At 63.6% G+C, this 54,288-nt stretch carries 53 protein-coding genes, 1 tRNA gene and 1 pseudogene; 24 read left to right on the forward strand and 31 right to left on the reverse strand.

Annotation, left to right across the window (positions count from 1 at the left end):
* The first annotated feature begins 141 nt into the window (after nucleotides 1–141).
* Nucleotides 142–218, forward strand: a tRNA-Met gene (locus AC1D05_RS34185).
* A 136-nt stretch (nucleotides 219–354) separates the two neighbouring features.
* On the opposite strand, the gene AC1D05_RS34190 is transcribed toward AC1D05_RS34185, so the two are convergent.
* Entirely contained in the window at nucleotides 355–1,272 is a 918-nt protein-coding gene (locus tag AC1D05_RS34190; RefSeq protein ID WP_477447218.1) for a LysR family transcriptional regulator, read from the reverse strand.
* Between the two features lie 138 nt (nucleotides 1,273–1,410).
* Between AC1D05_RS34190 and AC1D05_RS34195 the strand changes: the two genes are divergently transcribed.
* Complete coding sequence (locus AC1D05_RS34195) at nucleotides 1,411–2,049, forward strand: DsbA family protein (RefSeq protein ID WP_477447220.1); 639 nt, start codon at nucleotides 1,411–1,413, stop codon at nucleotides 2,047–2,049.
* 37 nt (nucleotides 2,050–2,086) lie between these two features.
* Complete coding sequence (locus AC1D05_RS34200; protein WP_477447222.1) at nucleotides 2,087–2,698, forward strand: NAD(P)-dependent oxidoreductase; 612 nt, start codon at nucleotides 2,087–2,089, stop codon at nucleotides 2,696–2,698.
* Here AC1D05_RS34200 and AC1D05_RS34205 read toward each other — a convergent pair whose 3' ends face one another.
* The gene (locus tag AC1D05_RS34205) at nucleotides 2,699–3,502 is read right to left on the reverse strand and encodes a hypothetical protein (protein ID WP_477447224.1); all 804 of its coding nucleotides are present in this window, start codon (nucleotides 3,500–3,502) and stop codon (nucleotides 2,699–2,701) included.
* A 178-nt stretch (nucleotides 3,503–3,680) separates the two neighbouring features.
* On the opposite strand from AC1D05_RS34205, the gene AC1D05_RS34210 reads away from it, so the two are divergent.
* On the forward strand, nucleotides 3,681–4,463 hold the full coding sequence (locus AC1D05_RS34210; RefSeq protein WP_477447226.1) for a DeoR/GlpR family DNA-binding transcription regulator: 783 nt from the start codon (nucleotides 3,681–3,683) through the stop codon (nucleotides 4,461–4,463).
* A gap of 62 nt (nucleotides 4,464–4,525) precedes the next feature.
* Here the strand turns inward: AC1D05_RS34210 and AC1D05_RS34215 are convergent, their stop codons facing one another.
* The 8 genes from AC1D05_RS34215 to AC1D05_RS34250 are packed head-to-tail and all read right to left on the reverse strand — an operon-like array spanning nucleotide 4,526 to nucleotide 13,279.
* Complete coding sequence (locus tag AC1D05_RS34215) at nucleotides 4,526–5,602, reverse strand: ABC transporter ATP-binding protein (RefSeq protein WP_477447228.1); 1,077 nt, start codon at nucleotides 5,600–5,602, stop codon at nucleotides 4,526–4,528.
* The gene (locus AC1D05_RS34220; protein ID WP_477447230.1) at nucleotides 5,599–6,399 is read right to left on the reverse strand and encodes an ABC transporter permease; all 801 of its coding nucleotides are present in this window, start codon (nucleotides 6,397–6,399) and stop codon (nucleotides 5,599–5,601) included. Before AC1D05_RS34220 ends, AC1D05_RS34215 begins: the two co-directional genes overlap by 4 nt.
* Nucleotides 6,400–6,401: 2 nt before the next feature.
* Nucleotides 6,402–7,262, reverse strand: a complete 861-nt coding sequence (locus AC1D05_RS34225; protein WP_477447232.1) for an ABC transporter permease — start codon at nucleotides 7,260–7,262, stop codon at nucleotides 6,402–6,404.
* 59 nt (nucleotides 7,263–7,321) lie between these two features.
* Nucleotides 7,322–8,326 (reverse strand): ABC transporter substrate-binding protein, encoded by a 1,005-nt coding sequence (locus tag AC1D05_RS34230; RefSeq protein WP_477447234.1) that lies wholly within the window; start codon nucleotides 8,324–8,326, stop codon nucleotides 7,322–7,324.
* A gap of 59 nt (nucleotides 8,327–8,385) precedes the next feature.
* Nucleotides 8,386–9,855: an aldehyde dehydrogenase gene (locus AC1D05_RS34235; RefSeq protein ID WP_477447236.1), complete on the reverse strand. Its 1,470-nt coding sequence runs from the start codon at nucleotides 9,853–9,855 to the stop codon at nucleotides 8,386–8,388.
* A 10-nt stretch (nucleotides 9,856–9,865) separates the two neighbouring features.
* Entirely contained in the window at nucleotides 9,866–10,903 is a 1,038-nt protein-coding gene (locus AC1D05_RS34240; RefSeq protein WP_477447238.1) for an LLM class flavin-dependent oxidoreductase, read from the reverse strand.
* Complete coding sequence (locus AC1D05_RS34245) at nucleotides 10,900–12,699, reverse strand: alpha/beta fold hydrolase (protein ID WP_477447240.1); 1,800 nt, start codon at nucleotides 12,697–12,699, stop codon at nucleotides 10,900–10,902. The genes AC1D05_RS34240 and AC1D05_RS34245 overlap by 4 nt, the downstream gene beginning before the upstream one ends.
* Nucleotides 12,692–13,279, reverse strand: a complete 588-nt coding sequence (locus AC1D05_RS34250) for an amino acid synthesis family protein (protein ID WP_477447242.1) — start codon at nucleotides 13,277–13,279, stop codon at nucleotides 12,692–12,694. Before AC1D05_RS34250 ends, AC1D05_RS34245 begins: the two co-directional genes overlap by 8 nt.
* 138 nt (nucleotides 13,280–13,417) lie before the next feature.
* Between AC1D05_RS34250 and AC1D05_RS34255 the strand changes: the two genes are divergently transcribed.
* Nucleotides 13,418–14,092, forward strand: coding sequence for a GntR family transcriptional regulator (locus AC1D05_RS34255; RefSeq protein WP_477447244.1), 675 nt, complete (start codon nucleotides 13,418–13,420; stop codon nucleotides 14,090–14,092).
* A gap of 6 nt (nucleotides 14,093–14,098) precedes the next feature.
* Here the strand turns inward: AC1D05_RS34255 and AC1D05_RS34260 are convergent, their stop codons facing one another.
* Together AC1D05_RS34260 and AC1D05_RS34265 are read right to left on the reverse strand one after the other, a co-directional pair.
* Entirely contained in the window at nucleotides 14,099–15,544 is a 1,446-nt protein-coding gene (locus tag AC1D05_RS34260; protein WP_477447246.1) for an ROK family protein, read from the reverse strand.
* An 85-nt stretch (nucleotides 15,545–15,629) separates the two neighbouring features.
* Nucleotides 15,630–16,538 carry a tagatose-bisphosphate aldolase gene (locus tag AC1D05_RS34265; protein WP_477447248.1) on the reverse strand — a complete coding sequence of 303 codons (909 nt, stop codon included), beginning with the start codon at nucleotides 16,536–16,538 and terminating at the stop codon, nucleotides 15,630–15,632.
* Between the two features lie 275 nt (nucleotides 16,539–16,813).
* Between AC1D05_RS34265 and AC1D05_RS34270 the strand changes: the two genes are divergently transcribed.
* The 4 genes from AC1D05_RS34270 (at nucleotide 16,814) to AC1D05_RS34285 (ending at nucleotide 21,040) form a co-directional block, all read left to right on the forward strand.
* Nucleotides 16,814–17,713, forward strand: a complete 900-nt coding sequence (locus AC1D05_RS34270; protein WP_477447250.1) for a sugar-binding transcriptional regulator — start codon at nucleotides 16,814–16,816, stop codon at nucleotides 17,711–17,713.
* Nucleotides 17,714–18,160: 447 nt separating this feature from the next.
* Entirely contained in the window at nucleotides 18,161–19,138 is a 978-nt protein-coding gene (locus tag AC1D05_RS34275) for an ABC transporter substrate-binding protein (protein ID WP_096457947.1), read from the forward strand.
* Nucleotides 19,139–19,230: 92 nt separating this feature from the next.
* Nucleotides 19,231–20,292: an ABC transporter permease subunit gene (locus AC1D05_RS34280; RefSeq protein WP_477447252.1), complete on the forward strand. Its 1,062-nt coding sequence runs from the start codon at nucleotides 19,231–19,233 to the stop codon at nucleotides 20,290–20,292.
* Nucleotides 20,285–21,040: an ATP-binding cassette domain-containing protein gene (locus tag AC1D05_RS34285; protein ID WP_027043364.1), complete on the forward strand. Its 756-nt coding sequence runs from the start codon at nucleotides 20,285–20,287 to the stop codon at nucleotides 21,038–21,040. Before AC1D05_RS34280 ends, AC1D05_RS34285 begins: the two co-directional genes overlap by 8 nt.
* A gap of 3 nt (nucleotides 21,041–21,043) precedes the next feature.
* On the opposite strand, the gene AC1D05_RS34290 is transcribed toward AC1D05_RS34285, so the two are convergent.
* The 6 genes from AC1D05_RS34290 to AC1D05_RS34315 all read right to left on the reverse strand — a co-directional run bounded on the left by AC1D05_RS34290 (nucleotide 21,044) and on the right by AC1D05_RS34315 (nucleotide 26,676).
* On the reverse strand, nucleotides 21,044–21,550 hold the full coding sequence (locus AC1D05_RS34290) for an L-2-amino-thiazoline-4-carboxylic acid hydrolase (protein WP_477447254.1): 507 nt from the start codon (nucleotides 21,548–21,550) through the stop codon (nucleotides 21,044–21,046).
* Nucleotides 21,547–22,332 carry an ABC transporter ATP-binding protein gene (locus AC1D05_RS34295; protein WP_477447256.1) on the reverse strand — a complete coding sequence of 262 codons (786 nt, stop codon included), beginning with the start codon at nucleotides 22,330–22,332 and terminating at the stop codon, nucleotides 21,547–21,549. The genes AC1D05_RS34290 and AC1D05_RS34295 overlap by 4 nt, the downstream gene beginning before the upstream one ends.
* Nucleotides 22,329–23,126 (reverse strand): ABC transporter ATP-binding protein, encoded by a 798-nt coding sequence (locus AC1D05_RS34300; RefSeq protein ID WP_477447258.1) that lies wholly within the window; start codon nucleotides 23,124–23,126, stop codon nucleotides 22,329–22,331. The genes AC1D05_RS34295 and AC1D05_RS34300 overlap by 4 nt, the downstream gene beginning before the upstream one ends.
* Nucleotides 23,123–23,953: an ABC transporter permease gene (locus AC1D05_RS34305; protein ID WP_477447260.1), complete on the reverse strand. Its 831-nt coding sequence runs from the start codon at nucleotides 23,951–23,953 to the stop codon at nucleotides 23,123–23,125. The genes AC1D05_RS34300 and AC1D05_RS34305 overlap by 4 nt, the downstream gene beginning before the upstream one ends.
* Nucleotides 23,950–24,936 carry an ABC transporter permease gene (locus tag AC1D05_RS34310; RefSeq protein ID WP_477447262.1) on the reverse strand — a complete coding sequence of 329 codons (987 nt, stop codon included), beginning with the start codon at nucleotides 24,934–24,936 and terminating at the stop codon, nucleotides 23,950–23,952. The genes AC1D05_RS34305 and AC1D05_RS34310 overlap by 4 nt, the downstream gene beginning before the upstream one ends.
* Before the next feature lie 129 nt (nucleotides 24,937–25,065).
* On the reverse strand, nucleotides 25,066–26,676 hold the full coding sequence (locus tag AC1D05_RS34315; protein WP_477447264.1) for an ABC transporter substrate-binding protein: 1,611 nt from the start codon (nucleotides 26,674–26,676) through the stop codon (nucleotides 25,066–25,068).
* A gap of 369 nt (nucleotides 26,677–27,045) precedes the next feature.
* Here AC1D05_RS34315 and AC1D05_RS34320 point away from each other — a divergent pair, with 369 nt between their 5' ends.
* Entirely contained in the window at nucleotides 27,046–28,242 is a 1,197-nt protein-coding gene (locus AC1D05_RS34320; RefSeq protein ID WP_477447266.1) for a M24 family metallopeptidase, read from the forward strand.
* On the opposite strand, the gene AC1D05_RS34325 is transcribed toward AC1D05_RS34320, so the two are convergent.
* The 4 genes from AC1D05_RS34325 to AC1D05_RS34340 are packed head-to-tail and all read right to left on the reverse strand — an operon-like array spanning nucleotide 28,233 to nucleotide 31,330.
* The gene (locus tag AC1D05_RS34325; protein ID WP_477447268.1) at nucleotides 28,233–28,787 is read right to left on the reverse strand and encodes a hypothetical protein; all 555 of its coding nucleotides are present in this window, start codon (nucleotides 28,785–28,787) and stop codon (nucleotides 28,233–28,235) included. The two genes, AC1D05_RS34320 and AC1D05_RS34325, sit on opposite strands and share 10 nt — an antisense overlap.
* Before the next feature lie 56 nt (nucleotides 28,788–28,843).
* On the reverse strand, nucleotides 28,844–29,263 hold the full coding sequence (locus tag AC1D05_RS34330; protein WP_477447270.1) for a cupin domain-containing protein: 420 nt from the start codon (nucleotides 29,261–29,263) through the stop codon (nucleotides 28,844–28,846).
* A 4-nt stretch (nucleotides 29,264–29,267) separates the two neighbouring features.
* Entirely contained in the window at nucleotides 29,268–30,122 is an 855-nt protein-coding gene (locus AC1D05_RS34335; protein ID WP_477447272.1) for a phosphoenolpyruvate hydrolase family protein, read from the reverse strand.
* Between the two features lie 11 nt (nucleotides 30,123–30,133).
* Nucleotides 30,134–31,330 (reverse strand): Tm-1-like ATP-binding domain-containing protein, encoded by a 1,197-nt coding sequence (locus AC1D05_RS34340; protein ID WP_477447274.1) that lies wholly within the window; start codon nucleotides 31,328–31,330, stop codon nucleotides 30,134–30,136.
* Nucleotides 31,331–31,443: 113 nt separating this feature from the next.
* Here AC1D05_RS34340 and AC1D05_RS34345 point away from each other — a divergent pair, with 113 nt between their 5' ends.
* The 8 genes and pseudogenes from AC1D05_RS34345 to AC1D05_RS34380 all read left to right on the forward strand — a co-directional run.
* Nucleotides 31,444–32,091, forward strand: coding sequence for a TetR/AcrR family transcriptional regulator (locus AC1D05_RS34345; protein WP_477447276.1), 648 nt, complete (start codon nucleotides 31,444–31,446; stop codon nucleotides 32,089–32,091).
* A 438-nt stretch (nucleotides 32,092–32,529) separates the two neighbouring features.
* Nucleotides 32,530–33,642 (forward strand): ABC transporter ATP-binding protein, encoded by a 1,113-nt coding sequence (locus AC1D05_RS34350; RefSeq protein ID WP_477447278.1) that lies wholly within the window; start codon nucleotides 32,530–32,532, stop codon nucleotides 33,640–33,642.
* Nucleotides 33,643–33,688: 46 nt separating this feature from the next.
* Nucleotides 33,689–35,122 carry an ABC transporter substrate-binding protein gene (locus tag AC1D05_RS34355; RefSeq protein ID WP_477248650.1) on the forward strand — a complete coding sequence of 478 codons (1,434 nt, stop codon included), beginning with the start codon at nucleotides 33,689–33,691 and terminating at the stop codon, nucleotides 35,120–35,122.
* A 185-nt stretch (nucleotides 35,123–35,307) separates the two neighbouring features.
* Nucleotides 35,308–36,264 (forward strand): carbohydrate ABC transporter permease, encoded by a 957-nt coding sequence (locus AC1D05_RS34360; RefSeq protein WP_477447280.1) that lies wholly within the window; start codon nucleotides 35,308–35,310, stop codon nucleotides 36,262–36,264.
* Between the two features lie 3 nt (nucleotides 36,265–36,267).
* Complete coding sequence (locus tag AC1D05_RS34365; RefSeq protein ID WP_020629045.1) at nucleotides 36,268–37,206, forward strand: carbohydrate ABC transporter permease; 939 nt, start codon at nucleotides 36,268–36,270, stop codon at nucleotides 37,204–37,206.
* A gap of 1 nt (nucleotide 37,207) precedes the next feature.
* Nucleotides 37,208–38,296 (forward strand): ABC transporter ATP-binding protein, encoded by a 1,089-nt coding sequence (locus AC1D05_RS34370; protein WP_477447282.1) that lies wholly within the window; start codon nucleotides 37,208–37,210, stop codon nucleotides 38,294–38,296.
* Nucleotides 38,293–38,733: a hypothetical protein gene (locus AC1D05_RS34375; protein ID WP_477271193.1), complete on the forward strand. Its 441-nt coding sequence runs from the start codon at nucleotides 38,293–38,295 to the stop codon at nucleotides 38,731–38,733. The genes AC1D05_RS34370 and AC1D05_RS34375 overlap by 4 nt, the downstream gene beginning before the upstream one ends.
* A gap of 80 nt (nucleotides 38,734–38,813) precedes the next feature.
* A pseudogene (locus AC1D05_RS34380) lies at nucleotides 38,814–39,605 on the forward strand (ABC transporter ATP-binding protein); the annotation flags it as partial.
* A gap of 9 nt (nucleotides 39,606–39,614) precedes the next feature.
* Here AC1D05_RS34380 and AC1D05_RS34385 read toward each other — a convergent pair.
* Nucleotides 39,615–40,046 (reverse strand): DUF4437 domain-containing protein, encoded by a 432-nt coding sequence (locus tag AC1D05_RS34385; RefSeq protein WP_477447284.1) that lies wholly within the window; start codon nucleotides 40,044–40,046, stop codon nucleotides 39,615–39,617.
* Nucleotides 40,047–40,167: 121 nt separating this feature from the next.
* Complete coding sequence (locus AC1D05_RS34390; RefSeq protein ID WP_477447286.1) at nucleotides 40,168–41,139, reverse strand: AraC family transcriptional regulator; 972 nt, start codon at nucleotides 41,137–41,139, stop codon at nucleotides 40,168–40,170.
* Nucleotides 41,140–41,323: 184 nt separating this feature from the next.
* On the opposite strand from AC1D05_RS34390, the gene AC1D05_RS34395 reads away from it, so the two are divergent.
* On the forward strand, nucleotides 41,324–42,538 hold the full coding sequence (locus tag AC1D05_RS34395) for an MFS transporter (protein ID WP_477447288.1): 1,215 nt from the start codon (nucleotides 41,324–41,326) through the stop codon (nucleotides 42,536–42,538).
* 37 nt (nucleotides 42,539–42,575) lie between these two features.
* On the opposite strand, the gene AC1D05_RS34400 is transcribed toward AC1D05_RS34395, so the two are convergent.
* On the reverse strand, nucleotides 42,576–43,154 hold the full coding sequence (locus AC1D05_RS34400; RefSeq protein ID WP_477447290.1) for a TetR/AcrR family transcriptional regulator: 579 nt from the start codon (nucleotides 43,152–43,154) through the stop codon (nucleotides 42,576–42,578).
* Nucleotides 43,155–43,248: 94 nt separating this feature from the next.
* On the opposite strand from AC1D05_RS34400, the gene AC1D05_RS34405 reads away from it, so the two are divergent.
* On the forward strand, nucleotides 43,249–44,157 hold the full coding sequence (locus AC1D05_RS34405; protein WP_477447292.1) for an SDR family oxidoreductase: 909 nt from the start codon (nucleotides 43,249–43,251) through the stop codon (nucleotides 44,155–44,157).
* Nucleotides 44,158–44,173: 16 nt separating this feature from the next.
* Here AC1D05_RS34405 and AC1D05_RS34410 read toward each other — a convergent pair whose 3' ends face one another.
* Nucleotides 44,174–44,521 (reverse strand): GFA family protein, encoded by a 348-nt coding sequence (locus tag AC1D05_RS34410; protein ID WP_477447294.1) that lies wholly within the window; start codon nucleotides 44,519–44,521, stop codon nucleotides 44,174–44,176.
* Between the two features lie 174 nt (nucleotides 44,522–44,695).
* Here AC1D05_RS34410 and AC1D05_RS34415 point away from each other — a divergent pair, with 174 nt between their 5' ends.
* On the forward strand, nucleotides 44,696–45,988 hold the full coding sequence (locus tag AC1D05_RS34415) for an amidase (RefSeq protein ID WP_477447296.1): 1,293 nt from the start codon (nucleotides 44,696–44,698) through the stop codon (nucleotides 45,986–45,988).
* Between the two features lie 22 nt (nucleotides 45,989–46,010).
* On the opposite strand, the gene AC1D05_RS34420 is transcribed toward AC1D05_RS34415, so the two are convergent.
* The 5 genes from AC1D05_RS34420 to AC1D05_RS34440 are packed head-to-tail and all read right to left on the reverse strand — an operon-like array spanning nucleotide 46,011 to nucleotide 50,259.
* Nucleotides 46,011–46,385 (reverse strand): hypothetical protein, encoded by a 375-nt coding sequence (locus AC1D05_RS34420; RefSeq protein ID WP_477447297.1) that lies wholly within the window; start codon nucleotides 46,383–46,385, stop codon nucleotides 46,011–46,013.
* 39 nt (nucleotides 46,386–46,424) lie between these two features.
* Nucleotides 46,425–47,417, reverse strand: coding sequence for a hydroxyacid dehydrogenase (locus AC1D05_RS34425; protein WP_477447299.1), 993 nt, complete (start codon nucleotides 47,415–47,417; stop codon nucleotides 46,425–46,427).
* A gap of 2 nt (nucleotides 47,418–47,419) precedes the next feature.
* The gene (locus tag AC1D05_RS34430; protein ID WP_027043339.1) at nucleotides 47,420–48,139 is read right to left on the reverse strand and encodes a FadR/GntR family transcriptional regulator; all 720 of its coding nucleotides are present in this window, start codon (nucleotides 48,137–48,139) and stop codon (nucleotides 47,420–47,422) included.
* A gap of 2 nt (nucleotides 48,140–48,141) precedes the next feature.
* Nucleotides 48,142–49,311, reverse strand: a complete 1,170-nt coding sequence (locus AC1D05_RS34435) for a mandelate racemase/muconate lactonizing enzyme family protein (RefSeq protein ID WP_477447301.1) — start codon at nucleotides 49,309–49,311, stop codon at nucleotides 48,142–48,144.
* Nucleotides 49,312–49,371: 60 nt separating this feature from the next.
* The gene (locus AC1D05_RS34440; RefSeq protein ID WP_172223926.1) at nucleotides 49,372–50,259 is read right to left on the reverse strand and encodes a sugar phosphate isomerase/epimerase family protein; all 888 of its coding nucleotides are present in this window, start codon (nucleotides 50,257–50,259) and stop codon (nucleotides 49,372–49,374) included.
* Nucleotides 50,260–50,660: 401 nt separating this feature from the next.
* On the opposite strand from AC1D05_RS34440, the gene AC1D05_RS34445 reads away from it, so the two are divergent.
* The 3 genes from AC1D05_RS34445 to AC1D05_RS34455 all read left to right on the forward strand — a co-directional run bounded on the left by AC1D05_RS34445 (nucleotide 50,661) and on the right by AC1D05_RS34455 (nucleotide 53,982).
* The gene (locus AC1D05_RS34445; RefSeq protein ID WP_477447303.1) at nucleotides 50,661–51,716 is read left to right on the forward strand and encodes a sugar phosphate isomerase/epimerase family protein; all 1,056 of its coding nucleotides are present in this window, start codon (nucleotides 50,661–50,663) and stop codon (nucleotides 51,714–51,716) included.
* A gap of 11 nt (nucleotides 51,717–51,727) precedes the next feature.
* Entirely contained in the window at nucleotides 51,728–52,915 is a 1,188-nt protein-coding gene (locus AC1D05_RS34450) for a Gfo/Idh/MocA family protein (protein WP_477239358.1), read from the forward strand.
* A 215-nt stretch (nucleotides 52,916–53,130) separates the two neighbouring features.
* Nucleotides 53,131–53,982: a sugar phosphate isomerase/epimerase family protein gene (locus AC1D05_RS34455; RefSeq protein ID WP_477447305.1), complete on the forward strand. Its 852-nt coding sequence runs from the start codon at nucleotides 53,131–53,133 to the stop codon at nucleotides 53,980–53,982.
* The last annotated feature ends 306 nt before the right edge of the window (nucleotides 53,983–54,288 follow it).

The following is a 54,288-nucleotide window of genomic DNA, read 5'->3' on the forward strand; positions in this document are numbered from 1 at the left end:
CAAGGCCCGCCAAGGGACCACGGGCCGCGTAAGCGGCCCTTTCATTTGGTGGTTACCAATACCGCAATCGCCTCAGGCGATCGCAGACTACGCAAGCAAACGCTTGCTCAGATCGGCAAGCAGATGCTTGCCTAGGGTTGGCGCGGGGTGGAGCAGCCCGGTAGCTCGTCAGGCTCATAACCTGAAGGTCACAGGTTCAAATCCTGTCCCCGCAACCAAACATAAAACGGCCCGCCTGGCGCAAACCAGCGGGCCGTTTTTTGTTTTTCTAGGCTCGGTTGGAGCGCATCAGCGCAGGCAGAGCCAGTTTGCATCAATGTAAGTTTGCGCTGACGTTACATATCGCGGGGCGCTTCACCCTTTGGTCACGCCGCGCGCCCGCTTTCTCTCGGCAGCCGCGAGCAATTCAACGAAGGCGCGTACCTTGGCGGGCCGGAAGCGGGCCGGCGGAAAGACGGCATGGATACCCCCGGTCGGCAGGGTCCATTCGGCGAATATCCGCACAAGCCGCCCTGTGGCGATATCCTCATCAACTGCATAGTCGGGAAATATGCCCAGACCGATGCCGGCGAGCACGCAAGCATAGGCCGCCGGGCTCTTGTCGCATACGACGACGGGATTGAGTTCGGTCAGAACCGTCTCGCCGTTCCTCGAGAAGAGCCATTGGCCGACGCCGCGCAGCTGGGCGTTGCCGACCCAGGCCAGTGATCGCGCCTGGTTCGGGTTCGCATCCGCCGGCAGGCTTGCCTCGCAGGCCGGGCTGGCAACGACGATCTGCCGTATCGTGCCCAGGCGCCGCGCCTGGTTGGAGGAATCGGTGAGCCAGCCGACGCGGATGCCGAGATCGATCTGCTCGTCGACCAGACTGCTCACTGCGTCGTCGAAGATCGCCTCGACACGCATATGCGGATAGGTCTTCAGATACGCCGCCATGACAGGGGCCACCATCCTGGTGCCATAGTCGAGCGGCGCGGTCAGTCTCAGCGTTCCGCTCGGCTCGACCGCGCTGTGCGAAATCTCACCATAAGCCGACTCCGCCTCGCGCAGGATGATCACCGCCCTGTCATAGAAGAGCCGGCCCTCTTCCGTGGGCGTGACACGCCGCGTCGTGCGCTGCAGCAGCGTCGCGCCCAGCTCCTCTTCGAGCCTGCCGATCTGATGGCTGACCACGGCCTTGGCGACACCAAGCCGATCCGCAGCTGATGTGAACGAACCAGTCTCCATCACCGTGGTGAAGTAGACGAGCCGGTTGAGGTTCAGAAGGTCGGCCAAGATGGATGCTTTTGTCTGATCTGATCAGACAGTTTGTATTATTGGCCGCGATTTATCGCAAGACCTGCGTCTGCCACATATAGCCAAGATATGTGGCGGGCTCGTCGGCGATATCCCGCACCGAGGATGGCAGCAATCGTGAGCAATTCAGACGTGACGTACCTTTTCGACCCGCTCTGCGGTTGGTGCTATGGCGCCACGCCGATGCTGGACAGGTTGTCGGCCAGTGGCGTGCGCGTCGAGCTGCTGCCGACCGGCCTGTTCTCCGGTTCAGGTGCACGGCCGATGGATGAAGGTTTTGCCGCTCATGCCTGGGCGAACGACCAGCGTATCGAGCGTTTGACTGGACAGAAATTCACACAGGCCTATCAGCATAATGTCCTCAATATCCGCGGCACCTTGCTGGACTCGCACGCCGCGACCCTCGGCATCAGTGCCGCCGGGCAGGAAGACCCCAGCCGCCGGCTCACCGCGCTGAAGGCGATCCAGCGTGCGCGCTATGTCGACGGCCGCGATATCGTGACTGTCGAAGGCGTGGCTGGCGTGCTCGCCGATTCCGGCATGGCGGATGCCGCGGCAATGCTGAAGAAGCCGACCGAAATCTTGCTGACGGCGCACAGCGAGCTGGTCAGCCGTGGTCGCGCGCTGTTCCAGCGCCTGCATGCCAATGGCGTGCCTTCCCTTGCAATCATCCGCAACGATGCGCCCAAGCTCATCGGTTCGAACGCGCTGTTCGGCAGCTTCGACAATCTCCTCGCTCATATCGCGGCGGCGTGATCCCCAACTGACCTCCAACAAGGACTGGAAAAAAGACATGGCAAAAGTCGCTCTCATCGGCGCATCGGGTGCTGTCGGTTCGCGCCTGCTCAAGGAACTTTCTGACCGTGGCCACACGGTCACCGGTATCGCCCGCAGCCCGGAGAAGATTGCCGTGCTGCCCGGTGTGACGGCCAGGAAGGGCGATGTCTTCGACAAGGAAGGTCTCGCTAATCTGATCCGAGGTCATGATGTGGTGATCAGTGCCGTGCACTTTCTGGACAGCGATCCCGAAACGCTGATCGCCGCCGTGCGCGCTTCCGGTGTGAAGCGCTATCTCATTGTCGGCGGCGCCGGCAGCCTCGAAGTCGCGCCCGGCAAAAGGCTGGTCGATACCCCCGAATTCCCGACAATCTACAAGGCCGAAGCGCAGAAGGGCGCCGACTTTCTCGACACGCTGAAGACGGTGGGCGATCTCGATTGGACCTTCCTGTCGCCCTCCGCCATGTTCGTCCCGGGCGAGCGCACCGGCAAATACCGCCTCGGCAAGGACACGCTTCTCGCCTCGGACAAGGGCAGCAGCATCTCCTTCGAGGACTATGCCATCGTCATGGTCGACGAGATCGAGAAGCCGGCCCATGTCAGGCAGCGTTTTACCGTCGGCTATTGATCAAACGGCGGCGGCCGTGTCTCGATCGAGGCCGGCCGACGCCAAACGCATCAGGGCTTCGCGGACGCCGACACGCCGATAGGTTTCGGTGACGAGGCCGTCCTGTCTCAGATCCTGGCGGCGACGTTCGACGAAGGCGCGCTCCTCGCTGGTCAGGTCGTGCTCACGCTTGCGCAGCCAGTCCTGGTAGGACGAATCGAGTTCCTTGACCGGCTTGGCCGCGGTCGAAACCGAAGCCGGCCGGCTGTCGCTGTAGCGCGGCCGTAAGGCACTGTTGGGATTGTATTCGGTTCGCTTGTCGTTGCCTGAAATGACGAGGTCGGGATCCGAAACACGGCCCGACGGGTCGTAGACGAAGGCCGATGCGATGCGGTCGAGCGCCGCATCGATCTCCTTCGGCCGATGCACGACCTCGCGCGGCGCGCGATCGGGAACGGCCAGCCTTGTGATGCCGCGATCATTGATGGCGTCGAGCACCTCACGATGATCGAGCGAGGTGATGATCTCGCGCCGGGCCGGCCAGAAATCATAGGGCGCATGCGCGCCATAGCCCTTGCCGATGTGGAAGGCATAGATTTCGGGATAGACCGTCAGCTCCGTGCGGCGGCTCGGCTTGACGTCGTAGAAGGAGGTGATGGCGATCTGCAGCAGATGGGTGGCGCCGATGCCGCCAAGCGCATCGTCGACTACCAGGCCGAAGCGGTCATGCGGGTTCCAGTCCGGCAAGGCCTGTGCGATCGAGGCGGGCTTGCCGTCGATCTCGACGTCGAACATATCTGCCTTCAGCAATGTCACGACATGCATTGCGGTCTCCGTCGTCTTCCGCCGATTCGTCAGAGCGTCATCAAATAGTAGCACCTGCGCTTGTCAGCCGGCATACGGCTTAACCGTTCGGATCGGGGCAGGTCAGCTGGGCCTTGCGAGACTCCTTCCCCATCAGCGTCGGCATGGTTAATACTGTCGACTTCGCGGAGAATCGATCATGGAGCATAGCCGGCTATCGAAGAAGGAGCGGCATGCGCTTATCCTGACGGAAGTGCGCCGATCGGCCTCGATCCGTATCTCCAGGCTCGCCCTGCGACTGGGTGTTGCCGGCGAGACGATCCGCCGCGATCTGATCGAGCTTGGCGATGCGGGACTGCTAAACCGAACCTATGGTGGCGCGACGATCTCGCTGGTGACATCCGAACCGGTGATTGCCGAGCGCAGCCAGACCATGATCGAGGAGCGTGCCCGGATCGGGCGTGGTGCGGCCGGACTGGTCGAGAAAGGCCAGATCGTGATGATCGATGGCGGCTCGACCACCTACGAGGTGGCGCGCAGTCTCTCGCAGCTCAAGCGCGAGCTGACCATCATCACCAATTCCATAGGCGTGGCCTCGGTGACTGGGGCCAATCCGACCTTCCGGGTTATCCTGTGCCCCGGAACCTATGACAGCCGGGAAGCCAGCGTCGTCGGTGAGGATACGGTGGAATTCGTCAAGCGCTACAACGCCGACATTGCCATCATCGGCGCCTCGGGCCTGTCGGTGGACGGACCCAGCGACATGATCTCGGGGGCGGCGGCGGTCAAGCGGGCGATGATTGCGCGCGCGCTGTCGACAGCGCTTGTGGTGACCAACGACAAGTTCGGCCGCAACAGCCTGGAACGCGTCTGCGGGCTCGGTGAGCTTTCCGACATCGTCACCGATCGTGAACCGCAACCGGCGCTACGCGCGGTCATTAAAGCGGCTGGAACGGAACTTCATGTCTTCAGCGGCAACTGAGCGACCGCCGCGAGAGGCGATCGATCAGTTGAAATCCGACCCCTTCAGGAAGATTGCCGCCATCAGGCCGGGAACAGGAACGCCGAAGCGGGATCGAAAAAGATACGCTGACCTGATGCGATGATGCTACTTGCCCCCTCAGCGTCAGAGGTTGGCCTGACATCGATTTCGTCGCCGCTGGCCGTGCGCGCCACGACGCGCCGGCGGTCACCGAAGAAGGCGGTATCGACGATCTCGACGGCAAGTGCCGCGCTCGCCGGTCCGGGTGTGAGGCGGAAGGCTTCCGGGCGCACCATCAACCGGACCTTCTGGCCTTGGCCGAAGGACGTTGTCGTCTTGACGCCGGTCACGATCGAGCCGTCGGCCAGGCGGATCGTTGACGCCCCACCCGCGGTTTGCAGATGCTCGGCCGGCAGGAAATTCGAGTTGCCGATGAAGCCGGCAACGAACTCGCTCGCCGGCCGGAGATAAAGATCCTCGCCGGTGCCGATCTGTTCGATACGGCCTTCCCTGAACAGAGCGATGCGATCCGAAAGATGCAGCGCCTCCTCCTGGTCATGCGTGACATAGAGGATGGTGACGCCGGTCTCGCGGTGGATGCGGCGGATCTCGGCCTGGATTTCCTGGCGCAGCTTCTTGTCGAGTGCCGACAGCGGCTCGTCCATCAAGAGGATCGGCGGGTCGTAGGCCAGCGCGCGGGCAAGCGCCACGCGCTGCTGCTGGCCGCCAGACAGCGCGCCTGGATGGCGGCCGGCGAAGTTTTCGAGGCGCACCAGCGCCAGCATGTCGGAGACCTTGCGCTTGACCTCGCCATCCGGCCGGCGGCGCACGCGCAGTGGAAAGGCGACATTCTCGGCGACGCTCAGATGCGGAAACAGCGTGTAGCGCTGGAAGACCATGCCGATGTTGCGCTTGTGCGACGGCACCGAAAGCAGCGACCTGTCCTCCAGAAGCACGTCGCCCGAGCTCGGATCCTGGAAACCGGCGATGGCGTAGAGCGTCGTCGACTTGCCGGAGCCCGACGGGCCGAGGAACGTCAGGAACTCGCCCTTGGGCACATCGATGGTGACGTCATGGACGGCGACGAAGGCGCCGAACGTCTTTCTTACCGCGCGTATAGACAGGAAGGACCGGGTCATCTGGACAATTTTCTGCGAAGGAGTGCGGTCACGATCATCAGGCACAAGGTCAGGCCGACAAGCAGGCTGGAGGCGGCGGCGACGACGGGGCTGAGGTCGGCGCGCAGGCTGCCCCAGATCTTGACCGGCAAGGTCTGCAAGGTCGGGCTTGCCATGAAGATCGCCACCACGACCTCGTCCCATGAGGCCAGGAAAGAGAAGATCGCCGCCGAGAAGATGCCGATCCTGATCGACGGCAAGGTGATCCTCAACCGCGCCTGCAACGGGCTGGCGCCGCAGACAATGGCCGCGTCCTCGATGGATTTATCAAAACCCTCGAGCGCGGCGGTGATCGGGATGATGGCGAAAGGCAGTGCCAGGATAGTGTGGGCGATGACGAAGCCGACCGTGGTGCCGGCAAGGCCGATGCGCAGGAAGAAGGCGTAGATGGCGATGGCGAAAACGACGACCGGCAACACCATAGGCGTCAACAGCAATCCGCGCAGGAATTGCCCCCCGCGAAACTCGCCCCTAACCAGGCTGAAGGAGGCAAACAGGCCGATGATGACGGCGAGGATGGCGGCCATGGCAGCAATCCGGGCACTGGTCAGCGCGGCATCGATCCAGGTCGGGTCGGCCAGCAACTGCTGGTACCATTTCAGCGTCCAGCCGGGCGGCGGGAAGGCGAGCCAGCGCGACGAGCCGAATGACAGGAGCACGATGAAGACCACCGGCAGCAGCAGGAAAGCCGCAACCGCCGCGGTGAAGCCGACAAGCGCCACACGCAGCCACCCGAGCCGGTCGTAGTCGAGCAGCATTCTCAGATCCCTCCGCCGGAGCGCCTGGTGCCGACCAGGCGAAGCTGGATCGCGTAGAGCGCCATGGTGACGACGAGCAGGACGAAGGCGGCCGCACTGCCGAGCCCCCAGTTGAGCAGTGACTGCACCGTCTGTGCGATCATCTCAGCCAGCATCATGTTCGATGTGCCGCCGAGCAGGGCCGGGGTGACGAAGTAGCCAAGCGACATGACGAAGACCATCAGCCCACCGGCGGCGATGCCGGGGAGCGACAGCGGCAAAAGGATGCGGCGGAAGGCCTCGAACGGGCTCGCGCCGCAAAGGGCGGCGGCGCGCAGCGTCATCGGGTCTATCGCCCTCAGTGTGCCGACCAGCGGCAGGATCATGAAGGGCAGCATGATGTAGACCATGCCGATGGTGACGCCGGCCAGATTGTTGATGAGCGGCAGCGGCTCGTGGATGATGCCCAGGCCCATCAGCGCCCGGTTGATCACCCCGGTGCGCTGGAGCAGCACCATCCACGCATAGGTGCGGGTGAGAAGGTTCGTCCACATCGACAGGATGATGATGCCGAAGACGATCGAGCCCAAAGCGGGCGGCATGATCGCCAGCATCCAAGCCACGGGGAACGCCACCAGGATGGTGACGACGGTGACGACCGATGCGACCAGGAAGGTGTTGAGGAACACCCGCACATAGGTGCCGCTGCCGAACAGCGCCGCATAGTTCTGCAAGCCCGGTTCGGGATCGGTGACGCTGCGCAGCAACAGGGCGACCACCGGCACGATGAAGAACAGGCCGACCAGCAGGAGGGCCGGCAAGGCGCTGCCGCTGCCGGCCGGCAGGCCGGCGACCGAGCTGCGTCTGAAAGAACTTCCCTGCATCGAGCGGTCCTGTCTCGAAACGGGGCGCGCAAGCCGCGCCCCGTCGGTCTGCAACGGTGTTACTTGGTCTGCCAGGCATACCAGCGCGTGGCGATCTCGTCGCGATGCTCGGCCCAGTAGTTCATGTCGAGGTTGATCTGGCCCTCGACATGGGCATCTGGCAGGGCCTTGACGGCATCGGCCGGCATCTCCGCCTTTGCCTTGGTGTTGATCGGCGCATAGCCGCTTGCCTCCGCGAATTTCGCCTGGCCGGTCGGGCTGGTTGCGGCAGCGAGGAACTTCATCGCACTGTCCTTGTTCTTGGCGCCCTTGGGCACGACGAGCACGTCGGCGGCGGTGAGGTTCTGGTTCCAGGCGACACCGACATCGGTGCCATCCTGCTGCAGGGCGAAGACACGTCCGTTCCACAGCTGGCCGAAGGCGGCTTCGCCGGAGGCGATCAGCTGCTGCGACTCGGCACCGCCGCCCCACCAGACGATATCGGACTTGATGGTGTCGAGTTTCTTGAAGGCACGGTCGAGATCGAGCGGATAGAGCTTGTCCGCCGGCACGCCGTCGGCCAGCAAAGCGATCTCGATGACGCCCGGCGCCGACCATTTGTAGAAGGTCCGCTTGCCGGGAAACTTCTTGGTGTCGAACATGTCGGCCCAGCCGGTTGGTTCGCCCGTAACGGCACCCTTGTTCCAGGCGAGCACGAAGGAATAGTAGAAGCTGCCGACGGCATGCTCATTGCTGAAGCGCGGGTCGAGATCGGCCTTGGGCACGACCGCATAGTCGATCGGCTCCAGCAGACCGTCCTTGGCAGCCTTTATGGCGAAATCCATTTCCACGTCAACGACATCCCAGGTGACGTTGCCGGCGTCGACCATGGCCTTGAGCTTGCCGTAGTCGGTCGGCCCATCCTGCAGCACCTTGATGCCGGAGCTGGCCTCGAAGGGGGCCGCCCAGGATTTGGTCTGCGCTTCCTGCGTGGTGCCGCCCCAGCTGGTGAACGCCATCTCGTCGGCCTTGGCGGCGGTCGCCGCGAGCAGTCCGGCCAGCAGGCCGGTCAAAATCAGTTTCATGTCATTCTCCTCTGTTGGTCTGTTCTTGTTTTTCTCAGTGCACCTGCGTCCCGCGGTTCTCAGCGCATGACGAAAGGATCGGGGATCGGCTCGTCCGAAGTGTTGATCCATACGGATTTCGAGCGCGTGTAATCTCTGATGGCATCGAGCCCGCCTTCGCGGCCGAGGCCCGACAGGCCGTAGCCGCCGAAGGGAACGAGCGGCGATACGGCGCGATAGGTGTTGACCCAGACGACGCCGGCATGGATGTCGCGCGCCATGCGGTGCGCCCTAGCGAGATTGCTGGTGAACACGCCGGAAGCCAGGCCGAAGGGCGTGTCGTTGGCCAATGCCAGCGCTTGCGCCTCGCTGTCGAAGGCAAGCACGCTGAGCACCGGTCCGAACAATTCCTCGCGCACGCAGGCCAGGTCGCTGCCGCCGGCATCGATGATGGTCGGTGCATAGTAGAAACCGCTGCCGGCTGGCCGTGTTCCGCCGGTGACCAGCATACCGCCCGCGTCAAGGCTCTCCGCGACAACCTTCTCGATCCAGTCGCGTTGGCGCAGCGTGGCGAGCGGACCCATTTCGGTCGCCGGATCCTGCGGATCGCCGATGCGGATCGCTTCGGCCTTGCGTTTCAGCCGGGCGAGGAATTCATCCTTCACCGAACGCTCCACCAGCAGCCGCGAGCCCGCGACGCAGCTCTGGCCCGTTGCGGCGAAAATGCCGGCGACCACCGCGTTGGCAGCACTGTCGAGGTCGGCGTCGGCGAAGACGACGACCGGGCTTTTGCCGCCGAGCTCCAGCGTGGTGTAAGCGAGGTTCTCTGCCGTGTTCCTGACGATGGCGCGCGCCGTCGACGGGCCGCCGGTGAAGGCGACGCGCGAAACCAGCGGATGGCTGGTCAGCCGCCGGCCGCAGTCCTGGCCGAAGCCGGTGAGGATGTTGACGACGCCTGGGGGAAGGCCGGCCTCAAGAACCAGTTCGGCAAAGGCGAGCAACGGCGCCGGTCCGTCCTCGGAGGCCTTGAGCACGATGGTGCAGCCGGCGGCGAGCGCCGGGCCGAGCTTGACTGCCGAGAGGAAGAGCTGCGAATTCCATGGCACCACGGCGGCAACAACGCCGATTGGCTCGCGGCGAATGGTGACGTCGAGATCGGGCTTGTCAACAGGCACATGCGCGCCCTCATGCTTGTCGGCGAGCCCGCCATAATAGCGGTAGTAGTCGCCGACATAGGCGATCTGGGCGCGGGTCTCGCGGATGATCTTGCCGGTGTCGCGTGTCTCGAGTTCGGCAAGTCGCCCGGCATTGGCGGCGACAAGGTCGCCGAGCTTGACCAGCAACTTTCCACGTGCAGTCGCTGTCATCCTTCGCCATGGGTCTGAGCGCAGTGCGCGATGCGCCGCCTCGACGGCACGGTCGACATCGGCTTCGCTCGCCGCCGGCATCCTGGCCCAGGCCGCGCCGGTCGACGGGTCGACACTGTCGAACGTGGCGGACGGCTCGTCGAAGCGGCCGTCGATGAAGTTTCTGAAAACAGCGTCGGTCATGGGCTCGCGATCAGAGGAAGGCCGGCATCACCCGGTCGATGAACAGTTGCAGCGATTTCGTCTTGCGCTCGTGCGAAAGCCCGCTGTCGATCCAGATCGAGTACTGGTCGTAGCCGAGCGCCTCATAGGCCTTCAGCCGGGCGATGACCTCATCGGCCTCGCCGATCACCAGGTTCTGTCGGATCTTGTCCGGCGCGTATTGCGGCATGGCCGCGATCTCGTCCGGCGTCAGCGGCTCTAAAACGCCTTGATGCACCGGCTTCTTGTTCTGGAACCAGGCGCCGAACTGGCAGTAGAAGGTCGACAGATCCTGCGTGAGGCGATCGGCGTCGGCCGCGTCCTCGGCGACGAATGTGTGCATCAAAAGCATGATTTCCGGCCGTTCGATCTCGGAATGCGCGGCGCAGGCGGCGTTGAAGCGCTGCATCAGGCTCGTCACCTCGTCATCGCCGGAAGCCAGCGGAGTCACCTGGACCTTGCATCCGTTGGCGACGGCGAAATCGTGCGAATTCGGGTCGCGGGCCGCCACCCAGATAGGCGGGTAGGGTTTCTGCAGCGGCTTGGGCGAGGAGGTGGTGGCGGGGAATTGCCAGAACTCGCCGGAGAGTTCGAAGTCGCCGTCCCAGAGACCGCGGATCGCCGGTATGATCTCGCGCATGCGCTGGCCAGCGCCCCAGGCGTCGAGGCCTGGAAAGATGCGCTGATATTCATAGCTGTAGGCGCCGCGCGCGATGCCGATGTCGAGCCGGCCGCCGCTGATGACGTCGGCCATCGCCGCTTCGCCGGCAAGCTTGATCGGATGCCAGAAGGGCGCGATCACGGTTCCAGTGCCGAGGCGGATGCGGCTGGTTTTGGCGGCGAGATAGGCGATGTTGATGAAGGGATTGGGCGAGATGGTGAATTCCATGCCGTGATGCTCGCCGATCCAGGCGGTCTCGAACCCTGCCTGTTCGGCCATCAGGACCAGTTCCTCGAGCTCGGTCACAAGCTCGGAATGCGGCTTGGCCAGGTCCGACCGTTCCATATGCACGAAGAGCGAGAATTTCATCCGTGGTCACCTGTATTGACGGTGGAAGCGCTGGGTCTGGCGAGCGGCCGGACCTCGCCTTCGACATCGTTGCCGACATAGACGCCGAATGCATCCACCGAGCATTCCCTGACATAGCGCGCGAGCATGGAGCGGATCGCCGGATCGGCGATCTTCAATCCTTCGATCGCGTCGATCTCGATGAGCCTGATGCCGCGATCGCTGGAAGCGGGCACGTCGAACGTGCCGCGATAGTAGACATGTGTGCGCGAAACAGTTCCGGCGTCGTCCCAGACGGCGAACAGGAATCCGAGCTGTGCCTCGATGGCCTTCGCCGCAAGCAGCCCTCGCAGACTTTTGCCATCCCCGGCCGAGCCCAATCCCCGGCCGCGCGGCAGTTCAAAGCCGTCCGCCGTTTCCAGGAACAGGATTCGGCCGCCATTTTCGAGGATGGCGCCGACATCGGTGCCGGGCTGGGTGGCCGCCAGCGCGTCCTGGCTGAGGCCGGGCGCGACATAGGCGCCGCGGCAATAGCCGAGCGGCGGCGCGGAATTGTGCTCGAAATCGCGGACGCGGCCGATAAGGATCGAATGATCGCCGGCCTCGACCAGCCGCTCCATGTCGCAGTCGAAGGACGCGACAGAGCCGTCCAGCACGGGGCTGCCGGTGCGTCCCGGACGCCAGGCCACGGAAGCGAACTTGTCGACCGCTTTCGAAGCGAAGATGCCGGACGCTGCCTTCTGACCCTCGTTGAGAACGTTGATGGCGAAGCTCTTCGATGTCGCGAAGACGGGATGGCCAAGGGCTTTGTGGGCGATGCAGACCAGTACCAGCGGCGGATCGAGCGACACCGAGGTGAAGGAGTTGGCGGTGAAGCCGCGCGGCTCGCCTTCGGGACCGATCGTGGTGACGATGGTGACGCCGGTGAGGAAGGAGCCAAGCGCACGGCGGAACTCGCCGCTGTCGAACCCGGTATTCGCCTCCGCAGTGCTGTTCTGCTCGGCTGCTTCGTCCTCTGCGAGGAAATCAACGATATGGCGCGTGGTGAGATCCGGTGCCGCCACCGCCATCATGTGCTTCTCGCCCGGCAGCACCGTGCAGCGGCCCTGCGGCGCCAGACGTGCCATCGCGGACGACATTGCCGGCGACGAGTTCCTGTCCTCGGAGCCGGTCATGAACAGGGCCGGCACGGCCAGCGTCGGCAGGCGGTCAGCATGATCGCCGTCGGCTCGAGCGAACAGGCGGTAGGTGCGGGCATAGCCTTCCGGGTCGACCGCGCTCAGTTCGGATGCCGTCTTCTGCGCTGCCGCTTCCAGCTCGGCCGGCACCGGATCTCCGAACCAGCGGGCAATGGTCTGTGCCGTACCGGCCGTATCGCTGCGGCCATTGAGCGCCACAGCTCGCTGGCGAACGGCTTCGGCCAGTTGAGGTGGACGCCGGAACACCGCATTCAGCGAGACGATGCGGCGGACCCTCTCCGGTGCGCGCAGCGCGAGCTCCTGGGCAACGAGCGCACCCATCGAATGGCCGACGACGGACACTTGGTCGAGGCCGAGATGGTCGAGCAAGCGAATGGCCTGGTCGGCGTAGTCGGCCAGTTCCGGTTGCTGCGGCGGCAGCGGCGAAAGGCCGTGGCCGAGCATGTCGATGGCGATCACGTCAAAGCGGTCGGCCATGCGCTCGATCTGCGGCTGCCAGATCGCGGCGTTCATGCCAACGCCATGGATGAACAGCACCGGCGTGCCCGATCCGGCGCGGATGAAGCCGGTGCTGTCGGGCGCGGTGCCCTGTCGGGCCCATGCGGAAGCGTCAGCCATGCACGTCCCCAAGCTCCTTGAGGTCCTGATAGCGATCACCGATGCGATGGTGCGGGCGACCGCCGATCGACGCGCCAAGCGCGACCACCAGCTCATCCGGCGCCGGCGCATCGCCGATCTGGAAATGCACGGTCAGGTAATGCGAGCGCCGTCCCTCGTCATTCTTGTCCATCAGCGGGATCATGATCGGCGTGTTCGGCCCGCCGCGAAGATTGGTGAAAGCAAGATAGGTCTTGGCGCCGACGGCGCGGCGATAATGGTTGCCGAAATGCAGCGTGTGGATCAGCGCCGAGGCATGCTCGATCTCGCCCGACGTGCCGCAAATGGCTGCCTTGCCATAGCCCTCGATCGCCTCGCCGGAACCGGCGGCGGCAATGATCTCGCGGGTCAGGATTTCTCCCAGCACCGGCGCGCAGGCGCGGATTTCGGGCGACAGATCGTCGGTGAAGCCGCGACCGGCCCAGGGATTGGTCAGCACCGCGGCGACGCCGATAAGGCGCAGTGGGCTGGAGACAACCTTGCCGCCTTCGATCAGCGTGTTCTCGGAATAGGTCACGATCTTGCGAATGGCAGGCAGCATGAAATCCTCGGGTCTGCGACGTCGCGGGACCATCTGATCCCTGTATCATCTTATGGTATACCATGCTATGGAGCGCCAAGTTCCTTGTCAACCGGGCATGGAATCTGTTTTGTGGCGGCGCAGGAGGCAACACAACACATGCCAGACGACACGCTTCGCATCGACCGCAGCGCTAAGACCTTGAGGACGCTGGCGCTGGAGCGCATGCGCGACGCGATTATGGATTTCCACTTCCAGCCTGGCGAAAGGCTGGTCGAGCGGCCGCTTTGCGACCAGCTTGGCGTCAGCCGTTCCGTCGTGCGCGAGGTTCTGCGGCAGCTGGAGGCCGAGGGGCTCGTGCAGATGATCCCTGGGCACGGGCCGGCCGTAGCCAGGCCGGACCTCGGCCGCACCGACGAGATCTATGAGCTCAGGGCGCTGCTTGAAGGCATTGCGGCCCGAGCCTGCGCCCTGTCGGCCACCGGCGAGCAGCTGGCAAGGCTCGAACGCGCGCTGGCGGACCTGTTCGAGGCATGGGCATCGGGGACGCCGCCGGCGGTGATGCGGGCGACGACGAAATTCTACGAGGCACTGTTCGAGGCCGCCGATAAGCGTGTCGCCTGGGAAATCGTCAGCGGGCTGAATGTCCGCATCAATCAGCTTCGTTCGATGACCATCGTTTCGACCAACCGGCGCGAAGCGGCGATCGCCGAGATGAACGAGATCATGGATGCGATCCGCGCACGCAAGCCGGAAGAGGCGGAAGCCGCGGCGCGGCGCCATGTCGAATCCGCCTGGCAGATCGCCCGCACGGCGCTGCGGCCGCCGGCATGAAGCCGGCTATGCACCGCCAGCCATGGCCGCTCGCAGCCAGGCCGTGATGGCATCGAAGTCGATCGGCTTTGTCGTGTCGACGTCGAAGAGCGGTCCGCGCCGCAGCGGCTCGGCGCGTTTGGCGAGTTCGATCAGTTCGGGGATATAGGCCGCACCGGGATGCCCGGCGGGGCGCTGGTCGAGCCTGGCGCCATAGCGCTCGGCAAGCACTTCGCCCGGCGCGTGGCACCAGATTTCGAAAGTCTGCTCGACGCCAGCCTTTCGCAGATGATCTTCGAGAACCTCGCGCGGCTGGAAGCCGAACCAGGCGTCGACGATGAAGGTGGTGCCGGCGGGGGCTTCGCCGACAACCGACCAGATCGCCTGGTAGCTAGCGCGGCCGAGCGTGCGGTTGAACAGGCGGTCACCGCCGCCGAGCACTTCGAGGAACGGATTCTTGATCGTGTCGAGCGCCAGCAACGGCCAGCCCATGCGGTCGGCGATGCCGCGCGAGACGGTGCTCTTGCCGCTGGCGGGGATACCATTGACGAGCACGGCCCGTCGGGCGCGGCTGGACGGGGCCATGGGTGCAACCGGAACCGCATGCGGCTCCGCCGCCAGCGCCTGCAGGCCAGCGCCGATGACGCCGGCGTCGTCGCCGAGTTGTGCGGGTTCGACCTTGCACTGGTACCAGGGCGCCAGCGCCGGCGCGCGGTCGAGGGCTGCATGTGCCGCCCGGCCAAGGCCGCCGCCAAGCAGCACCAGATCGGGATCAAGCACGGCAACGGCGGTGTCGATGGCGGCACGCAAGGGTCTCGCCCAAGCGTCGAGAATGGCACGCGCGTGGACGTCGCCGGCCGCATCACGGGCAAAGAGCTGATCGACAGAGATGTCGGCGCCGAGACCGGCGCGCGCAATGTGACGGCCGAGCGCCGTACCTGAACTGGTGGTTTCGACGCAGCCGCGGCGGCCGCAGGCGCAAACCTCGCCATTGACGTCGACGGTGATGTGGCCGAGCTGACCTGCTGTTGCCGAGCCACGCATGATCCGCCGATCTTGAGCGACAGCGCCGCCAATGCCGGTGCCGATGGTGAACATGACGATGTTGCCATGGCCGCGCCCGGCGCCGAGCGCCATCTCGGCGGCCAACGCCATGTTGCAGTCATTGTCGATGACGACAGGCTTGCCGGTCATGTCTTCCAGGCGCTGCGCCAGCGCAACCGAGGCGAGGTCGACATAACCGCCCGACAGGACCGCGCCGCGCCGCGCATCGACGCGGCCGGGAACACCGACGCCGATGGCCTTCACATCCGGCGTGTCGAGAAGGCGCACCATGTCGGCGATGCGGCCGAGCACCAGCTCCGGGTCGGGCGCGCTTTTTTCGGAAACGCGCTTGAGGATTTCACCGGTGCCGGAGATGCGGGCGGCACGCAGATTTGTGCCGCCAATATCGATTCCTATGCTGAGAGGCATGGCGTCCTGCATTTGGTTTCACGCAATTCCGGACGCAAAACCGCTTCACACTTTTGCTGGAATAGCTCTAGTCCAAATTCGACTATCAGGCAGCGGCTTTCTGCCGGTAGTGCCCGATGACGGCCTGGATCTCACGCAATCGCGGCACTGCGATGGTCTTAAGCCTTTCGCGCTGGATGTCACGGTCGAGCGAGATGCAGTCCTTCCACAGCGAACGGCCGGCGATGACACCCGAGGCGCCATTCTGCATGGCGATCTCGACCTGGCCAAGGAAGGTGGCGTGGTTGACGCCGGCCGAAAGCACCGCCCACGGCACATCGCCAGCCATTTTGGTGATGTTGGCGCAGGCTTGCGGCGTTCCGGGGTAGGGAAGCTTCAGCACCTTGGCGCCGCAGTCGAGCGAAATCCCGGTGCCTTCTTCGACAAGCCATGGCGTTTTGGCGGCATAGTCCTCGGGGCTTTCCCCGTCGAGTTGATAGGTCAGGAATTCGACGACCAGCAGCAGGTCCTCCTGCCCGAAATCGGCGATGCACTGGCGCAGGATGGCGATGTTGTGCTCATTGGCTTCAGGCTTGTCGGCCCGCAGATACACCATGATCTTGCCGCCTGTGCCGCCCAGCGCGCGGACGCGGCGCGCGTCGATACCGGGGACGAGGCGTGACAAGCGGTAGCCCTCGGGCGAGACGTCGAAGCCGGAAGCGTCGAGACCGATAAGCAGCGCCGTATCGCGGTTCAAGACGCCCTCGTCGACAATGCGCGGCACCGCGCAGAGCGGGTCGAGCAACACGCAGGACGCAGCGCTGGCAAGGTAGCGCGTGATGTCGGCCTTGGTGTCGCCGAGCATGTCGTTGGTGATTTTGGCCTGTTCGTCAGGGTCCGACGCCAGCAAGGTCCGCATGCCGCCGCGCTGGTCGCAGGCAATGGCCACCATGGCTCCATCCTTGCCGCATATCTGCTGATAGCCGCGCAGTTCCGCGGTGGTCATTTTGGTCATGGTCTCAATCCGATGTTGGCGCGCTTTCACGAAAAGCGCGGATCCCGTGGAAACAACAATGTTCAGTTCTGCCTGCCTTAAAGGCAGGCGCGGTGACGCGCCGTCGCCCTCGAAGAAAGCGCCTCGCCGGCCTTGCGGTCGGGGAGCCGCCGCACGTTGCGAGTTGGCTGGATTTGCGCGATAACTCCCGTCGGCGTATACGTGTGTAACACGTTGCTGAAAGGAATTGCAAGCTGTCAGTTTCCCCTATCCAGGATGCGACCGCATCGCGGACGATGCTGCACACGGTGGCCAAGCTGCATTACGTGGAAGAGATGTCGCAGGTCGATATCGCCCGCCGGCTCGGTGTCTCCACCGCGACGATCTCGCGCCTGCTGCAGCGGGCGCGGGCTGAGGGCATTGTGCGCATCGAGGTTCTCGACCTGGCAACGCCGGAGGATATTACCAGGCAGCTGATCGATGGCTTGAAATTGCGGGATGCCGCGGTGGTGGAGACGCCGGCGGCTGGCACGCTGGCGGCGCTCGCGGCACCGCTTGGCGGTCTGCTCAGGCAGGCGCAATTGATGGCGGGCTCCGTCGTCGCCATCGGCTGGGGACGCGCCGTGCGCGAGGTGATCCGGGCCGGCCTGCCGCGCATGCCGGGCGTGCTTACAGTGGCCGCCACCGGCGGCATGCAGCAGCAGGCGGCGCATTTTCAGGTCAACGAATTCGTCCGGCTTGCCGCCGAGGAGTTCGGCGGTACACCGCATTTCATCCATGCGCCCTATCTGCCCTCCACCGAATTGCGCGAGGTCTTCCTGCGCGACACCGCGATCCGCGATGCCGTCGCCTTGTGGGAGAGGACCGATGTCGCGATCGTCGGCATCGGCCTGCCGCATGCCATCAATGCGCCCGAGGCAAGTGCCGCCACGCCGAGCGAGCAGGCGCTGGTTCATGCGGCCGGTGACGTGCTTCGCCATTACTTCGATGCCGATGGCACGCTGATCGCCTGGGAAGGGGAGAGCCGGATGATAGCCATGTCGCCGGCGCAGCTGCGCGCCGTGCCGCTGGTCATCGGCCTTGCCGCATCACCGGAGAAGGCGACGGCAATCATCGCCGCCGTTCGCGCCGGGCTGATCAACACGCTGGTGACGGATACCAAGACGGCGCAGGCCATCCTCGCGGCGCTCGCGTAGCGATAGAACGGGCAGGACGCTACCGTGATTGGTGGCTCTGGGGGGATCCAAGGCGCTGCCACGAAAACCAGTTGTGCCGTCGCAAGCCCCGGGCGATAGTTGGCCGGGGCTCTGCGGAGCAGTCGGATGTTGTGCGGTGTGAAAGACCCGGCGCTGTCAGCTCGGAAAAACCGAGTTGCAATTTATTTCTGCAAAGTGTTACAAGTTGGAACGCCCGCCGGCAAGGCGTGGCGCGGGGCACAGTTTGCCGGACCTCGCGGAGGCTGAGGAACGGGGCTGTGGCCAGGTACGCCGGTCGGCTGACCGGCTGACACATCGACTGGAGGGCGCTTGGGAGGAGCTGCCCGCGAAAGGCAAACAGGCGTTCCCGGCCGTCGCATCCGAACGGGTGACGGCCATTCCAAGGTCACTTGCAACGGCAGATCTGCCAATAATGAGGAGGATGTCATGAAGAAGATTGTTGCCGCGCTCGCGGCGCTTGCCGTCAGTGCGACGGTGCTGATGGCGCCCGCACAGGCGCAGGACAAGAAATACACCATTGCGCTCATTCCGGGCCTGACCACCGACGGCTTCTACATCACCATGCGCAAGGGCGCCCAGGCGGCGGCCGACGCGCTTGGCGTGAACCTGGTTTTCCAGGGCGCGCCGGACTTCAACCCGGTCACCCAGGTGCCGGTGCTCGACGCCGTCATCGCCAAGAAGCCGGATGCGATCCTGATCGCGCCGACCGACAAGGTCCAACTGGTCGAGCCGCTGCGCAAGGCCAATGATGCCGGCATTCCGGTCATCACCGTCGACACGTTCATCGGCAGCGGCGTCTACCAGACCGGCGCCGGCGATGCCGATTTCCCGCTGGCTTATATTGCTTCCGACAATGTGCTCGGCGGCGAGATCGCCGCGCGCGCCCTGGCCACCGCCATTGGCGACAAGGGCAAGGTCTATGTGTCGAACGTCAAGCCCGGCATCTCGACCACCGATCAGCGTGAAGAAGGCTTCAAGAAGGAGATGGCCAAGCATACGGGCATCACCGTTCTGGAGACCCAGTTCAATGACGATGACGCCAACAAGGCGGCCTCGCAGTTGCAGGCGGTGTTCGCGCGCAATCCCGACCTGGTCGGCGTCTTCGGCGCCAATCTGTTCTCGGCACTGGGTGCGGCCAACGGCGTCAAGCAGGCCGGACAGACCGGCACCGTCAAGGTTGTCGCCTTCGATGCACCGACCAGCATCGTCGACAACATCAACACCGGTCTGGTCGATGTGGCGATCGCCCAGCATCCGGCCGAGATCGGCTATTACGGCGTCGTCTCCGCCTATGCCCACCTGACCGGCCATTCGATCCCGGTCACGATCGGCACCGGTTTCACGATCATGGACAAGTCCAACATCGCGGATCCAAACATCTCGAAGTATCTCTACTCCGAGTAAGTCCAGACCAGCTCGGCTCCTCCCGGTCCGCCGGGAGGAGCCTGCCGGGTCTTCGCCAATCGAGGCCTGTTTGAAGGCGCCGCGGAGAATCCATGACCTCGACATCACCAGCCCAGCCGGCCGAGAAGCATGTCGCCCCTCAGGCCGATCACGGCGATCCGGCCAGGAGCCTGATCGCACGCATCGCCGAAGGGCGCGCCTGGCTGTTCCTCGCCGGCCTGCTCATCTGTTTCGAGGCCTGGTCGAGGCTCGCCTTCGGCGCGACTTTCGTGCTCAATCCGTTCAACCTGCAGTCGATCGCCATCTTTGCCGTGGCGCCGCTGCTGCTGGCGACCGGACAAACCTTCGTCATCATTTCCGGCGGCATCGACCTGTCGCTCGGCTTCATCATGGGCCTTGCCGCCGTCATCGCCGCGCATGCCACCAATTTGGCGGGTGCTGCCATTCCCCTGCCGCTGGCCATGCTGGCGGGCATCCTTGCCTCGGTGATCGTTGCCGGCGTGCCGGGCGTCATCAACGGCCTGCTGATCTCGCGGCTCAAGGTGCCGCCCTTCATCGGCACGCTTGGCATGTTCGGTGTCGCGCGCGGAGCCGCCTTCCTGCTTGCCGGCGGCACGACGGTGCCGGTGCAGAATTCCTGGTTCGCGCTGCTTGGCAACGGCAAGTTCTACGGCGTGCCCTATCTGGTGATCATCACCGCGGTCTTCGTCATCGTCATGCACTATCTGCTCAGCCAGACCCGGTTCGGTCAGCACAATTATGCCATCGGCGCCAATGTGCAGGCGGCGCGGCGCGCCGGTATCGACATCAGGGGCCACATACTGCGGCTCTATGTGCTGTCGGCGATGTGCGCCGGCCTCGGCGGTGCGCTCTACGCCGCGCGCTTCACCGCGGGCGCGGCACAAGCTGGCGAGCCCCTGCTGCTCGACAGCGTCGCGGCCGTCGTCATCGGCGGCGCCAGCCTGTTCGGCGGCTCCGGCACCATTTTCGGCACGGTCGCCGGTGCGCTGGTGATCGCGGTCATCCAGTACGGGCTGGTCTTCGTCAATGTCGAGCCGTTCTGGCAGTTCATCGCCGTCGGCGTCGTCATCATCATTTCCGTTCTTATCGACCAGGCGCAGCGCCGGTTCAGTGGAGCCCGTCAGGATGAATAGCAGTAACCAGACCACGCCCCTGCTGGAAGTCCGCAACCTCTCCAAGCATTTCGGCGCCGTGCGTGCGCTCAACGACTTCTCCATGGCCGTGCGGCCGGGCGAAGTGGTGGCGCTGGCCGGCGACAATGGCGCCGGCAAGACGACGCTGATCAAGGCGATATCGGGCGTGTTCCAGCCGACGGGCGGCGAAATCCTGCTCAGGGGCCAGCCGGTGACGTTCGCGACGCCGCAGGAGGCGCGCGAGAAGGGCATCGAGACCATCTACCAGGATCTCGCGCTTGCCGACAATCTGTCGATCGGCGCCAATATCTTCCTTGGCCGCGAACCGATGCGCAAGGCGTTCGGCTTCCTGCCGGTGCTCGACCGCAAGGCCATGGCAGAGGCGGCCAAGGCGACGATGGGGCGGCTGGACTTCCATGTCAGCCGGCTCGAGGCTCCGGTCAGCAATTTCTCCGGCGGCCAGCGCCAGGCGGTCGCCATCGGCCGCGCTGTCTACTGGGATGCGCAGATCCTGATCATGGACGAACCGACCGCCGCCCTTGGCGTGCCGGAGCAGCGCAAGGTGATCTCGCTGATCCACCAGCTCAAGGCACAAGGGCGCGGCGTGATCTTCATCTCGCACAATCTGCAGGACATTTTTGCGGTATCCGACCGTATCGTCGTGCTGCGGCGCGGCGTCCAGGCCGGCGAGCGCAAGATCTCCGAGACCAACCATGATGAAGTCGTCAAGCTGATGGTCGGCGGCTGAGCTCTAAACTGCGTCCCGATTCGTCAGGGCGATGTGGCAGCAGCCGGAACCGTGGCCCGGCGTCCAGGTGACATTGTCGAAGCGCACGCCGGTCGCCTCGAACAGGCCGCGGTCGAAGGCGCCGGCGATGCGGCAGAGCGTGGCGAGTTTTTCGTCGCCGACACCTGCCTCGACCCAGGCGTCCTTCAGCGGGCAACGCTTCACCTTGAAGGCGATGCGGTCATCGCCGCGCTCGACGTCGGTCGGATACATCAGGCCGCTATCCGGACTGACGGCCAGGAAGGCTTCGCCGATGGCGCGCGCGTCGTTGGCGCCGAAGCTGGCGAAGGCGGTTGCGGCCACTTCCTTGCCGCGCTGCTCGATGGTGCGGATCATAATCGCCTCGGCCCTTTCAGCACCCAGCTCCCCGGTCAGTTCGTCGAGAAAAAGACGGTAGAGATCGGCACGGTTGCGAAAGGCGGAGTCGAGTTCGCGCGACAGTTTTTCGGCTCGGGCTTCGGGGTCGATCATGATGCGTCCTGCGTGGTTCTTCTGAGCTTTGGCGCTGCCGCCACCAGTGCCTTGCCGATGGCCGATTGCGGCGCATCGATGACGGCACGGGCATCGCCGCTCTCGGCAACCCGCCCGGCATCGAGAAGGACGACACTGTGGGCGATGGCACGGACGACGCCGAGATCATGTGAAATGAAGAGATAGGCGATCCGTTCCTGCCTCTGCAGGTCGAGCAAAAGGTCGAGGATCTGTCCGCGCACCGAGACGTCGAGTGCCGACACCGCCTCGTCAAGCACGATCAGCGACGGTTTCGTGGCGATGGCGCGGGCGATGGCGACGCGCTGTCGCTGGCCGCCGGAGATTTCATGGATGGCGCGCGGCGCGAGATCGGCCGGCAAGCCGACGCGCTCGAGCAAGGCGACGATGCGGCTTGGGCGCTCGGAACGGGAGGCGATGCCGTGGATGCGCAAGGGATCGTCGAGCACACGCGCCACCGTGGCGCGCGGATTGAAGGCGGCAAGCGGATCCTGGAACACCATTTGCAGACGCGCGCGGCGTGCACGCAAGGCGGCGCCACTCAAGGCCAGGAAGTCATCGCCCTCGAATTCGATGCGGCCAGCGTCCGGCTCGATCAGCCGCAACACCAGCCGCGCGATCGTCGATTTGCCGCTGCCGGAGGGGCCGGCCAGCGCCAGTGTTTCACCGGGCTCGATGTGAAAGGAGACATCGTCGACGGCGATGACGGTTTTGCCGCCGCGTCGGTAGCGCTTGGTGAGGTTGGACACTGTGAGCAAGCTCATGCGCGCAGCCCGGCCCGGTTCAGCAAGGGCGCGGCGTCGAGGCCGATATGGGCATCCAGCAGGGTGCGTGTGTAGGGCTGGCTTGGAGCGTCAACAATCTGCGCCGTGGTGCCAAGCTCGACTAATTGACCATGGCGGAAGACGGCGATGCGCTCGGCAAGCTCGGCCGCCAGCGCGATGTCGTGGCTGATGAACAGCAGCGTCATGCCGTCCTCGGCCACCAACTGCCGGATCAAGCCGACGATCTCTGCCTGCACGATGGTGTCGAGCGCGCTGGTCGCCTCGTCGGCGATCAGCAATTTCGGCCCGGCCGCGATTGCCGCGGCAATCGCCACGCGCTGCTTCTGGCCGCCGGACAGCTGATGCGGGAAGGCATGCAGGGCCGAGTCCGGATCGGGCAGGCGGACGCGCTCTATGAGGGTTTTGGCTTTTGCGTATGCCTGCGGCCAGCTGAGGCCGAGATGGGTGCGGGCGACTTCGGCGATCTGTTTGCCGATGGTCATGACCGGATCGAGACTGGCGGATGGGTCCTGGAAGACGAAGCCGATGTCGCGGCCGAGGAGGGGTGTGCGACCAAGGCCGGACCATTCAATTCTTCCGCCAACCGCCGAAGAGGCTGGCAGTAACTCCGCGAGCGCCAGCGCCAGCGTGCTCTTGCCCGAGCCGCTTTCGCCGATGATGGCCAGACGCTCGCCAGCCTCTATATCGAGGCTTACGTTCCTCAGCGCCGCCACCACGTTGCCGTCGCGGCGGTAGGTCACGGTCAGGTCGCGGATCGACGCTAGCGCCGTCACGACAAGCCTCTCCTGACGGCCGCCGTCTCGACGATGCCTTCGCCGGTGAGATAGACGCCTAGCACCGTCAGCACCAGTGCTATGCCTGGAACGATCGACAGGAAGGGCGCGGTGCGCAAAACAGTGCGGCCTTCCGCGATCATCCCGCCCCAGGTGACGCGGTTCGGGTCGCCGAGGCCGAGGAAGGACAGCGCCGCCTCGGTGAGGATCGCGGCGGCGACGATCACCGATGACATCGCCAGCACCGGCGGCAAGGCGTTGGGCAGCACCTCGCGAAAGGCGATTTCAAGCGGATGCATGCCGATGGCACGCGCACTGGCGACATAGTCGCGTTCGCGGATGGACAGGACTTCGGCGCGGGCAATGCGCGCCGGTCCGGTCCAGGTGCCGAGCGCTATTGCCGCAACGACGATGCCGAGCGACGGCCCGACGACGCTGACGAAGGCCAGCGCCAGCAGGAAGCTCGGCACGGTCTGGAAGGCATCGGTGATGCGCATCAGCACCTCATCGGCGAGGCCGCCGGCAAAGCCGGCCAGCGTGCCGACCACAGAGCCAATGGCGAGCGCTGCCGCTGCTGCCGCAAGGCCGACAGCCAGGGAGGTGCGAGCGCCATGAAAGAGCTCGGCCAGTACGTCGCGGCCGAGCCTGTCAGTGCCGAGCGGCAGCGACCAGTCCTGGAACGGCGGCAGCAGCGCCGGTCCAGCGATGGCTTGTGGATCGCCAGGGAAAAGCAGTGACGCGATGAGTGCCGTTGCAACCAGTGCAGTCAGAAGGACGGCGCCGGCTATTGCCTCGGGCGTGCGCAGAAAACGGCGAAGCGGGTTCATGCGCCGGCCTCGCTGGCGCCAACGCGTGGGTCGAGGAAGGCATAGGCGATGTCGACGAGCAGGTTGATGACGATGACCAGGACGGCGCTGGTGAGGATAATACCAAGCAGCAGCGGCGTGTCGCGCGAAGCCACCGCTTCCTGCGCCAGCCGGCCGAGGCCCGGCACGGAGAAGACACTCTCGATGACAACGCTGCCGCCCAGCATCTGCGCCGATTGCAGGCCCAGCATGGTGACCAGCGGCAGCAATGCGTTGCGGGCGACATGGGCCAGCACGATGCGGCGGCGCGAAAGCCCCCTGGCGCGGGTGGCGAGCACAAAATCTTGCCGCCAGACCTCGGCCATGCCGGCGCGCATCATGCGCAGATAGAGCGCCAGATAGATGAAGCCGAGGGCGGACACCGGCAGGACGAGATGGATGGCGATGTCGGCGGCGCGGTCGAGGCCGGTCTTGTCCGAGGCCAGTGTCTCGATACCTCCGATCGGCAGCCAGCGCAGGTCGACGGCAAAGACCACGATCAGCACCAGGCCGAGCCAGAAACCCGGCACGGCATAAAGCGCCAGCGAGCCGAGCGACAGGAAGCGATCGCGGAAACTACCGGGCCTGGCGCCGGCATAGATGCCGAGTGCCGAGCCGAGCCCGAAGGATAGCGCGGTGGCGCTGACCATCAGCAGCAGCGTGTTGGGCAGGCGTTCAAGGATTACGTCGCGGATTGGCCTGGAGAAGGTCACCGACTGGCCGAGATCGAGATGCAGCAGCGCCCAGAGATAGTTGGCCAGCCGCGTCAGTTCCGACTGATCGAGACCCCAGCGATGGCGCAGCAATTCGATCATGCCGGCGTCGCCGCCGGTCGAAACGATATAGGCGTCGACCGCATCGCCGGGGGCTGCTTCAAGCAAAAGGAAAGTACCGATGATGACGATGAGCAGCACGAAGATGCTGCCGACGAGGCGACGGCGGATGAGGGTGAGAGCGCGGGTCATGCGGGCCTTAACCTCCCCACAACGGGGAGGGTGAACCCTGCGGAAATGTCTGGCAGGACAGAGGGGCGCGCGAAGGAACTCTCATTGTCGAACCTGAGCACCCGGACGGACGATCTGCAAGTCTGGAGGTCAACCCGCCAGATACGTGTCCGCCCAGTTCGACACCGCCCAGCGCGGGTTGTTGGCGATGTTCCCCACCGTGTCGCGGGCGACGCTGATAAAACTCCATTCGGCGACGTTGATCAGCGGTAGGTCTGTGGCCACCTCCTTCTGGAACTCCTTGTAGAGGTCGGTGCGGGCTGCCGTGTCGAGCGTTTCCGAGGCCTTGGCGATCAGCACGTCGAGCGCCTCGTTCTTGTAGCCGCCCTGGTTGGAGAACGGCACGCCGTCGGCAATACCGCTCTGCACCAGAATGGTGGTCGAGATCGCCGGGTCGCCGCGGAACACCGGCGGGCCGACGGCGAGGTCGAAGGCGTGGTCGGTGTAGACGGCCCTGATGTGCGCGGCCGAGTCGTTGTTGACAAGCTCCGCGTCGATGCCGATGGCGGCGAGCGCCTGGCGCAGATAGTCGCCGAACTGCTTGGTCTCGTTGAAATAGGGCGCCGGCAGAAGTTTCAGCGTAAAACGCTTGCCGTCCGGGCCTTTCTTGTAGCCGGCCTCGTCGAGCAGCGCGTTGGCCTTGGCGACGTCGAAGGCATAGGTCGGGACGTCGGCGGTGTAGAACTGCGGATCGTTCTTCGGCACCGGGCCGGTGGCTGTCGCGGCATAGCCGAGGAACACCGTCTTGACGACAAAGTCCTTGTCGATGGCGTGCGCGATCGCCTGACGCACTTTCAGATCGGCCAGTTCCTTGCGGCGATGGTTGATTTCGACGACGAGCTGGTAGGTCAGCCCCTCATAGCCCTTGGTGATCACCTTCAGGCCCGGCACCTTGGAGATGCGGTCGAGGTCGGCCAGAGGCACGGCGGAGAAGGCGGCGAGCTGGATTTCTTCCGCTTCCAGCGCGCTTGCCGCGGACGTGCGGTCGGGCAGCACCTGGTAGATGATCTCGTCCAGATAGGGCTCGTCCTTGCCCCAGTAGTCGGTGTTCTTGGTCAGCTTGTAATACTGGCCGGCCTTGTACTCGCCGAACTTGAACGGCCCGGTGCCGATCGGCGCGTTGTTGGCCGGGTTGTCCTCGATCTTGCCGACCTCATAGACGTGCTTCGGCACGACGCTGCTCAGCGCCGGCAACGCGTTGCGGATCAGCTGGAACGGCGTCGGCTTGGCGAATTTGAACACGGCGGTGAGATCATCAGGGGTGTCGACGCTGGCCAGATCCTTGAACACGGTGCGGCCGAGATTCTGCAGCGGCTTCCAGATCTGCAGCGCCGAGAAGGCGACGTCAGCCGAGGTGAACGGCTTGCCGTCATGCCATTTGACGCCGTCGCGCAGCTTGAACGTCACCGACAGTCCGTCGGCGGCACCTTCCCAGCTTAGAGCCAATCGAGGCGCAAGGCCGTCCTTGCCGTCAAAGGAGGCTTCGGCGAGCGTCTCGACGATCTTGCTGGAGATGAAGAAGACGCCGTTGGAGGCGACGATCGCCGGGTTGAGGTTGCGCGGTTCGGAATCGGCGGCAAGCACCAGCCGGCCGCCCTTCTTCGGTGTCTGCGCCCAGCCCAATGTCGGCATGGCGGTGGAGGCCAGCAGCAGCGCCGAGCCGGCAAGCATTTTGCGTCTGGAAATCGTGAAACCTGACATGATCGAACTCCGTCCTCTCCGCGACCCCGATCGGCGCGACAACAGCCCTCGAATGCCGGTATCGGCATTCTTGCGGTGGCGATTATGAGCCTTGCCGAGGGTTTCGCCAGAGACGGAATTGGCGCATCCTCGCTTGGCTTTGAAATTTTCGTCCGCTGGACCAGTTCAAGAGAACGGGTTCAATTCAACCAATCTGGTAGGGCCAGATTTGGCGGACTGGCGACGGATGACGACTTGGTGACCGCCCTACCGCACTGATCGCGGGATTTCTGGCTAGACCAGAGTGGGCAAAATGGTGCAGATTTAGTCCACAGCCCAGGGATCCGAGCGGAACGACCAGTGATCCCAGGCAAATTCAGGGAGAGAGAGATGAACATTGCGCCGGGCAAGAGTGCCGTCAGCACTATTCCGTTCGACGAGGCGAGGGTCGACCGGCTGATGGAGGAGGCCGGCATAGATGTGCTGCTCGCCACCTCCAAGCACAACACGCAATATCTGCTGGGCGGCTACAAATTCATCTTCTTCGCCGCCATGGACGCGATCGGCCACAGCCGTTACCTGCCGATCGTCGTCTACGAAAAGGGCGGGCCGGATCACGCGGCCTATATCGGCAACCGCATGGAAGGCGGCGAGCACCAGAACCATCCGTTCTGGACGCCGACGCTGCATGCCGCCTGCTGGGGCACGCTGGATGCCGCGAACCTCGCCGTCGAGCATCTGCAGAAGATCGGCAAGGCAGGCGCGCGCATCGGCATCGAGCCCGGCTTTCTGCCGTCGGACGCCTACACGCTGATCCGCAAGGCATTGCCGGACGCCAAGCTGATCGATGCGACCGCGATGCTGGAAAGCATGCGCGCCATCAAGACCGACGCGGAATTGGAGAAGCTGCGCACAGCCTCCGAACTGATCACCGATTCCATGCTGGCAACCATCGCCTGGGCGCGCGAAGGCACGACCAAGGCCGAGATGATCGAGCAGATCAGGCGCGAGGAGACCAATCGCGGCGCACATTTCGAATATTGCCTGCTGACCCTAGGCTCCAGTCACAACCGCGCCGCTTCGCCGCAGGCGTGGAAGAAGGGCGAGGTGCTGTCGATCGATTCCGGCGGCAATTATCACGGCTACATCGGCGACCTCTGCCGGATGGGCATTCTGGGCGAACCGGATGCCGAACTCGAGGATCTGCTGGCCGAGGTTGAGACAGTGCAGCAGGCGGCGTTCTCGAAGGTCAGAGCCGGCACGCTCGGCGGCGACATGATTTCGCATGCCGAGGGCGTGCTGAAGCAATCCAAGGTCGCGGCCTATACGGATTTCTTCGCCCACGGCATGGGGCTGATCACGCACGAAGCGCCATTCCTGATGACCAACCATCCGGTGACCTATGAAGGCACCTATGCGGCGAAACCGCTGGAAAAGAACATGGTGCTGTCGGTCGAGACGACGATGCTTCACCCGACGCGAGGCTTCATCAAGCTGGAGGATACGCTGGCAGTGACTGAGGGGGGCTACGTGATGTTCGGTGATCGGGGCAGGGCGTGGAACAGGGGTGGAACGGCTCAGTTGTAGTAGGCCAGGACTGCGATTTTGAGGCTCGGTATCACGACGAGTTCTGCTGCACGCTTTGTCGTGAAATATGAGCCGGGCAATTTCAGCGCTTCGGAGATCGCTTTGTCTAAGGCGCGGCGATTTTCCATACATTGCACTGAAAGTGAGAAGATGCCTTCGCTGCCAACCCATCCTTCCGGGACGGGCGTTTCCTGCCATTCGGCGTAGCTGTAATAATATGCTTTCCGATCGCCGATCGGGTAGCCTCGTCCCTGACGAGCATTCAGGAAGAATGACAGCCTCCGTTGCTCTATTGCGGAAATTGTCTCGTCCGTCAGGTCGAAAATGACTCCGCCACATGCCTTGCGGAAAAATACTATCGCATCACTTCCCCGCGTATCTGCACGAGTCGTCCGTATCTCTTCCGGCAATGCATTGGTATAGAAAACGCTCTTGTGGTGCTCCATGCAAGCCAGGCTGTCAGTGCTGACGTGATTAGCAATACCGTGATGTATCGACGCAAGAATCGTCACCTTTTGCACCGGCATTCGGCCGGCGACCAGCAATCAAGTCGCGTCGAAATTCGGTTCTTATAAGGCGCGAGGGTCGCGTTTCCTTCGTGCTATTTTCCGCTCACAGGGATCAGCCTGAAATCCGGCAGCTCCCGCAACACCAGTTCCGGTCCAGCGGGCGAGTAGACAACAAATAGCTGCATCGGCCCGTCGCCCGTATTCAGCGTCGAATGGAACCGGCTTTCCGGCACATAGATGGTGCAACCGGGACCGACCTTCGCCACCACCGGATTGCCTTGCTCGTCCTCCACCATCTGCTCGCCATGGCCCGAGATGACAAAGATGATTTCTTCGGCGCCGGGATGGTTGTGGCGTGTGTGGCCCTTGCCTGACGGCAGGTCGACGACACCGCCGGAAAAGCGGCTCGCGCCGTTCACTTCCGGCGCCACCGTCAGCGCCAGTTTTCCCCAGTCGAAGCCGAAGGCGCTGACGTCCTTCGGATAGACAAACACCTTGCTCTTGTCGGTCATTTCCTCATCCCTTCTTTTTCTTCTGATCGTGCAGCGTGACGGCCTTGAAATCGGCGGTCTGCCGGGCAATCGCAGCTTCCGCCGGCAGCCGCTCCATCGAGCTTGCGCCATAGAAGCCATGCAGGCCTTTGCAACGGTCGAGGATGTAGCGGGCGTCGTCCGGCATCGAGATCGGGCCGCCATGGCAGAGCAGGATCACATCCTTGCGCACCGAGCGCGCGGCGTTGGCGATGGCGTCGATCTCGACGACGCAGTCGTCGAGCGACTTGGCCGAGGTGGCGCCGATCGAGCCGCCTGTCGTCACGCCCATATGGGCGACGACGATGTCGGCGCCGGCCTTGGTCATGGCGCGGGCTTCGTCGGGATTGAAGACATAGGGCGTGGTCAACAGATCGAGCTTATGCGCCTCGGCGATCATGTCGACCTCGAGCCCAAAACCCATGCCGGTCTCCTCGAAGCTTTGCCGCATCTGGCCGTCGAACAGGCCGATGGTGGGAAAGTTCTGCACGCCGGAAAAGCCCATCGTCTTCAACTCGGCCAGAAACAGCGGCATGATGACGAAGGGGTCTGTGCCGTTGACGCCGGCCAGCACGGGCGTGTGTCTGACCACCGGCAGCACCTCATAGGCCATTTCCTTGACGATCTCGTTGGCATTGCCATAGGCAAGCAGGCCGGCGGCCGAGCCGCGGCCGGCCATGCGGTAGCGGCCGGAATTGTAGATGATGATCAGGTCGATGCCGCCGGCCTCCTCGGCCTTGGCCGACAGGCCGGTGCCGGCGCCGCCGCCGACGATCGGCACGCCCTTGTCGATCATTCCCCGGAATTTCTTCAGTATGTCCTTGCGCGGTATGGCGGGCATGTTTTGGGACCTCAGTGTCTGGCGATGTCGAGGAAGGCGGCGGTTGCCGTCTTGGCGAATTCGGGGTCGTTGATGTGCAGCGGCAGGCGAGTAACGCGGCGGGTGGCATTCGGCTTGATGGTGCGTTCGATGGCTTCGAACAGGACGGCGTCGGCTTCCGGATCGAAGAAGGCGCCGCCTTCGATGTCGAGTGCGGAGACGCCCTTTTCGGGGATGAGGAAATGCACCGGCCCCTCGCAGAGGGCGAGCCTGGTGCCGATCCATTCGCCGATCGCGCGGCATTCCTGCGCCGTCGTGCGCATTAGCGTGACGTTGGGATTGTGCTCGTAGAACAGCCTTCCTCGATACCCTTCCGGTATGGTCGACGGCGCCCAGAAATTCACCATGTCGAGTGCGCCGACCGAGCCGACATAGGGCAGCTTGCTGCGGGCAATCGCGCCGAAGCGATCCTCCGTTGCCGGCAGCACGCCGCCGAACAGGAGGTCGCAGACCTCGGTCGTGGTGATATCGATGACGCCGGACAGCAGGCCGCTATCGGCCAGTTTTTCCATGCTGCGGCCGCCAGTGCCGGTGGCGTGGAAGACCATGCAGTCATAACTCGAACGCAACTGGTCGGCGATGGCCGTCACGCAAGGCGTGGTGACGCCGAACATGGTCAACCCGATCGACAGCTTGCCATCGGGCGGCGGCGCCGGTCTTGCCGCCATGCCCGCTATTGCCTGGGCGGCATTGTGCAGGACAATGCGGGAAAGACGGTTCAGACCGGCCATGTCGGTCACCGACGGCATCATGATGATGTCGGAGACGTCGACATAAGGCGCGGTGTCGCCGGAAGCGAGCGTCGAGACCATGATTTTCGGCAGCCCAAGCGGCAGCGCGCGCATGCCCGATGTGATGATCGATGTGCCGCCGCCGCCGCCAATACCGATCACGCCGGATATGTCGTCGCGCGACTGGATGAAGCTGGTGAAGGCCGCGCCCATGCCAGCCACCGCCGTGCCGCGGTCATCTATGTCGAGCACGCCGCCGGCTCCACCTGGATGATGTGCCGCGACCTCGCGGGCCGGAATATCGACCGGCACGGTGGTGCCGCGCGTTCCGATGTCGACGCGGGCAATCGAATTGCCGGTGGCGGCAATCGCATCGGCCAGGAAGGCAAGTTCCTCGCCCTTGGTGTCGGCCGTGCCCACCACGTAGATGCGCTTCATCGCGTTTCTCCCGTCATCGGCTGACCGGCGCTGGACCGCCTGCCGCTCTTTTGCTTGGTCCTTCGGCAAGCGAAGGCCATTGCATTTTTTTGAGACGCGCGTATCGTATTGACATGGTTGTCTCACGTCAACAAGCCGCAGTGAACGACGACGCCAAAGAGGCTGCCGAACGCGGTCCCCGTGCCCGCACGAGGCGGCTGATGCTGAAGACGGCAACAAGGCTGATGCAGGCGGGCGTCACGCCCTCGGTCAGCGAAGTTGCGGAGGCGGCGGAAGTGTCGCGCGCCACCGCCTATCGCTATTTCCCAAGCCAAGCAGCTCTGGTGCAGGCGGTGGTCGATGAGGGGCTAGGCCCGATACTCGAGTGGCGATCCGATTCGTCCGATGCGGAACGCCGCGTGGCGGAGTTGATAGACAGCGCGATGCCGCGCATCGAGGCCTTCGAGGCAACGTTCAAGGCGGCGCTGAAGCTGTCGCTCGACCAGTGGGCACGCCAGCAGGCAGGCACGCTGGGTGGCGAGCCGGCCTTTACCCGCGGCCATCGCATGGACTTGCTGGAGGATGCGCTTGCGCCACTGAGGGGCGAGCTGCCGCCGCGCGAATTCGAGCGCCTGGCGCAGGCGCTGTCGCTGATTTTCGGCGTCGAACTGCTGATTGTGCTGAAGGACATCTGGGGCCTGGACAGCGGCAAGACCCTGGCCGTCGCCCAGTGGGCGGCCTCAGCGCTGGTGCGGCAGGCGCGACTCCGGACGCCATCCTGACCAGGGGTGGTGGCGGCGTGAATTGGGCATGGAGGAGGGCTGGACGAAGGCGGATGCAGGATATGAGACTTCTCCCGATGCTGACCGATTGGGGGGTCGTCGAGGGCAATCCGGGGCGGTCGCTGCGGTAGCTCGGAGCGAATCTGGTTCGACCAGATTTGAAGGTCGGCGATTTCAGTAATTTTGGGGATTGGCGTTTTGCGAACGGGATGAAGGTGGAGAACTGCCAAAAATGAAGGAAATACGAACATATAGCGGACGTTTTCAGCTTATTTTGGTGACGGCGAATTTCAAGAAAGCGCTTGACGGGCATCTTAAATTGGTAATACCAGATTAGGAAAGAAAAGGCGGATCGGGAATGACAGCCGCAGTCCATTTCGGCAGGGCGAGGAGGATCATACGGATCGCGCGTGTTCCGTCCGCACGAGGTGGCGCATCGTGACGCAGACGTCGCCTCGCGCCAGTGCCGGCAAGGGGATTGCGCTGCGCCTCGATGGGCTCAGCAAGGCCTATGGATCCGTGCGCGCCATCAACGACCTGAGCTTCGCCGTCGACGAAGGCCGCTTCTTCGTACTCTTCGGGCCGAGCTCGGTTGGCAAGACGACGACGCTGCGCACTATCGCCGGCCTCGTCCAGGCCGACTCCGGCACGCTTGAGATCGGCGGCCGCGACATGACCCATGCGCCCATCGCCGGCCGCGGCATCTCGATGGTCTTCCAGTCTTTCGCGCTTTACCCCCACCTCACGGTCTATGACAATCTCGCCTATCCGCTGCGCGAGGAGAAAGCCGCGAGCGCCGAGATCGACAAGCGGGTGAAAGAGACCGCCGAGATCCTGAAGCTGACACACCGCCTGAAGGCCAAGCCGGCAACCCTGTCCGGCGGGGAGCAGCAGCGCGTCGCGCTCGGCCGCTCCCTGATCCGCCGGCCAAAGATTCTTCTCCTCGATGAGCCGCTCACCAATCTCGACGCCAAGCTTCGGCACGAGACGCGCGCCGAGCTGAAGCGGCTGCACCGCCAGTTCGGCATGACCGTGATCTATGCCACGCCCGACGAGCTCGAGGCTCTCTCGATGGGCGAGACGATCGCCGTCATGCGCGATGGCGGCATCGTCCAGATCGGCACGCCGGACGAGCTTTACGAGCAGCCGATCCATACCTATGTCGCCAGCAAGATCGGCTCGCCGCACATGAATCTGTTCACGGCCTCGGTGCGCGCCGACACCAGGTCTTTCGACACGCCGCTCGGGACTCTGGTTCCGGCGACGGCGCCAGAGACTGCCGATGCCGGCGAGGCCGCGCTGATCGGCATTCGCCCGAGCGACATTCGGCTCGCCGCCAAGGGCGAAGCCGGGGTTGCCTCGAAGGTGCGTCTGGTCGAACCGCTCGGCGACATCACGATCGTCTCGGTCGAGGCCGGCGGCCAGATGTTGCGCATGGTGCTGCCGGAAGCGATCGCCGCCAGCATCAGGACCGGCGATTCGGCATCGATCGCCATCGATAACAGGAAAATCCACGTCTTCCGCGCCGCGAGCGGCCAGGCAATGACCTGACGCGACCGGCGAGAAGCAATACGGTTAACCAAGGGAGGAAACGCGAATGACGGCGATGACCAAAGTGAAAGGCCTAGCGACAGCCGCAAGCTTCGCTGCCACGCTACTGGTGGGAGGCGTGACCTATGCCTCTGCCGAAGAAGTGACGTTGACGATGGCGGTGCCGGATTGGCCCCCGACCCGCATTATGAAGAAGTTCTTCGACGAGCAGTACAAGCCCAAGTCTGGCAATACCGTGAAGCTCGATGTCGACTTCATTCCGTGGCCGGATTTCTACACCCGCGTCAACGCCTCGTTGACCTCGGGCGAAAAGAAGTACAACTTCATCGTGTCGGACTCGCAGTGGCTGGGCGCCTTCGTCGAAGGCGGCTACTTCCGCAAGATCAACGATCTCATCGATGCCGACCCGGAACTCAAGGCGACGATGGAGTCGATGCATCCCGCCGTGCTCAACGCCTATTCGACCTATCCCAACAGCACGCCGAACTACTACGGCTTCCCGCAGTTCCCGGACGTGCTGGTCACCTACGGCCGCAAGGACGTGCTCTGCAACGCCGACGAGCAGGCCGCTTACAAGGCGAAGTACAATGAGAAGCTGCCCTGCACCGGCGAAGAAATCGACGCCATGGACTGGAACACGTTCGAGCATGTTGGCGAATTCTTCCAGCGCAAGAAGGGCGACAAGCTCGCCGGCCAGGTGCTGGATGACGATTTCTACGGCATCGCCTATCAGGCAGGCAAAGGCTACGACTTCTCGACGAGCTCGGTCCACACGTTCGTCTGGGAGCATGGCGGCGGCATCTGGGATGAAACCAAGGCCCCGACCGGACATGCCGAAGGCGTCGTAAACTCCCCGAAGTCCATCGAGGGCATGGAGCATTTCCTCAAATTGCTGAAGTACATGCCGCCGGTGGTCAAGACCGGCACCATGGACATCTTCGTCTCGGACCAGTTGTTCCGTGAAGGCAAGGTGGCCATGAACATCGACTGGATCGGTCTCGCCGAAGCCTCGCTCGATCCCAAGACGTCGAAGGTTTCCGACAAGCTGGTGTTCGGATTGGCGCCAGGCCTCCGCGGCGCCGACGGCAAGGTGAATCGTACGTCACAGATCGGCGGACAGCCTTTCGTTCTCACCACCTGGACGACGCCTGAGCAAATCAAGGAAGCGGTGGGCTTCGTGAAGTGGTGGCTCTCGCCTGATATCCAGCACCAGTTCGCCGCCGCCGGCGGCCAGTCCGCGATCAAGTCGGTCTACAGCGATCCGAAGTATGCGACCTATCGTCCGTGGGACCGCGCCTGGGCGAATTCGCTCGACTGGCAGAAGGACATGTGGCACGTGCCGCAGTTCTTCGAACTGCTCACCCAGCAGCAGGACCAGTACGACCTAGCCATCACTGGCAAGCAGGACGCCAAGACCACCCTGGATAACATCGCCAAGTTCCAGGAGGACCTCCTGAAGAACGATGGCCTTATCCAGTAACCTTCCGACATAGCTGCGGGGAGCGGGCAAAAGCCGCTCCCCGTCATTGCCACGTCAGGCGCTCCATATTTCGGACTCCCATGACCGCTGTTTCAAGCACGCTGCAGACACCACGCCTTACCGCGGTTGCTGCCCACAACTGGAAACTCGCCATCGCTGTCGCTGTCGTCGTGTCGGCCATATCGATGGCGGGCTTGCCGGCGGCTGTCTCCTTCTGGGTGGTGGGTGCCATGGCGGCGTTGGTCGCGGCCGCATTTACCGTCAACGCGTATCGCCGCCACTACTTCGGCGCCTTGCTGGTCGCTCCGGCAATCGCCGTTCTGTTTGTGATGAATATCTTCCCCCTGCTGTGGTCGCTGGGCCTTTCGTTCTTCGCCTACCAGGCAAACCAGCAGACGATCCGCTTCGTCGGACTCGGGAACTACGTCCGGATCCTTACCAACGATCTCGCTGCTCACGCGACTTGGGGCGCGCTGATCAATACCGCCATGTTCGTCGTGTTCACCGTCTCCGCGCAGATGATCGTCGGCTTTCTGCTGGCCATCCTGTTCGCCAAGCAATTTCCGCTGCGCAAGTATTTGTTGATCCTGGTGCTGACACCGATGATGCTTTCGGTTGTTGCCTCTGGCGTGTTCTTCACCTACTACTATGATCCGACATTCGGGATTCTCAGCTACGTCATCAATTCCATCTCCGGCAACCAGTTCATCCTGATGAGCAACAAAGTCGGTGCCGTAGCAGGAATCGTTTTCGCCGACGCATGGATGTGGTCGCCCTTCGTCATGCTCCTTGTGCTGGCGGGCCTCGTCTCGGTGCCGAAATACCTTTACGAGGCCGCTGCCATCGACCGTATTTCGCGCTGGCGGCAATTCTGGATGATCACCTTCCCCTACATCCGCGGCCTTCTGATGTTGGCCCTTCTCTTCCGCACCATCGAGGCATTCAAGCTGGCGGATCTCGTCATCCTCCTCACCAAGGGCGGCAACGACACACTGACGATCTCCTATCACTTGATCCGCATCGCCAACGAGCAGAACAAAACGAGTGAGGGCGCGGCGATCTCCTATCTGATGCTGTTCATGGTGATCGTTCTCACCAACCTCTACCTGTACCTCGCAAACCGCCGTACGAAGGGAGCCTAACCCGTGGCCGAATCGATATTGGGAAAGCTCGGCTTCCGTAGGGCCAGCGGAGTAGACGAGGCCGGCTGGGGGCGGACGCTCGCCGTGGCCGTGGTCGCCTTTATCTATTTTCTACCGGTGCTGTTCATCATATTCACCGCCTTCAAACCGCAGGGCGACGCGCTCTTGGTGCCTCCGACGCTGTCGCCCACGTCGCTGTTCGGCTTGATTCCGGACCATTTTGTGTTCAAGCCCACGCTCGAAAATTTTGGGTCCGTCTTTTCCCGCTCGATGACGCCGGACGGTGCCCCGGAAGCGACAGGATTCGACCGTTATTTCTTCAACTCGATCTTCATCGCCTCGGCGTCGGTGCTGCTGGCGCTGGTCATCGGCACCCTGGCGGCCTTCGGCTTCTCGCGCTATCCGCTGAAAGGCAATGACACCTACCTGTTCATCATCCTGACCACGCGTATGCTGCCGGCGATTGTGGTGATCATTCCGGTGATCCTGATGTTCCGCGTAGTGGGCCTATCGGGCTCGTATCTCGGCATCATCATGCTCTACACTGCTTTCAACCTGGCCTTCACCATCTGGATGATGAAGAGCTTCTTCGATGAATTGTCGCCAGACGTCGAGGATGCCGCCCGCATCGACGGATCGTCCGGAATGCGGGTGTTCTTCAAGATTTGCCTGCCCCAGGTCATTGCCGGGCTCGCCGCCACGTTCGTGTTCGGCCTGATCCTCACCTGGAACGAGTTCCTCTTCGCCCTGTTGCTCTCGGGGCCCGACACCAGGACGGTCCCGGTCGCCATGAACCAAGCCGTGTCGTCGGGTGGACGCGGCACCGACTGGACTTTGCTTGCCGCCATCGAAACCCTGTTCCTCGTCCCAGTCTTCCTGGTCACCTTCTTCTTGCAAAACCATCTATTGCGCGGCGTTACCTTCGGCACAGTGAAGCGCTGAGATGTCAACCATCGAACTCCGCAAAGTCACCAAGCGCTTCGGCTCCTTCACCGCGGTCAAGGACGTTGACCTGTCGGTGGCCGCCGGTGAGGTCGTCTGCCTTCTCGGCCCGTCCGGCTGTGGCAAGACGACGACCTTGCGCGTCATCGCCGGGCTGGAACGCGTCACTGACGGCGAGGTCGTCATCGCCGGCAAGGTGATGAACAACCTGCCGCCCGAAAAGCGCGACATCGCCATGGTGTTCCAGTTCTACGCGCTCTACCCGTCGGCATCGGTCGGCGAGAACATCGCCTTCCCGCTCTATCATGACGGCATTTCCGGGGCTGAGCGGACTGCCCGCGTCAACCGCGTCGCTGCGATCCTCCACTTGGAGCATGTTCTCGACCGGCTGCCGAACCAGATATCCGAGGGCGAAAAGCAGCGCGCCGCCATGGCCCGCGCCATCGTCCGCGACCCCAATTGCTTCCTCTTCGACGAGCCCTTGTCGCGTCTCGATGTCGAACTGCGCCAGACCATGCGTGGCCAGATCAAGGAAGTGCTGCAGGGCCTCTCCAAAGCGACCGTGATCGTGACCCATGACCAGCTCGAAGCGCTCACCATGGCCAACCGCATCGCCATCATGAAGGACGGCCTGATCGAGCAAGTCGGCTCACCGCACGAGGTATTTGCCAAGCCCGCCAATGCTTTCGTGGCGAGCTTCATCGGCACGCCGCAGATGAATCTTCTCGAGGCCGACCTCAAGACCTTCGCCGATGGCACGGCGGACATGACCGTGGCCGGCACTAGTCTGGCGATCCGCACGGACGCGGCGGTCGCGCGCCTGCAGCCCGGCAAGGTGACGATCGGTGTCCGCCCCCGCGCCTTCACCGCGACCGATACGGGGGACCGTGGCACCATCGCCGCCCGGGCCGAGCTCATCGAGCCCATGGGCGCCGAAACCCTTATTCATGCCCGCACGGCGGCAGGCGCCGACATCCGCGTCGTGGTGACGAGAAGCCAGCGAGTCAAGGTCGGCGAGGCGCTGAATCTACGCCCCGATCCCAGGCAAACCCATGTCTTCGATGGCGCCGGAAAGGCGGTGCGGTCATGAGCGACAGTTCTTCCGGCATGAGCCGCGCCGGCGCGTTCTGCCTCGAGGTCTTCATCATTGGCCTCGGCGTCATGGCGCTGGTGCTGATCTTCCAACCCTTTTCCATCGGCCTGTACGCGGTCGGCAGCGGTCTCGTGGTGCTTGCCGGACTCATCAACAACCTGCTGCCGTTGGCCCAGCCGGGCGTCAAGGTGCGCAGTGTGGTGACCGTAGCGCTGGTCGTGGCGCTGGTCTTCTGCATTGTGCTGCTGGTTTCGATCACGGCGGCGCATCTCTACGGCGTCTTCTTCCTCAATCCACCGGACCCCAACACTCTCGCCGGCAAGGCGCAGCTCGCCACGCCGCCTTTCTACAAGCAGGCTTTCGTATGGGAAATCGCCGCCGCGGCGGTGGTTCTCGCGCTGGTCGTCACCGCTCTCAACAAGACAGCGCGATGATCAGCAGCTGACGCTATCCGGCAGGTCGCGCTCGCGCCGGTCCGCGACGGTCGGTGTGCGTCGCCCTCTCAACTCTCACGCCGTCATCCTCCGGCTTGACCGGAGGACCCGACGCCGAGATCAAGGATCGTGTCGACCGCGCCGCCAAAACGCTGCGGATCGAACATCTGCTCGATCGCAAGACCGATCGTCTGTCCGGCGGCGAGATGCAGCGCGTTTCGATCGGCCGCGCTATCGTGCGCAAGCCGCGCGTGTTCCTGATGGACGAGCCGCTGTCGGCGCTCGACGCCAAACTGCGGGAGGCGCTGCGCACGGAACTCAAGAACCTGCAGATACAGCTCGGCGCCACCTTCCTGTTCGTCACCCACGATCAGATCGAGGCGATGTCGATGGGTGACAAGGTCGGTGTCTTGAACCATGGCCGCATTGTCCAGACCGGCACGCCGCACGAAATCTACAACAACCCGCGCGACACCTATGTGGCGAGCTTCGTCGGCTCGCCGCCGATGAACCTCATCGACGGCAAACTGGTGAATGGCCGCGCGGTGATGGCACCGCTGAATTTCGAACTGCCGCTTTCTGGGGGAGCCAAGGCGAGTGCGGCGACCGACGGTCGCCCGCTCGTCTTCGGCATCCGTCCGGAGGATGTCTATCTGGAAAGCGGCGCGCCGGTCGAAGCGCGTGTCCATGATGTCGAGAACCATGGCGTCGAAAAGATTCTGACGCTGCGGGTCGGCGATACGACACTGCGTGCCACGGTGCCGGCCAGGACCGATGTCGCCATCGAGCAGCCGGTGCGCTTTGCCTGGAACCCGGACAAGGTGGTGCTGTTCGACAAGGGCAGTGGCGTCAGCCTGCGCCACGCCGGATAGAGCACTCGATCACTTTGCCATGTAGGTCTCGTAAGGCGCGTCGTTGATCAGCAGGATCACGCACTCCGTGTCGGACAGGCAGGCGTCGTCATGCATTTCGTTGGCCTTCTGGGTCCAGTAGGATCCCGGAGGCAGTTCGACCTTGGTTGCTTCGCCGCCATTCATCTGCCAGTGCGCCCATAGACCCTGGATCACCACGGCGCGATAGTCAGCGGTGTGCGCGTGAACAGGTGCGCGCCAGTTGCCTGGAACTTTCAGCAATGTTCCCGCCGGACCCTTGGCCCTTTCTCCCCATAGTGGTCCTAGGCGCTGCGGCTGGTCCGGTGCTTCGGAAACATAGGGAATCTTGTTGGCCGGCAGGTAGCTGTCCTCAAGGGCGAAGGCGCGAGAGGGAAAGACGCACAGAGTGGCGAGCACTAGAAATGCAGAACGATTGGGCATGGCGGTTCCTCCGCCTGCCAGACTATGGCGGTACGGCCGGCGTGCAATGACATGCCGTCCAAAAGATTTGGCAATTTCTCCAGTCCAGAGAGGGACTGACGGGACGTGCCGAATCCGAATCTCAGGGGTGGGTGCCGCCGTCACCGGTGTTGCGCAGGTGGCTGGGCGCCACGCCCATCACCCGCTTGAAGGCGCGGCTGAAGGAGGCTTCCGAATCGTAACCCAGTTTCGCCGCCGCCACTGACACCCTCAAACCGTCGCGGGTAAGCCATTGCCGCGCCTGGTGCATCCGCACGCGCAGCACGTATTTGGCCGGCGTTTCGCCGACGACGGTGGCAAAGCGCTGGGCGAAGGCGGAGCGCGAAGCGCCCATCATCCTGGCCAGCGCCACGACCGTCCAGTCGCGGTCGGGCTGCAGATGAATGGCGGCGAGCACCTTGCCGACATCGGGATTGCGGACGGCGGCAATCCAGCCGGAGGCATCGCCACAGCCATTCTCCACCCAGGAGCGGATGATGGTGGCGGCGAGCACGTCGGCAAGGCGCGCCAGAATGCCGCCGGAGCCGACCCGGTCCATAGTCACTTCGCCAGCCATGGCATCGAGCAAATGCTGGATGCCCGGCGCGTTGGTCATCAACTTATGCGCCTGCATCAGACTGGGCATCATGTCGAGCAGGGGATGCGAGCCGTCGAGGTTGAAATGCATGCTGCCGCAGAACAACAACGTCTTGCAGCCATCGCAGCCGTTCGAGACGTCGTAGATGTTCTCGCATACCGGTTCGATTGAGTAGCGGCCGATCGGAACGGGCGGCACGTCCGGCGCGCTGGCCAGAATATGCTCGTCGCCGCGCGGGATCAGCAGCGCGTCGCCAACCGACAGCTCGATCCACTCCTTCGACGGCGAGAACAGCCAGCAGCTTTGCTGGCCAATGAAATGGAACCGTGCCGCTTTCTGCGCGGGAAAGGAAACGGCCCAGGGCTCGCCAAGCACGCAGCGGCCATAGTCGACGCCGTCGAGGCGCAAACCGCGCAGCATGTCGGTCAGCGGGTCACCGGATGCGGGCAAAGCAGCTTTGGACGAATTGTAGGTCATTTCGGTGTTTTTAGCATGGAAACGCCAGGGCGTCACTCCCTATGTTGCAGTGCAGCCAAATGCTGCGTCGCAACCAAGACAAGACCGGCCTCATAGCCAAGCCGTGACGGCAAGGCATGGAAACGGGTGGAAGCCCCCGCCGGCCATTGCCTATTTAGCGCCGCAAACAGATCGGAGACTGACCATGGCCGAACCCGCGACTGATGTCATCGACGCCACACTTCTGAACCCCGCAGACACCGGCGAACGAACCGAGCCGGCATGGGGTGCCGTTGTATCACTGGCGCTTGGGGTGTTCGGGCTGGTCACCACCGAATTCCTGCCCGCGAGCCTGTTGACGCCAATGGCGCGCGATCTTGGGGTGAGTGAAGGCGTGGCGGGACAAGCGGTGACGGCAACCGCGATCGTCGCCGCCATCGCCGCACCGACCATGGCGATCATCACCAGGCGCATGGACCGCAGGCTGGTGATGTGGATGCTGACGTCGTTCCTCATCCTGTCCAATCTTGTGGCCACCTTTGCCTCGTCGCTACCCATGCTTCTGCTGGCCCGCGTCGTGCTCGGCGTGGCGCTGGGCGGCTTCTGGGCGATGTCGGCGGCCATGGCGCTGCGGCTGGTGCCGATGCGGCTGATGCCGCGCGCCATGTCGATCATCCTGACGGGCGTTTCGCTTGCCACCGTCACTGCTGCCCCTGTCGGTGCCTATGTCGGCGACATCTGGGGCTGGCGTACGGCGTTCATGATTGCGACCATCGTCGGTGCCCTGGCGCTGCTGGTGCAATTGGCCACCATTCCGAAGCTGCCGCCGGTCGGTGTCGCGAGCTTCCGCACCTTGCTCGAGGTGCTGGAACGGCCGTCGATCCGGGTGGCGCTGCTGGTCGTGTTGCTGGTCGCGTCGGGACACTTTGCCGGCTTCACCTATGTCCGCCCCTTCCTCGAGAAGGTGCCGGTGCTCGACATCGAGACGATCTCGCTGGTTCTGCTCGCCTATGGCATTGGCGGCTTCTTCGGCAACATCGTCGGCGGCATCCTGGCCGAACGCAACCTCAAGGCTGCCGTGGCGCTGGCGCCGCTGCTGATTGCCCTGGCGGCCGCCTCGATGCTGATCTTCGGCGCCTCGCCGACGATCGCCGCGGCTGCCGTTGCCGCCTGGGGCTTTGCCTTCGGCGCGGTGCCGGTCGGGCTGCAGAGCTGGCTGGTACGGGCAGCTCCCGACCAGGCCGAAAGCGCCGGCGGCTTGATGGTGGCGACCTTCCAGGTGGCGATTGCGCTGGGCGCCGTCTTCGGCGACCTGCTGGTCGACCATGCAGGCGTCGCCAGCGCCTTCGCCTATTGCGGCGCGGCAACGTTGCTGGCAGCGATCGTGGTGTTCCTGCGCGGCCCGAAGCAAGCCGAATAGTCTCTTATCTCTGAGCTATCCAGCGGCCCGAGAACCATCACGGTTTTCGGGCCGCTGCCGTTGTGATGGCGGCGACGAAGCGGTTGAGACTGTCCTCGACATAGGCGGCTACATCGACCGTCGGATCGAAGCTCCACCACAAGAGCGAGCCCTGCCAATGCGAGGCCATCAGCAGGCCGACGTCCTGGGGCGGGCTGGATATCTCCGTAAAGCAATCCGCAAGGATTTTGGACAGAGATGCCTTCCAGGCCGCACCCCGCGTCCGCAGCAGGGGATCACGCAGGTCCTCGCGCAGGACAAGCAGGCCGTCGGCATAGGATTCGATGCCGCCATAACCTTGCGACAGCGCCACCAGCAATTCGACCGCGCCGGCCGGGGTCCGGGCAACGGCGCCGCCTAGTGTTCTTGTCTTGTCGTCGAGACCGTCCCAGGCATGCAAAAGGGTACGTTGTTTCAACTGCGCCTTGTTCTTGAAGCGTTGCACCAATGTCGCGCCGGAAAGGCCGCAAGCCTTTGCCAGCCGTTCGAAGGTGAGCGCCTCCGGACCATGTTCATGGATCAGCCGAAGGGCTGCCTCCAACACCTGCTCGTCGGACCGGGTTTTGGGTCGGGTCATCTTGACATTCCAATATAACCGAATGATCATTTATATATAATGCGGGCGGCGCTGACCAGCCCGCTTGTCGATGGTTTTGTTTTGGGAGAGGTCAATGACGTTGCAAGGGAAAGTTGCCCTGGTCGCCGGTGCGACGCGCGGTGCGGGGCGCGGCATAGCGGTCGAACTCGGTGCTGCTGGCGCTACGGTCTATGTCACCGGCCGGAGCACGCGTGCCCAACAATCAGAGTATGCGCGGCCCGAAACAATCGAGGAAACGGCGGAAATGGTCACGGCGAACGGCGGCAGGGGCATCGCCGTGCAGGTCGATCATCTCGTGGCAGACGATGTGCGCCGTCTGGTCGAGCGCATCCGCACCGAACAGGGGCACCTCGATATATTGGTCAACGACATCTGGGGCGGTGAAAAGCTGTTCGAATGGGACAAGCCGGTCTGGGAGCACAATCTGGAGAATGGCTTGCGCATGCTGCGGCTGGCCATCGACACGCATCTGATCACTGCCCATCATGCGCTACCCCTCATGATCAAGCAGCCGGGCGGACTGCTGATTGAAGTCACGGACGGCACGGCCGAATACAATGCCGACCACTACCGCCTGTCGCCCTTCTACGATCTTGCCAAGGTCGGGGTGAACCGCATGGCCTGGGCTCACGCCAAGGACCTTGCGAAACACGGTGCCACCTCGGTCTCGTTGACGCCCGGCTGGCTACGGTCGGAGATGATGCTGGAGGCCTTTGGAGTGCGCGAGGAGAACTGGCGCGATGCCGTCGCCACGGTGCCTCATTTCGTCATTTCGGAGACGCCGCGCTTTGTCGGGCGGGCCGTTGCCGCATTGGCCGCAGACCCTGACCGCTCACGCTGGAACGGGCAGTCGTTGTCCAGCGGTGGGTTGGCGCAGGTCTATGGCTTTACCGATCTCGACGGTTCGAGGCCCGATGCCTGGCGCTATCTGCCGGAGGTCCAGGAAGCCGGCAAACCCGCCGATGCTACGGGTTACCGGTAAGGCAATCTGGAATCGCTCAGACCGCGCGCCCGTCGAAGTCGAAGACCGACAAGGTTGACGGGTCGAGATCGGCGACGCAGTTGATGTTGATGTAGGCGCTGCGTTCACCGCCTTTGCGGACGTCCTCAGCGAATGGGTGGATGCCGCAGGTACGGCAGAAGCGGTGCGCCATGGCGTGGTTGCCGAACGTGTAGCAGCCCAGATCATCGCCCCAGGCCAGGACCGTCAGGCTCTCATGCGGGATGGCACACAAGAGCGCGCCCTTACGCGAGCAGATCGAACAATTACACCGCACGGCGCCGGTCAGCTCCGCCTTGAATTCGAACGCGATCTTGCCGCAATGGCAGCTGCCTTTGTACAGCATCAGTATCTTCCTATCGCTGGCAGGTGCAAAGGCACGCTGGCCGGGCTATCCCTTCCGCAGGCCGAACGGCTGCTTAAACTCTTTATGTTTGCGCAATTCCGGACGGAAAACCGCGACGCACTTTTCCTGGAATTGCTTTAAAGACGTTCTACCTTGGCGGAGTCCGACACCGACATGCAATCCATCCGCGATCGTCTCGAAATCATCCTGTCACGTCTTGCCAATCGTGCGGCCGGCGAGAAGGTCTTCACCAAGCTCTATGCCGAAGTGGCGCGGGCCGCGGCCGACGCCAGCGATGCCCGCAGCCGAGCCGGCGTGACGCTCGGGCCGCTCGACGGCGCCATTGTCTCGATCAAGGATCTGTTCGATGTCGCCGGCGAGGCGACTACGGCCGGCTCGCTGATGCGCAAGACCGCTGCACCCGCGCTGCGTGATGCGGCCATCGTCAGCCGGCTGCGGCAGGCCGGCGCGGTGATCATCGGCAAGACCAACATGACCGAATTCGCCTTCACCGCGATCGGCGACAACATGCACTACGGCACGCCCGGCAATGCCGCCGATGCCAGCCGGATTCCCGGCGGTTCATCCTCAGGCGCCGGCGTTTCCGTCGGGGAGGGGACGAGCGACATTTCGATCGGATCCGATACCGGGGGTTCGATCCGCATTCCCGCATCGTTGAACGGTGTCGTCGGCTTCAAGCCGACGGCGCGGCGCGTGTTGCTTGCCGGTGCCTTTCCGCTGTCGGGCACGCTGGACTCGATTGGGCCGCTTGCCCGAACCGTCGCGCAATGTGCTGCCACCGACGCGGTGATGGCTGGCGAGGTGCCGACAGAGCTGTTGGCCATTCCACTCGCCGGGCTTCGCGTTGGTATTCCGCGCGGCGTTCTTTTCGGCGACACGGAAGACAAAGTCGCGGCGGCTTTCGAGCATTGTCTCGGCAAGATCGAACAAGCCGGCGCGCGCATTGCCGATCTGGCGATCGATGACATGATCACGGAGCTGCGCGCCGCCACCAAGCGCGGCTCGATCGCCGCGATGGAAGGAGCCGAGATCCATGCCGACTGGCTGGCGACGGGCGCAGCGGTGCCGGTCGACCCGCATGTCAGCGGGCCCTTGTCGCGGGCGGCCATGCTGCCGACGCCGGTCTATATCAGGGCCTTGCGGCGTCGCCGCGCGCTCGTCGCCTCAATGGATGAGCGGCTGACATCGGTCGATGTGCTGGCTCTGCCGACCGCGCCGGTGACGGCACCGACCATCGTTTCCATGGCCGAGGATGCCGAGCTGCGCGACCATGTCGAAGGCCTGCTGTTGCGCAACACGCAGGTCGCCAACCAGTTCGACCTCTGCGCGATCTCGCTGCCGATGCCCGGCATGGCGCTGCCGGCCGGACTGATGCTGGTGGCGCGCAACGGCCATGACCACCATCTGCTGCGCATCGCGGCGGAAGTCGAGCGGTTGCTCCGATAGACAGCGAGCCGCTGATTCGCAATCAGCGTGCCGCGCAGCGATTGCGCTCGGCTTTCCTAGAGGCGCGTTCGATGTTGGTAACGACCAGCATCGGCGGATCGCTCGGCTCACCGCGATGCTGGATCGATCCTCGGACGACGAGTTTTCCAGCATAGAGCTTGTCGGAGAGGTCAGGTGCCGATCTTTCCAGCGGCGACAATTCGGTGGTGTTGAGAGAAACGCCTTTAATGATCTTGCCGGTGGCCAGGTCCAGCGCATTACCCGACGGGCAGGGGGCCATCATGCAGGCGACCCCATTGCTGCAGTAGACGTAACTGTTCTCGGCCAGAGCGAGCGACGGCAATGCTGTGATCGAAGACGTGGCGATAGCGAGGAGGGCGAGGCGAAAACTGGACATGCTTCAGCGTCACTGAGAATTGGGGCGAAACCGCGATTGCTATATGTCGAGCGGAAACCGCTGCCTGTAGTCATCCACCACTTCCGGATTGCGCAGATTGACCGGCAGTTTGCCCGCCAGCACCAGCAAGGCTTCTCCCGCGGCACCGACGCCCATGCGCATCATCGATTCCTCGGTAATGCCTGCCATATGCGGGGTGATGATGACATTGTCGAAGCCGAAATAGGGATGATTTGACGGCAGCGGTTGCGTCGAGAAAACGTCGAGTGCTGCACCGCCAATGCGGCGCTCCCGCAAGGCCTCGATCAGCGCGTCGTCATCGACGACCGGTCCGCGCGACACGTTGATCAGCAGCGCATTGGGCTTCATGCAGGCGATGCGTTCGCGGCTGATCAGGCCGCGTGTCTCCGGCGTCAGCGGGCAGCAGAGCACGATGATGTCGCTCTGCTCGACCAGTGCGTCGATCGACAGGAAGCCGACCTTGTCCGGCGCCGGCTGCATGCTGCGCGTCGTCGCCACCACCTTCAGGTCGAAGCCATGCGCGGCGATATGGCCGACGGCCTGGCCGACGGCGCCGAGGCCGACGATGCCGATGGTCTTGCCGGCAAGCTCGATGTTGGAATTGGCGTGCTCGCGCCCGGCGAGCCAGCCTTTGGCGCGCAGGTCGCGGTCGACCCTGCGGAATTGCCGCAGCAGCGCCAGTGCGGTGAGCATGACATGTTCTGCAACTGAGCGCGCATTGACCGCCGGCACGTTGGCCACCAGCACGCCGGCCGCGGCCGCTGCTTCCATAGGAATCATGTCGAGCCCGGCGCCGTGGCGGATCGCTGCCCGCAGCTTCCAAGCCCCTTCGAACAGTGCAGGCGGCAGTGGCGCGCGCACGATGACGATGTCGGCGTCTTTGGCCTCTCTGATCAGGGTGGCAGGATCGAGCGCCGATGCGATGACGAGTTGACCGGCGCCCGCCAGCTTGGCCGAGGCGCGCGGGTGCAGCGGATGGGTCGACAGGATCTTCGGCACGGTCTGGGCCACGGTCAGGCCTTTTCGAGCGCCGGGCTTGGCGGCGCAACCGCCTTGCCGCCCTCGATCAGGCCCTTCCAATAGCTTTCCGCGCCTTGAAGGTGGGCGCTCATCAGTGCCTGGGCCAGATTGCCGTCGCGGCGCAGCAGCGCCTCGTAGATCTGCACGTGCTCGGCATGCGAACGCACGCTGCGCTCGGGATCGTTGAAGTAGATCGGCAGGCGCTGCTCGCCCATCAGATAATAGACGCTGCAGATGTTGTGGAAGACGCTGTTCTTGGTGGCGCGCACGATCTCGAGATGAAACTCGCGGTCTTCCTTGGCGAGGCCTTCGCCGGCGGCGATGCGCTCCTCGGATGCCTTAAGGATTTCACGCAGGCGCTCGAAGTTCTCCTCGGTGGCGCGCGAGCAGGCAAGCTCGGCGGCCTTGATCTCATGGATCTTGCGCAGCTCGACCGTTTCATAGATCTGCAAGGGATCAAGCGGCAGGCCGGCACGCGCGAACAGCGCCAGCGCTTCGACGCTGGCCTGCTTGGTGTCGATATAGATGCCGGACTTGGCCCGGCGCTCGACGATGCGCATGGCTTCCAGGATGGCCAGCGCCTCGCGGATCTGGCCGCGGCTGACGCCGAAATGCTCCGCCAGCTCACGCTCCGACGGCGTGCGGCCGGTCTCGCTGTCCGAGTGGGAGAACAGGTAGGCGGCGAGTTCCGCGAGGAGGTTCTTTTCTTTCATCGTCAACTGCGTTGCGCGTGCGCCTCCAGGAATCGCTCGGAAATGGTGAATCCCAATCCGGGCTTTTCCGGGATCGCTATCATACCGTCCGTTGCTTCGACAGTCTCTTCGATCAGATCGTGGATCATCGGGTTGGCGCCGAGCGAATATTCGACCGTGAAACTCGACGGCGAGGCGGCGCAGACATGCAGCCCAGCGAAGAAACAGGGGGCGCCGGCCCACAGATGCGGCGCAAAACGCAAATTGAAAGCGCTGGCTATGGTGCCGATTTTCATCGCCTCGCTGATGCCGCCGCAGAAGGCGGGATCGGGCTGGAAGATATCGGCGGCCTTCAGCACCGCGAGGTCGCGGAACGCATAGCGCGTCGCCTCGCTTTCGCCGGTGGCGATCGGAACGGCGCCGGAGGCGCGCACTTCGGCCATGCCCGGCTTGTCGTCGGCGATCACGGGCTCCTCGAACCAGGCGAGATCGAGGTCGTTGACGAGATGAATGAAGCGCTTGGCTTCCGCCACCGTATAGGTGCCGTGGGCATCGACCATCAGCTCGACATCGGGGCCGAGTGCCTGGCGCGCGGCGCGCACACGGGCGGCGGAAACATGTGCTGCCCCATCCATGGCGCCGACGCGCATCTTCAGCGCCTTGAAGCCGCCCCGGGTGATGTACGATTTCAACTGTTCGCCGATCGCATCGGCCGACGCCCAGCCGCCGGAGGCATAGGCCTGCATGCGGTCGAGCTTGCGGCCGCCGAGCAGCCGCCAGACTGGCACGCCAAGCGATTTCCCCAAAATATCCCAGAGCGCGATATCGACGGCGCTGATGGCGGCGATGCTCATGCCGCGCCGCGCCAGTTGCGGCATGGCGTGGCCGGCGCGCGCTGCACTGTCGTGGCGCACGCCATTGTAGAGCATCTCCCAGATGATGCCGATATCGGCCGGATCGCTGCCGATCAGCTGTGGGCCGACCTCGTGGTTCAGCATGTGGACAAGCGCGCCGTAGCTGCCGGCGCTGCCGGCGGCGTTCTTGCCTTCGCCCCAGCCAACCAGCCCGTCATCGGTTTCGATGCGCAGAATGGCGGCGTCAAAGGTAGTGACCTGGCCGAAGTCGCTGCGATGTTGCTTCGCGGCTTCGATCGGGACGCGGACCCACCAGGCTTGGACGGTCTTGATGCGCATATTTTTCCCCAGCCCTGCCGCCGGCCAGGGCGGAAGGGCAAACTTCCCAGAAGCAGTCGACTACTTGATCAGCGGCAGCAACGTTTCGGCGGTGATGCGCATCTGGTCGGTGTAGAATTTTTCGGTGAGCACGCTGGAGCCGTGGTCCTGGATGAACTTCAGCTGCTCGGGCGAGATGTCGACCGGATGGCGCTCGACCATTTCGGGGTAGGGCGCTGCCGGCGTGCGGTCGACCGGGGCGACGAATTCGTTGGTCAGCGCGCCGTCGTAGCCGACTTCCTTCAAGGTGGCGACGATCCTGGGCCAGTCGATCTGGCCAAGGCCGGCGGCGAAGCGATTGTTGTCGGCGACATGGAAGTCGAACAGCCGCTTGCCGACCTGACGGATGGCGTCATGGACGTTAAATTCTTCCATGTGGATATGGTAGGCGTCGAGGCAGACGCCGCATTCGGGGCTGACCGCATCGGCCAGCGCCAGCGCCTGGGCGCCGCGATTGAACAGATAGGTCTCGAAGCGGTTGAGCGGCTCGACGGCGATCTTGACACCGACCTTCTTGGCATGGGTGAAGCACTCGCGGGTCGCGTCGACCACCCACTTCCATTCCTCTTCTTCGGTACCGTCCGGCACCACCTTGCCGACTGTCGCGGGGACGAGCGTGATGATCTCGCCATCGAGCTCGCTGACCATGGTCAGCACGTCCTTGACGTATTGAACCGAGCGCTCGCGCTGCCCTTGGTTCTTGGCGGCAAGGTTGCGTTCGCCCAGCATCAAGGTCACCGCGCCCCAGCAGCGGATGCCATGCTCCTTCAAGAGTGCCCGCGTCTCCTTGGTCTTGTACTGCTCGGGCTCGCCGGAAATCTCGATCGACTCATAGCCGAACTTCTTGATGCGCTTGAGCGTCGTCTCCAAAGGTTCCGCGCGCATCCAGTTGTGCGTCGAAAGATGCATGGTCTGTCCTTCCCAAATTCGTCCGTATGGTTTGCCTGCGACATGCGTCGCCGAAAGGCGACGCAAGGGTTCCTCCCCAAGGCATCCCCAGCCTTTTCCAGCAAACTGGTTCGACCAATTGGGCCTGAAGCGAGGTCTACAGCAAATTCCAGGGAACGGCAAGGAGCGTGGTACTGCGACTTTTTGTGCGAATTATTCCGTTGATTATATTGCGATATATGCCGATACTTCGGGCGTTCGAAGGGCTTTGCCGGTGCATTGTCAGGCTTGACCAAATTTCCCTATTTGGTAATACCAGAATGGTAATGCCTGCAAAGCGCCCAGTGCGAAAAGACCAAAATGGCTGGCCCTGCTTCCAATCGGCGCTATGCTTGGTCGAGACACAATGAGGGAGGATGCCGATGCCAACGACAATGAAGGGCCCTGGACTGTTTCTGGCGCAGTTCGCGGGTGATGCAGCGCCATTCAATTCGCTGGCCTCGATCACCAAATGGGCCGCCGGTCTCGGCTATAAGGGCGTGCAGATCCCGACCTGGGACGCGCGCCTGTTCGACCTCAAGAAAGCGGCCTCTTCCAAGACCTATTGCGACGAGGTGAAGGGCATCTGTGCCGACGCCGGCGTCGAGATCACTGAATTGTCGACGCATCTGCAGGGGCAGTTGGTGGCGGTGCACCCGGCCTATGACGCGCAGATGGATGGCTTCGCGCCGGCCTCGGTCCACAACAATCCGAAAGCGCGGCAGAAATGGGCGGTCGAACAGATGAAGTTCGGCGCCAAGGCGTCGCGCAATCTCGGGCTGAATGCTTCGGTCTCGTTCACCGGCTCGCTGGCTTTCCCTTACCTCTATCCCTTCCCGCAGCGGCCGGCCGGACTGATCGAGGAGGCCTTTGGCGAACTCGGCAAACGCTGGAAGCCGATCCTCGATGTCTATGAGGACAATGGCGTCGATGTCGGCTACGAAATTCACCCCTCTGAGGACGTGTTCGACGGCGCCACCTTCGAGATGTTCCTCGAGGCGGTCGGCGGCCACAAACGCTGCAACATCAACTACGACCCCTCACATTTCCTGCTGCAGCAGCTCGATTATCTCGAATTCATCGACATCTATCACGAGCGCATCAAGGCGTTCCACGTCAAGGACGCCGAGTTCAACCCGACCGGCCGGCAAGGCGTCTATTCCGGTTATCAGAGCTGGACCAACCGCGCCGGCCGTTTCCGCTCGCTCGGCGACGGACAGGTGGATTTCGGTGGCATCTTCTCCAAGTTGACGCAGTACAATTATGATTCCTGGGCGGTGCTGGAATGGGAGTGCTGCCTGAAGCATCCCGAAGACGGTGCTGCCGAAGGCGCACCCTTCATCCAGCATCACATCATCCGCGTGACGGAAAGGGCATTCGACGATTTCGCCAGCGGCACCACGGACAAGAAGCTGCTGCGCGCGATGATGGGAATTTAACGGAGAAGAAAATGGTTGGCGCATCGAAGTCGGAAACGGGAGGCGGCCCGATCCGCTACGGCATGGTTGGCGGCGGGCAAGGCGCCTTCATCGGCGCGGTGCATCGTATCGCGGCGCGCTTGGACAATGACTTCGTGCTGGTCGCCGGCGCTTTGTCGGCGAATCCCGAGCGTGCCAAGGCATCGGCCGCCGAGCTCGGGCTCGATCCGGATCGCAGCTACGCCTCCTATGCCGAGATGGCCAAGGCCGAGGCAAAGCGCCCCGACGGCATCGAGGCGGTGGCCATCGTCACGCCCAACAATGTGCATGTGCCGGCGGCCAAGGCGTTCCTCGAGGCCGGCATCCACGTGATCTGCGACAAGCCGCTGGCAACGACGCTGGCCGAGGCGAAAAAACTCGCGGCTGTGGTCGAGAAGACCGGCAAGGTGTTCGTGCTGACCCACAACTATACCGCCTATCCGATGGTGCGGCAGGCGCGCGAAATGGTGGCCAAGGGCGTGCTTGGCGACATCCGCATCGTGCAGTCGGAATACCCGCAGGACTGGCTGACCGAAGATCTCGCCGCCACCGGCCAGAAGCAGGCCTCGTGGCGTGGCGATCCGAAACAGGCGGGCGCCGGCGGTGCGCTGGGCGACATCGGCACGCATGCCTACAATCTCGCCCGCTTCGTCTCGGGGCTGGAGCTCGACTCACTGTCGGCGGATCTCGATGCCTTCGTGCCGGGTCGGCTGCTCGACGACAATGTCAACGTCATGCTGCGTTTCAAGCCCACCGGCAAGACTCATCCGGCCAAGGGCATGATCTGGGCGAGCCAGGTGGCGCCCGGGCACGAGAACGGGCTGAAGCTGCGCATCTATGGCTCGAAGGGTGGGCTGGAATGGGTGCAGGCTGATCCGAACTATCTCTGGTACACGCCGTTCGGCCAGCCCAAGCAATTGATCACCCGCAACGGCGCCGGCGCGCTGCCGGTGGCGGGCCGCGTCAGCCGTGTGCCTTCAGGCCATCCCGAGGGTTATCTCGAAGGTTTTGCCAACATCTACCAGGAAGCCGCGCGGGCGATCCGGGCTGCACGCCGCAAGGGCGGTAAGCCGGCAAAGGATGTGGTCTTCCCGACCATCCAGGACGGCGTCGAGGGCATGGCCTTCATCGAGGCCTGCGTGAAATCGTCGAAGAAGAATGGGGCGTGGACGAAGCTTTAGTCGCGCGCTGCCCCCTCACCCGGATTGCTAGCCGAACTGCGAAGGGCAATTCGGGGCAATCCGACCTCTCCCCGAGGGGAGAGGAGGAGGTGGCGCCGATACTAAGTCTCTTCTCCCCTCGGGGAGAAGGTGGCCGCGAAGCGGCCGGATGAGGGGGAGTTGCGCGAAGCTGGCGGGGGCAGCCAGTACGCGCCATCAATGGGGGAGGGGCGTCGATGAAAATCGGCATGTGTATGTTTTTGTGGACGACGGCCGTGTCGAAGAAGCATGAGAAGCTGCTTCGCGACATCAAGGCGACAGGCTTCGATGGCGTCGAGATACCGGTCTTCGTCGGCACGCCGGACGACTACAAAAAGCTCGGCGACCTGCTCGACCACATCGGGCTGGAGCGGACCGCGGTCTCGGCGATGGGCGATCCTTCGATGAACCTGATCTCGCCGGATGCCGCGACCCGCAAGGCCGGCATCGAGTACATGAAGTGGGCGATCGATTGCGCCGATGCGCTTGGCGCCAGGACGCTCAGCGGACCGCTGCACTCGACGCTCGGCGCCTTCTCCGGCTCCGGGCCGACACCCGCCGAGAAGAACCGTTCCATCGTCTCGCAGCGCACTATCGGCGACCATGCCGGCAAGAGGAACGTCACCATCGGGCTGGAGGCGCTGAACCGCTTCGAATGTTATCTTTTCAACACGATGGCTGATCTGTCGGAGCACATCGATGCCATCGGCCGGCCCCATATCAAGGCGATGTACGACACCTTTCATGCCAATATCGAGGAGGCCGACCCGATCGGCGCCTATACGAAGCATCGCAGGAATGTCGTGCACATCCACATATCGGAGAACGATCGCGGCGTGCCGGGGCGTGGCAACATTCCGTGGAAAGAGACGTTCGCGGCGATCCGCAAGAGCGGCTACGATGACTGGCTGACGATCGAGGCGTTCGGGCGGTCGCTGAAAGATCTGGCGGCGGCGACCAAGGTGTGGCGCGATTTTTCGGAGAGCCCGGAAGCGGTCTATCGGGATGGGTACAAGCATATCAGGAATGGATGGAAGAAGGCGGCTTAGGCGCGCCCTGCGCCTGGTCCATTTTCCATTTGTGTTCGCGGCGATTGCCAAGTGGTTCCCCCACTCCGTCTCGGCTTCGCCGAGCCACCTTGTATCTACACGAGAGAGATTTCGTGGGATTGAAGCGATTGAGCCAAGGTCCGGCCGGCCAGCCGGACCTTGGCTTGGCGAAGTCGCCCGTACCACCTGAGGTTACAACCGCGGGAGAGCTTGGGATCTTCGCCTTCGTCACGCACGACCGAAAAGTCGCTTGGTTCCAACCGTACGTACAAGGCAGGTTACCGTGAACAGGATCATTTGTGGAGT

It is taken from the genome of Mesorhizobium sp. P2_E9 (genome assembly GCF_056403815.1).

Coding starts and splice junctions, on each gene's coding strand:
- AC1D05_RS34410 (WP_477447294.1), bottom strand. CDS start 44,521: ATGCTGTACAAAGGCAGCTGCCATTGCGGCAAGATCGCGTTCGAATTC.
- AC1D05_RS34335 (WP_477447272.1), bottom strand. CDS start 30,122: ATGCCCGCCATACCGCGCAAGGACATACTGAAGAAATTCCGGGGAATG.
- AC1D05_RS34265 (WP_477447248.1), bottom strand. CDS start 16,538: ATGACCAAAATGACCACCGCGGAACTGCGCGGCTATCAGCAGATATGC.
- AC1D05_RS34270 (WP_477447250.1), top strand. CDS start 16,814: ATGCTGCACACGGTGGCCAAGCTGCATTACGTGGAAGAGATGTCGCAG.
- AC1D05_RS34315 (WP_477447264.1), bottom strand. CDS start 26,676: ATGTCAGGTTTCACGATTTCCAGACGCAAAATGCTTGCCGGCTCGGCG.
- AC1D05_RS34390 (WP_477447286.1), bottom strand. CDS start 41,139: ATGACCTACAATTCGTCCAAAGCTGCTTTGCCCGCATCCGGTGACCCG.
- AC1D05_RS34220 (WP_477447230.1), bottom strand. CDS start 6,399: ATGCTGCTCGACTACGACCGGCTCGGGTGGCTGCGTGTGGCGCTTGTC.
- AC1D05_RS34305 (WP_477447260.1), bottom strand. CDS start 23,953: ATGAACCCGCTTCGCCGTTTTCTGCGCACGCCCGAGGCAATAGCCGGC.
- AC1D05_RS34200 (WP_477447222.1), top strand. CDS start 2,087: ATGGCAAAAGTCGCTCTCATCGGCGCATCGGGTGCTGTCGGTTCGCGC.
- AC1D05_RS34245 (WP_477447240.1), bottom strand. CDS start 12,699: ATGGCTGACGCTTCCGCATGGGCCCGACAGGGCACCGCGCCCGACAGC.
- AC1D05_RS34430 (WP_027043339.1), bottom strand. CDS start 48,139: ATGAAAGAAAAGAACCTCCTCGCGGAACTCGCCGCCTACCTGTTCTCC.
- AC1D05_RS34345 (WP_477447276.1), top strand. CDS start 31,444: ATGGTTGTCTCACGTCAACAAGCCGCAGTGAACGACGACGCCAAAGAG.
- AC1D05_RS34330 (WP_477447270.1), bottom strand. CDS start 29,263: ATGACCGACAAGAGCAAGGTGTTTGTCTATCCGAAGGACGTCAGCGCC.
- AC1D05_RS34370 (WP_477447282.1), top strand. CDS start 37,208: ATGTCAACCATCGAACTCCGCAAAGTCACCAAGCGCTTCGGCTCCTTC.
- AC1D05_RS34395 (WP_477447288.1), top strand. CDS start 41,324: ATGGCCGAACCCGCGACTGATGTCATCGACGCCACACTTCTGAACCCC.
- AC1D05_RS34310 (WP_477447262.1), bottom strand. CDS start 24,936: ATGACCCGCGCTCTCACCCTCATCCGCCGTCGCCTCGTCGGCAGCATC.
- AC1D05_RS34285 (WP_027043364.1), top strand. CDS start 20,285: ATGAATAGCAGTAACCAGACCACGCCCCTGCTGGAAGTCCGCAACCTC.
- AC1D05_RS34360 (WP_477447280.1), top strand. CDS start 35,308: ATGGCGGGCTTGCCGGCGGCTGTCTCCTTCTGGGTGGTGGGTGCCATG.
- AC1D05_RS34455 (WP_477447305.1), top strand. CDS start 53,131: ATGAAAATCGGCATGTGTATGTTTTTGTGGACGACGGCCGTGTCGAAG.
- AC1D05_RS34205 (WP_477447224.1), bottom strand. CDS start 3,502: ATGCATGTCGTGACATTGCTGAAGGCAGATATGTTCGACGTCGAGATC.
- AC1D05_RS34440 (WP_172223926.1), bottom strand. CDS start 50,259: ATGCATCTTTCGACGCACAACTGGATGCGCGCGGAACCTTTGGAGACG.
- AC1D05_RS34375 (WP_477271193.1), top strand. CDS start 38,293: ATGAGCGACAGTTCTTCCGGCATGAGCCGCGCCGGCGCGTTCTGCCTC.
- AC1D05_RS34225 (WP_477447232.1), bottom strand. CDS start 7,262: ATGCAGGGAAGTTCTTTCAGACGCAGCTCGGTCGCCGGCCTGCCGGCC.
- AC1D05_RS34235 (WP_477447236.1), bottom strand. CDS start 9,855: ATGACCGACGCTGTTTTCAGAAACTTCATCGACGGCCGCTTCGACGAG.
- AC1D05_RS34240 (WP_477447238.1), bottom strand. CDS start 10,903: ATGAAATTCTCGCTCTTCGTGCATATGGAACGGTCGGACCTGGCCAAG.
- AC1D05_RS34435 (WP_477447301.1), bottom strand. CDS start 49,311: ATGCGCATCAAGACCGTCCAAGCCTGGTGGGTCCGCGTCCCGATCGAA.
- AC1D05_RS34340 (WP_477447274.1), bottom strand. CDS start 31,330: ATGAAGCGCATCTACGTGGTGGGCACGGCCGACACCAAGGGCGAGGAA.
- AC1D05_RS34260 (WP_477447246.1), bottom strand. CDS start 15,544: ATGCCTCTCAGCATAGGAATCGATATTGGCGGCACAAATCTGCGTGCC.
- AC1D05_RS34280 (WP_477447252.1), top strand. CDS start 19,231: ATGACCTCGACATCACCAGCCCAGCCGGCCGAGAAGCATGTCGCCCCT.
- AC1D05_RS34275 (WP_096457947.1), top strand. CDS start 18,161: ATGAAGAAGATTGTTGCCGCGCTCGCGGCGCTTGCCGTCAGTGCGACG.
- AC1D05_RS34355 (WP_477248650.1), top strand. CDS start 33,689: ATGACGGCGATGACCAAAGTGAAAGGCCTAGCGACAGCCGCAAGCTTC.
- AC1D05_RS34320 (WP_477447266.1), top strand. CDS start 27,046: ATGAACATTGCGCCGGGCAAGAGTGCCGTCAGCACTATTCCGTTCGAC.
- AC1D05_RS34290 (WP_477447254.1), bottom strand. CDS start 21,550: ATGATCGACCCCGAAGCCCGAGCCGAAAAACTGTCGCGCGAACTCGAC.
- AC1D05_RS34405 (WP_477447292.1), top strand. CDS start 43,249: ATGACGTTGCAAGGGAAAGTTGCCCTGGTCGCCGGTGCGACGCGCGGT.
- AC1D05_RS34215 (WP_477447228.1), bottom strand. CDS start 5,602: ATGACCCGGTCCTTCCTGTCTATACGCGCGGTAAGAAAGACGTTCGGC.
- AC1D05_RS34420 (WP_477447297.1), bottom strand. CDS start 46,385: ATGTCCAGTTTTCGCCTCGCCCTCCTCGCTATCGCCACGTCTTCGATC.
- AC1D05_RS34230 (WP_477447234.1), bottom strand. CDS start 8,326: ATGAAACTGATTTTGACCGGCCTGCTGGCCGGACTGCTCGCGGCGACC.
- AC1D05_RS34415 (WP_477447296.1), top strand. CDS start 44,696: ATGCAATCCATCCGCGATCGTCTCGAAATCATCCTGTCACGTCTTGCC.
- AC1D05_RS34450 (WP_477239358.1), top strand. CDS start 51,728: ATGGTTGGCGCATCGAAGTCGGAAACGGGAGGCGGCCCGATCCGCTAC.
- AC1D05_RS34445 (WP_477447303.1), top strand. CDS start 50,661: ATGCCAACGACAATGAAGGGCCCTGGACTGTTTCTGGCGCAGTTCGCG.
- AC1D05_RS34385 (WP_477447284.1), bottom strand. CDS start 40,046: ATGCCCAATCGTTCTGCATTTCTAGTGCTCGCCACTCTGTGCGTCTTT.
- AC1D05_RS34400 (WP_477447290.1), bottom strand. CDS start 43,154: ATGACCCGACCCAAAACCCGGTCCGACGAGCAGGTGTTGGAGGCAGCC.
- AC1D05_RS34210 (WP_477447226.1), top strand. CDS start 3,681: ATGGAGCATAGCCGGCTATCGAAGAAGGAGCGGCATGCGCTTATCCTG.
- AC1D05_RS34250 (WP_477447242.1), bottom strand. CDS start 13,279: ATGCTGCCTGCCATTCGCAAGATCGTGACCTATTCCGAGAACACGCTG.
- AC1D05_RS34295 (WP_477447256.1), bottom strand. CDS start 22,332: ATGAGCTTGCTCACAGTGTCCAACCTCACCAAGCGCTACCGACGCGGC.
- AC1D05_RS34255 (WP_477447244.1), top strand. CDS start 13,418: ATGCCAGACGACACGCTTCGCATCGACCGCAGCGCTAAGACCTTGAGG.